This is a genomic window from Serpentinimonas raichei (assembly GCF_000828895.1).
Classification (GTDB): Bacteria; Pseudomonadota; Gammaproteobacteria; order Burkholderiales; family Burkholderiaceae_C; genus Serpentinimonas; species Serpentinimonas raichei.
Genome location: NZ_AP014568.1, coordinates 2,017,214 through 2,073,597 on the forward strand (window position 1 = coordinate 2,017,214; position 56,384 = coordinate 2,073,597).

Annotated in this window: 50 protein-coding genes and 1 tRNA gene (2 of these 51 running past the window's edge); 21 read left to right on the forward strand and 30 right to left on the reverse strand. The window is 67.0% G+C overall.

Annotated elements, in window-relative coordinates:
- The 4 genes from SRAA_RS09415 to SRAA_RS09430 form a co-directional block, all read left to right on the forward strand.
- A protein-coding gene (locus SRAA_RS09415; protein ID WP_045533645.1) for an AMP nucleosidase crosses the window boundary here: on the forward strand, positions 1–96 show its 3' portion. It extends 1,443 nt beyond the left edge of the window; 96 of the gene's 1,539 nt are visible here — the last part of the coding sequence; the start codon falls outside the window, past its left edge; the stop codon is at positions 94–96.
- A gap of 76 nt (positions 97–172) precedes the next feature.
- Positions 173–1,309 carry an FAD-dependent monooxygenase gene (locus SRAA_RS09420; RefSeq protein WP_045532343.1) on the forward strand — a complete coding sequence of 379 codons (1,137 nt, stop codon included), beginning with the start codon at positions 173–175 and terminating at the stop codon, positions 1,307–1,309.
- A 13-nt stretch (positions 1,310–1,322) separates the two neighbouring features.
- Complete coding sequence (locus SRAA_RS09425) at positions 1,323–2,087, forward strand: DsbC family protein (protein WP_082040009.1); 765 nt, start codon at positions 1,323–1,325, stop codon at positions 2,085–2,087.
- A 25-nt stretch (positions 2,088–2,112) separates the two neighbouring features.
- The gene (locus tag SRAA_RS09430) at positions 2,113–3,996 is read left to right on the forward strand and encodes a M61 family metallopeptidase (protein WP_045532344.1); all 1,884 of its coding nucleotides are present in this window, start codon (positions 2,113–2,115) and stop codon (positions 3,994–3,996) included.
- 16 nt (positions 3,997–4,012) lie between these two features.
- Here SRAA_RS09430 and SRAA_RS09435 read toward each other — a convergent pair whose 3' ends face one another.
- A complete protein-coding gene (locus SRAA_RS09435; protein WP_045533649.1) occupies positions 4,013–4,825 on the reverse strand; it encodes an enoyl-CoA hydratase-related protein in 813 nt (270 codons plus the stop codon).
- A gap of 210 nt (positions 4,826–5,035) precedes the next feature.
- Between SRAA_RS09435 and SRAA_RS09440 the strand changes: the two genes are divergently transcribed.
- The 5 genes from SRAA_RS09440 to SRAA_RS09460 all read left to right on the forward strand — a co-directional run bounded on the left by SRAA_RS09440 (position 5,036) and on the right by SRAA_RS09460 (position 9,438).
- Positions 5,036–5,818, forward strand: a complete 783-nt coding sequence (locus SRAA_RS09440; RefSeq protein ID WP_045532345.1) for an enoyl-CoA hydratase — start codon at positions 5,036–5,038, stop codon at positions 5,816–5,818.
- A 27-nt stretch (positions 5,819–5,845) separates the two neighbouring features.
- Positions 5,846–5,922 (forward strand) — tRNA-Met (locus SRAA_RS09445).
- A 207-nt stretch (positions 5,923–6,129) separates the two neighbouring features.
- Positions 6,130–7,920 carry an AMP-binding protein gene (locus SRAA_RS09450; protein WP_045532346.1) on the forward strand — a complete coding sequence of 597 codons (1,791 nt, stop codon included), beginning with the start codon at positions 6,130–6,132 and terminating at the stop codon, positions 7,918–7,920.
- A 38-nt stretch (positions 7,921–7,958) separates the two neighbouring features.
- A complete protein-coding gene (locus tag SRAA_RS09455; RefSeq protein WP_045532347.1) occupies positions 7,959–8,876 on the forward strand; it encodes a bile acid:sodium symporter family protein in 918 nt (305 codons plus the stop codon).
- Between the two features lie 10 nt (positions 8,877–8,886).
- Positions 8,887–9,438: a thermonuclease family protein gene (locus SRAA_RS09460; protein WP_082040010.1), complete on the forward strand. Its 552-nt coding sequence runs from the start codon at positions 8,887–8,889 to the stop codon at positions 9,436–9,438.
- A 17-nt stretch (positions 9,439–9,455) separates the two neighbouring features.
- Here the strand turns inward: SRAA_RS09460 and SRAA_RS09465 are convergent, their stop codons facing one another.
- Entirely contained in the window at positions 9,456–10,664 is a 1,209-nt protein-coding gene (locus SRAA_RS09465; RefSeq protein WP_052467547.1) for an HD-GYP domain-containing protein, read from the reverse strand.
- Positions 10,665–10,795: 131 nt separating this feature from the next.
- Between SRAA_RS09465 and SRAA_RS09470 the strand changes: the two genes are divergently transcribed.
- The 3 genes from SRAA_RS09470 to mpl are packed head-to-tail and all read left to right on the forward strand — an operon-like array spanning position 10,796 to position 16,000.
- On the forward strand, positions 10,796–12,112 hold the full coding sequence (locus tag SRAA_RS09470) for a cyclic di-GMP phosphodiesterase (protein WP_045532348.1): 1,317 nt from the start codon (positions 10,796–10,798) through the stop codon (positions 12,110–12,112).
- Positions 12,109–14,511 carry a sensor domain-containing protein gene (locus SRAA_RS09475; RefSeq protein ID WP_045532349.1) on the forward strand — a complete coding sequence of 801 codons (2,403 nt, stop codon included), beginning with the start codon at positions 12,109–12,111 and terminating at the stop codon, positions 14,509–14,511. Before SRAA_RS09470 ends, SRAA_RS09475 begins: the two co-directional genes overlap by 4 nt.
- A gap of 22 nt (positions 14,512–14,533) precedes the next feature.
- Positions 14,534–16,000 carry a UDP-N-acetylmuramate:L-alanyl-gamma-D-glutamyl-meso-diaminopimelate ligase gene (gene mpl, locus SRAA_RS09480; RefSeq protein WP_045532350.1) on the forward strand — a complete coding sequence of 489 codons (1,467 nt, stop codon included), beginning with the start codon at positions 14,534–14,536 and terminating at the stop codon, positions 15,998–16,000.
- Between the two features lie 53 nt (positions 16,001–16,053).
- Here mpl and SRAA_RS09485 read toward each other — a convergent pair whose 3' ends face one another.
- The 12 genes from SRAA_RS09485 to argB form a co-directional block, all read right to left on the reverse strand.
- A complete protein-coding gene (locus tag SRAA_RS09485; protein WP_045533655.1) occupies positions 16,054–16,374 on the reverse strand; it encodes a hypothetical protein in 321 nt (106 codons plus the stop codon).
- Between the two features lie 70 nt (positions 16,375–16,444).
- Positions 16,445–17,128 carry a TorF family putative porin gene (locus SRAA_RS12075; RefSeq protein ID WP_052467549.1) on the reverse strand — a complete coding sequence of 228 codons (684 nt, stop codon included), beginning with the start codon at positions 17,126–17,128 and terminating at the stop codon, positions 16,445–16,447.
- A 113-nt stretch (positions 17,129–17,241) separates the two neighbouring features.
- Positions 17,242–18,780, reverse strand: a complete 1,539-nt coding sequence (locus tag SRAA_RS09495) for a hypothetical protein (RefSeq protein ID WP_045532351.1) — start codon at positions 18,778–18,780, stop codon at positions 17,242–17,244.
- Positions 18,781–18,843: 63 nt separating this feature from the next.
- Entirely contained in the window at positions 18,844–19,338 is a 495-nt protein-coding gene (locus SRAA_RS09500; protein ID WP_045532352.1) for a thioesterase family protein, read from the reverse strand.
- Positions 19,339–19,352: 14 nt separating this feature from the next.
- Positions 19,353–20,117: an enoyl-CoA hydratase gene (locus tag SRAA_RS09505; protein WP_045532353.1), complete on the reverse strand. Its 765-nt coding sequence runs from the start codon at positions 20,115–20,117 to the stop codon at positions 19,353–19,355.
- Between the two features lie 24 nt (positions 20,118–20,141).
- The gene (locus tag SRAA_RS09510) at positions 20,142–21,023 is read right to left on the reverse strand and encodes an alpha/beta hydrolase family protein (protein WP_045532354.1); all 882 of its coding nucleotides are present in this window, start codon (positions 21,021–21,023) and stop codon (positions 20,142–20,144) included.
- Between the two features lie 70 nt (positions 21,024–21,093).
- Positions 21,094–22,329: an acetyl-CoA C-acyltransferase gene (locus SRAA_RS09515; RefSeq protein WP_045532355.1), complete on the reverse strand. Its 1,236-nt coding sequence runs from the start codon at positions 22,327–22,329 to the stop codon at positions 21,094–21,096.
- Between the two features lie 20 nt (positions 22,330–22,349).
- Entirely contained in the window at positions 22,350–24,782 is a 2,433-nt protein-coding gene (locus SRAA_RS09520; RefSeq protein ID WP_045532356.1) for a 3-hydroxyacyl-CoA dehydrogenase/enoyl-CoA hydratase family protein, read from the reverse strand.
- A gap of 30 nt (positions 24,783–24,812) precedes the next feature.
- Positions 24,813–25,256, reverse strand: coding sequence for a DUF2147 domain-containing protein (locus SRAA_RS09525; protein ID WP_045532357.1), 444 nt, complete (start codon positions 25,254–25,256; stop codon positions 24,813–24,815).
- Between the two features lie 32 nt (positions 25,257–25,288).
- Complete coding sequence (locus SRAA_RS09530; protein WP_045532358.1) at positions 25,289–27,085, reverse strand: acyl-CoA dehydrogenase C-terminal domain-containing protein; 1,797 nt, start codon at positions 27,083–27,085, stop codon at positions 25,289–25,291.
- A 42-nt stretch (positions 27,086–27,127) separates the two neighbouring features.
- Positions 27,128–27,808 carry a TetR/AcrR family transcriptional regulator gene (locus SRAA_RS09535; protein ID WP_052467550.1) on the reverse strand — a complete coding sequence of 227 codons (681 nt, stop codon included), beginning with the start codon at positions 27,806–27,808 and terminating at the stop codon, positions 27,128–27,130.
- 129 nt (positions 27,809–27,937) lie between these two features.
- Positions 27,938–28,840, reverse strand: a complete 903-nt coding sequence (argB, locus tag SRAA_RS09540) for an acetylglutamate kinase (protein WP_045533660.1) — start codon at positions 28,838–28,840, stop codon at positions 27,938–27,940.
- A 162-nt stretch (positions 28,841–29,002) separates the two neighbouring features.
- On the opposite strand from argB, the gene SRAA_RS09545 reads away from it, so the two are divergent.
- Positions 29,003–30,550: a CYTH and CHAD domain-containing protein gene (locus SRAA_RS09545; protein ID WP_045532359.1), complete on the forward strand. Its 1,548-nt coding sequence runs from the start codon at positions 29,003–29,005 to the stop codon at positions 30,548–30,550.
- Positions 30,551–30,611: 61 nt separating this feature from the next.
- Entirely contained in the window at positions 30,612–31,964 is a 1,353-nt protein-coding gene (miaB, locus tag SRAA_RS09550) for a tRNA (N6-isopentenyl adenosine(37)-C2)-methylthiotransferase MiaB (protein ID WP_045532360.1), read from the forward strand.
- A gap of 33 nt (positions 31,965–31,997) precedes the next feature.
- On the opposite strand, the gene SRAA_RS09555 is transcribed toward miaB, so the two are convergent.
- Complete coding sequence (locus tag SRAA_RS09555) at positions 31,998–33,005, reverse strand: sensor histidine kinase (RefSeq protein ID WP_045532361.1); 1,008 nt, start codon at positions 33,003–33,005, stop codon at positions 31,998–32,000.
- Positions 33,006–33,098: 93 nt separating this feature from the next.
- On the opposite strand from SRAA_RS09555, the gene xth reads away from it, so the two are divergent.
- The 5 genes from xth (at position 33,099) to SRAA_RS12875 (ending at position 36,664) form a co-directional block, all read left to right on the forward strand.
- Positions 33,099–33,899 (forward strand): exodeoxyribonuclease III, encoded by an 801-nt coding sequence (gene xth, locus SRAA_RS09560; RefSeq protein WP_045532362.1) that lies wholly within the window; start codon positions 33,099–33,101, stop codon positions 33,897–33,899.
- Between the two features lie 299 nt (positions 33,900–34,198).
- Positions 34,199–34,636, forward strand: coding sequence for a nucleotidyltransferase substrate binding protein (locus SRAA_RS09565; protein WP_045532363.1), 438 nt, complete (start codon positions 34,199–34,201; stop codon positions 34,634–34,636).
- Positions 34,629–34,997: a nucleotidyltransferase family protein gene (locus SRAA_RS09570; protein ID WP_045532364.1), complete on the forward strand. Its 369-nt coding sequence runs from the start codon at positions 34,629–34,631 to the stop codon at positions 34,995–34,997. Before SRAA_RS09565 ends, SRAA_RS09570 begins: the two co-directional genes overlap by 8 nt.
- Complete coding sequence (locus SRAA_RS09575) at positions 34,981–35,946, forward strand: virulence RhuM family protein/type II toxin-antitoxin system death-on-curing family toxin (RefSeq protein WP_045532365.1); 966 nt, start codon at positions 34,981–34,983, stop codon at positions 35,944–35,946. The genes SRAA_RS09570 and SRAA_RS09575 overlap by 17 nt, the downstream gene beginning before the upstream one ends.
- 358 nt (positions 35,947–36,304) lie before the next feature.
- Entirely contained in the window at positions 36,305–36,664 is a 360-nt protein-coding gene (locus tag SRAA_RS12875; protein WP_420834929.1) for a nucleotidyltransferase domain-containing protein, read from the forward strand.
- Positions 36,665–36,774: 110 nt separating this feature from the next.
- Here the strand turns inward: SRAA_RS12875 and ntrC are convergent, their stop codons facing one another.
- The 7 genes from ntrC to SRAA_RS09610 form a co-directional block, all read right to left on the reverse strand.
- A complete protein-coding gene (gene ntrC, locus SRAA_RS09580; protein ID WP_045532366.1) occupies positions 36,775–38,259 on the reverse strand; it encodes a nitrogen regulation protein NR(I) in 1,485 nt (494 codons plus the stop codon).
- Between the two features lie 58 nt (positions 38,260–38,317).
- Positions 38,318–39,409, reverse strand: a complete 1,092-nt coding sequence (gene glnL / locus SRAA_RS09585; protein ID WP_045532367.1) for a nitrogen regulation protein NR(II) — start codon at positions 39,407–39,409, stop codon at positions 38,318–38,320.
- Between the two features lie 9 nt (positions 39,410–39,418).
- Positions 39,419–40,045 (reverse strand): hypothetical protein, encoded by a 627-nt coding sequence (locus SRAA_RS09590; protein WP_052467551.1) that lies wholly within the window; start codon positions 40,043–40,045, stop codon positions 39,419–39,421.
- A 127-nt stretch (positions 40,046–40,172) separates the two neighbouring features.
- On the reverse strand, positions 40,173–41,588 hold the full coding sequence (gene glnA, locus SRAA_RS09595; RefSeq protein WP_045532368.1) for a type I glutamate--ammonia ligase: 1,416 nt from the start codon (positions 41,586–41,588) through the stop codon (positions 40,173–40,175).
- 199 nt (positions 41,589–41,787) lie between these two features.
- On the reverse strand, positions 41,788–42,609 hold the full coding sequence (locus SRAA_RS09600; RefSeq protein WP_045532369.1) for a competence/damage-inducible protein A: 822 nt from the start codon (positions 42,607–42,609) through the stop codon (positions 41,788–41,790).
- A complete protein-coding gene (locus SRAA_RS09605) occupies positions 42,606–43,532 on the reverse strand; it encodes an EI24 domain-containing protein (protein ID WP_045532370.1) in 927 nt (308 codons plus the stop codon). Before SRAA_RS09605 ends, SRAA_RS09600 begins: the two co-directional genes overlap by 4 nt.
- Positions 43,533–43,548: 16 nt before the next feature.
- Positions 43,549–44,334, reverse strand: coding sequence for a pseudouridine synthase (locus SRAA_RS09610; RefSeq protein WP_045532371.1), 786 nt, complete (start codon positions 44,332–44,334; stop codon positions 43,549–43,551).
- A gap of 116 nt (positions 44,335–44,450) precedes the next feature.
- On the opposite strand from SRAA_RS09610, the gene SRAA_RS09615 reads away from it, so the two are divergent.
- On the forward strand, positions 44,451–45,032 hold the full coding sequence (locus tag SRAA_RS09615) for a DUF2062 domain-containing protein (protein ID WP_045533664.1): 582 nt from the start codon (positions 44,451–44,453) through the stop codon (positions 45,030–45,032).
- A gap of 19 nt (positions 45,033–45,051) precedes the next feature.
- Here SRAA_RS09615 and SRAA_RS09620 read toward each other — a convergent pair whose 3' ends face one another.
- The 5 genes from SRAA_RS09620 to SRAA_RS09640 form a co-directional block, all read right to left on the reverse strand.
- The gene (locus tag SRAA_RS09620) at positions 45,052–46,377 is read right to left on the reverse strand and encodes a heme biosynthesis HemY N-terminal domain-containing protein (protein ID WP_045532372.1); all 1,326 of its coding nucleotides are present in this window, start codon (positions 46,375–46,377) and stop codon (positions 45,052–45,054) included.
- 16 nt (positions 46,378–46,393) lie between these two features.
- Complete coding sequence (locus SRAA_RS09625; protein WP_171820237.1) at positions 46,394–47,590, reverse strand: uroporphyrinogen-III C-methyltransferase; 1,197 nt, start codon at positions 47,588–47,590, stop codon at positions 46,394–46,396.
- A 215-nt stretch (positions 47,591–47,805) separates the two neighbouring features.
- Positions 47,806–48,618 (reverse strand): uroporphyrinogen-III synthase, encoded by an 813-nt coding sequence (locus tag SRAA_RS09630; protein WP_045532373.1) that lies wholly within the window; start codon positions 48,616–48,618, stop codon positions 47,806–47,808.
- 1 nt (position 48,619) lies between these two features.
- Complete coding sequence (gene hemC / locus SRAA_RS09635) at positions 48,620–49,621, reverse strand: hydroxymethylbilane synthase (protein ID WP_045532374.1); 1,002 nt, start codon at positions 49,619–49,621, stop codon at positions 48,620–48,622.
- Positions 49,622–49,726: 105 nt separating this feature from the next.
- Positions 49,727–50,518, reverse strand: coding sequence for a LytR/AlgR family response regulator transcription factor (locus tag SRAA_RS09640; protein ID WP_045532375.1), 792 nt, complete (start codon positions 50,516–50,518; stop codon positions 49,727–49,729).
- A gap of 206 nt (positions 50,519–50,724) precedes the next feature.
- Between SRAA_RS09640 and argH the strand changes: the two genes are divergently transcribed.
- Positions 50,725–52,209 (forward strand): argininosuccinate lyase, encoded by a 1,485-nt coding sequence (argH, locus tag SRAA_RS09645; RefSeq protein WP_045532376.1) that lies wholly within the window; start codon positions 50,725–50,727, stop codon positions 52,207–52,209.
- Between the two features lie 11 nt (positions 52,210–52,220).
- Here the strand turns inward: argH and SRAA_RS12080 are convergent, their stop codons facing one another.
- The 3 genes in view from SRAA_RS12080 to SRAA_RS09660 are tightly spaced (at most 46 nt apart) and all read right to left on the reverse strand, a layout consistent with a single transcriptional unit that may run on beyond the window.
- Positions 52,221–53,576: a diguanylate cyclase gene (locus SRAA_RS12080; RefSeq protein ID WP_052467553.1), complete on the reverse strand. Its 1,356-nt coding sequence runs from the start codon at positions 53,574–53,576 to the stop codon at positions 52,221–52,223.
- Complete coding sequence (locus SRAA_RS12525) at positions 53,573–54,523, reverse strand: type 1 periplasmic-binding domain-containing protein (RefSeq protein WP_171820238.1); 951 nt, start codon at positions 54,521–54,523, stop codon at positions 53,573–53,575. The genes SRAA_RS12080 and SRAA_RS12525 overlap by 4 nt, the downstream gene beginning before the upstream one ends.
- A 46-nt stretch (positions 54,524–54,569) precedes the next feature.
- On the reverse strand, positions 54,570–56,384 hold the 3' portion of the coding sequence (locus SRAA_RS09660; RefSeq protein WP_144318747.1) for a TonB-dependent receptor plug domain-containing protein. The gene runs 276 nt beyond the window's last position; the window shows 1,815 of its 2,091 coding nt (coding positions 277–2,091); the start codon falls outside the window, past its right edge — the gene reads right to left on this strand; it ends in the stop codon at positions 54,570–54,572.

The window sequence follows — 56,384 nt, forward strand, 5'->3', positions numbered from 1 at the left end:
ATCGGCCTGCGCGCCATCGAACGCCTGCGCGTCGGTGGCGTCGATCAGCTGCACAGCCGCAAGCTGCGCAGCTTTGCCGAGGTGGCGTTTCAATGATGCCTACACCTTGAGGCCCAAACCTTGATGCCCACAGCGTGATGCCCCAGCCGCCGCCCCGGCCTACAATGCGCGCATGAACCCACGGTACGACGTCGCCATTTTGGGCAGCGGTGTGGTGGCGCACACGCTGGCGCTGCTGCTGGCGCGCGAGCGCTTGCGGGTGGCGCTGCTGCGCCAGCCAGCGCCCCCGGCGGCTGGCCCCGACATCCGCGCCTATGCCCTCAACCAGGCTTCGCACGCTTTGCTGAGCGATTTGCGCGTCTGGCCCGAGGCGCCGGCCGCGACGCCGGTGCGCCAGATGTGGGTCTGCGAGCCCGGCGATGGACACCCGGCCACTCTGAGCCTGACCCTGCCCGATCCGTCGCAGCCGCTGGCGTGGATCGTCGATGTGCCCACGCTGGAGCAGCGGCTGCTGCAGGCCTTGGCGTATCAGGGCACGATCGAACCCGTCGATCACCCCGTCCAAGCCGCCCTGACCGTGGTTTGCGAAGGCAAGCACAGCAGCACCCGGGCCCAATACGGCATCGAGTACGAGGTGCAAGCCTACGCGCACACGGCCGTTGCAGCGCGGCTGCGCTGTGCGCGCCCCCATGAGGGGGTGGCGCGTCAATGGTTCCAAAACGGCGACGTGTTGGCGCTGCTGCCCATGGATGGCCCAGGGGGCGACTTGGTGGCCTTGGTCTGGTCGGTGCAGCACGCACGTGCCGCCGAGTTGCTGGCCCTGTCGGCGCCAGCCTTCGCCGACGCCGTGGGCCAAGCTTGCGGCCACGCGCTGGGGGCCATGAGCACCGAAGGCCAGCCCGCGGGCTGGCCCCTGCAACTGTCGCGCGCGCGCCACTGGGTGCGGCCCGGCGTGGCACTGGCCGGCGACGCCGCCCACGCCATGCACCCCTTGGCCGGCCAAGGCCTGAACATGGGCTTGGGCGATGTGGCCGAACTCGGCCGGGTGCTGCGCGAGCGCGAGTACTGGCGCAGCCCCGGCGACTGGCGCCTGCTGCGCCGCTACGAGCGCGCCCGGCGCGCCGATTTCGACCGCATGGCCGCCCTCACCGACGGCCTCTACGGCCTGTTTGGCCACGGCGACACGCGCATCCAGGCGCTGCGGCGCTGGGGTCTGCGTGCGTTTGACCAACTCAACCCGCTCAAGCTCTGCGCCATCCGCCAGGCCCAAGGCAGCGGCCCCGTCCGCCCCGCGCCAGGCTCCCTCTAAACCACCAAGCACCATGCACACCTACACCGGGCCAGCCACGGGTCTTTTGCTGCGTCACCTCTCTTGGCTCGCCTGCGTGCTGTGCCTGCTGCTGGGGGCCAGCGCCGCCGCCAGCGCCAACGAAGCCACCATCCGCGCCAACCTGGCCGAGCGCCTGCCCAACCTGCCGCGCATCGACGAGGTGCGCCCGACCCCGATGCGCGGTCTGTTCGAGGTGCGTGTCAATCAAAACCAGATTTTCTACACCGACGCCGAGGGCAGCTTCATCCTCCAAGGCCAACTGATCGACACCCGCAGCCGCAACAACCTGACCGAGCAGCGCGTCGAGCAGCTCAACGCCATTGCCTTCGATCAGTTGCCGCTGCGCGATTCGTTCACTATCGTGCGCGGCAACGGGCAGCGCCGGCTGGCCGTGTTCCAAGACCCCAACTGCGGCTTTTGCAAACGGCTGGAGCGCGACCTGAGCCGCCTCAACCACGTCACCATCCACATCTTTTTGTACCCCATACTGGGGCGCGATTCGCTCGACAAATCGGAGCGCATCTGGTGCGCGCGCAACCGCGCCCAGGTGTGGGAAAACTGGATGCTGCGCAACGTCGAGCCCGCCGCAGCCAACTGCGACACCGCCGCCTTGCAACGCAACCTCACCTTTGGCCAGCGGCATCAGATCACTGGCACCCCCACCACCTTTTTTGCCGACGGCACGCGCCTATCGGGCGCGGCCGGGTTCGAGCTGCTCGAGCAGCGCCTGGTTGCGGCAGCGGCGGCCGCGCGTTGAGCGGACTTGGCCCCCCATCCTGACCATGCCCACCCCCGGCCCGCACTACCGCGTCGATCTCGTCGAGCTGCACGCCCACCTCTACCAGCTCACCTTGTGCGTGGCGCAGCCGGCGCGGCAGCAGCGCCTGAGCCTGCCGGTATGGATTCCGGGCAGCTATCTGGTGCGCGAATTTTCTCAGCACCTGCAGGGCTTGAGCGCCGATTGCGACGGCCACGCCGTGCCGCTGCGCCAGCTCAACAAAAACACGTGGGAAGCCGCCACCCCGGCTGGAGCCCAAGTGCTGCGGCTGCGCTACCAAGTCTATGCCTTTGATGCCTCGGTGCGCAGCGCCTGGCTGGACGCCGAGCGCGCCTTCTTCAACCCCACCAGCCTGTGCCTGCGCGTGCACGGCCAAGAAGCGCTGGCGCACCGCATCGAGGTCCATGGCGGCGCGGCCACCCTGGGCTGGCAAGCGGCCACCACCTTGCCCGAAGCCGATGCTGCCAGCCCTGCGGCCGCCCCGGTGGAAACCCCCGCTACCCCTGCCTTCCACTGCCTAGGCCGCTGGCAGGCCGCAGACTACGACGAACTGGCCGACAGCCCCTTTGAGCTGGGCCAGTTTTGGAGCGCGGCCTTCAGCGTGCGCGGCGTGCCGCACCGGCTGGTGGTCAGCGGCGCCGGGCCGGGCTTTGACGGCGCGCGCCTGCAGCGCGACACCGAGGCCATCTGTGAGGCCGCCATCGCGTTCTGGCACGGCGCACAGGAAGCGCCGCCTTTCGGGCACTACCTGTTCTTGCTCAACGCCCGCTTTGATGGCTACGGCGGGCTGGAACACCGCCACAGCACCGCCCTGATCTGCCGCCGCAGCGACCTGCCGCAGCGCAGCGCCCCAACCACCCAAGCCAGCGAGGGCTACACCGCCCTGCTCGGCCTGATCAGCCACGAGTACTTCCACACCTGGCACGTCAAGCGCCTGCGCCCGCAAGAATTCACCCGCTACGACTACGACGGCGAAAACCACACCGAGCTGCTGTGGCTGTTCGAAGGCTTCACCAGCTACTACGACGACCTGCTGCTGCGCCGCGCCGGCCTGATCGACGAGGCCTGCCACCTGCAACTGCTGAGCAAGACCCTCAACCAGGTGCTGCAAAGCCCAGGCCGCTTGGTGCACAGCCTGGCCCAAGCCAGCTTCGAGGCCTGGACCAAGTACTACCGCGTCACCGAAAACAGCCCCAACGCCACCGTGAGCTACTACGCCAAAGGCGCGCTGGTCGCGCTGGCGCTCGATTTGCAGTTGCGCGCCGAAGGCCGCGCCACGCTCGACGAGGTGCTGCGCGCTCTCTACCAGCGCTGCCAAGGCGGCCCCATGCAAGAGGCCGACCTGCTGGCGGTGCTGGAGCAATGCGCCGGGCGCAGCTACGCCGCCGAAATTCAAGCCTGGGTGCATGGCTGCGCCGATCTGCTCACCGCCTCCGGCCCCGTGCCCGGCTTGCCCGAGCTGCTGCGCGCCCAAGGCATAGATTGGCTCACCGAGCCCGTGCCGCTGGCCCAGCGCCTGGGGCTGCGCGTGAGCGAAGCCGAGGGCTTGCAGATCAAAAACGTGCTGCGCGGCTCGCTGGCCGAGCAAGCTGGGCTGGCCGCTGGCGACGAATGGCTGGGCGCAGAGATCGAGGCCCCAAGCAGCGCTTGGCGCGTGCGCAAGCTCGACGATGTGGCCCAGCTTGCCCACGGGCAAAGCCAGATCGTGGCCCTAGTGGCGCGCGACGGCCGGCTGCTGCGCCTGCCGCTGCGCTGGCCCGACCCGGCCCACCCCGGCGCGCAAACCGTGCGCTTGCAGCGGATGGCCGCGCCCAAACCGGCCGCCCCCACCACCCCAGCCGAAGCCCAGCCAGACAACGCTCAGCCCCGCCCCTGGTGGCCTGAATGAGCGCCGACCGGCCGCCTCAGCGCCCTTGAAAGCGCGGCGCGCGTTTCTCCAAAAAGGCGTTCACGCCCTCGCAATAGTCCTCGCTGCGGCCCAGCGCGGCTTGCAAATCGCGCTCCACCTCCAAGTGTGCATCGAAGCTGCGCGTGCCCGCCTCCCGCAGCAGCTGCCGTGTGGCCACCAGCGCCTGCGTCGGCAGCGCAGCCAAGCGTTCGCCCAAGGCCAAGGCGGCTGCTACGGGCTCATCGGCCACGTCCCAGATCAGGCCCCATTCCAGCGCCCGCGCCGCCGTCAGCTTGTCACCCGTGAGCGCCAGCCCCATGGCGCGTGCCAGCCCCAGCCGCTGCACCAGCAGCCAACTGCCGCCAGCGTCCGGTATCAGCCCGATTTTGCTGAACGCCTGCACGAAACTGGCCCCTGGGGCGGCGATCGCCACATCGCAGGCCATGGCCAGCGACGCACCGGCACCCGCAGCCACCCCGTTCACCGCCGCGATCGTGGGCATGCGCAAACCCATCAGCGCGCGCGCAGTCGGGTTGAAGCACTCATCGATGAGTGGCCCCGGATTGGCGCGCTCTTGCAAGCCCGGGCCGGGCGTGAAATCGAGTTCCGACAAATCCAGCCCAGCACAAAAACCGCGTCCGGCACCGGTGAGCACCAAGGTGCGCAAGGCCGGATTGGCCGCCGCGTGCTGCAAAGCCTGCTGCAAGGCGCGGTGCATGGGGCGGGTGAAGCTGTTGAGGGCCTGCGGGCGGTTCAGCGTCAACAGCGCCACGGCGGCGCGCTCTTCGTACAACACGCCGTCTGCGGCCCACTGCGCGATCGGGTTCATGCGGTCTCCTGCGGTTTTGTTGAAAAACGCCATTTTGCACCCAAGAAGGCCCGCCCGAACAGCCTGCCCCAACAGTCTGCACCGGCTGCTGCGCACCCCGCACCAACCCTTCGTCTGCGGCTCAAAGTCAGCCTAGCCAAGCCCCCAGCCGAGCCCGACATGCAGCCGCGTTATAGTGGCGCTTTGCCCCTTACCCTAGCGAGACACCCCATGAGCCAACCCTACGAATTGATCCTGGTGCGCAGCGAAGGCCGCGTCGGCCTCATCACCCTGAACCGCCCCAAACAGCTCAACGCCCTCAACGACGCGCTGATGGACGAGCTCGGCGCCGCCCTCAAAGCCTTCGATGCCGACGCGGGCATCGGCTGCATCGTCCTGACCGGAAGCGAAAAAGCCTTTGCCGCCGGGGCCGACATCGGGGCCATGGCCAGCTACAGCTTTGCCGATGTGTACAAGGGCGACTACATCACGCGCAACTGGGAGACCATGCGCAGCATCCGCAAACCCATCATCGCCGCGGTGAGCGGCTTTGCCCTGGGCGGCGGCTGCGAGCTGGCCATGATGTGCGACTTCATCATCGCCGCCGACAACGCCAAATTCGGCCAGCCCGAAATCAAGCTCGGCATCATCCCCGGCGCGGGCGGCACCCAGCGCCTGCCGCGCGCCGTGGGCAAGTCCAAAGCCATGGACCTGGTGCTCACCGGCCGCATGATGGACGCCAGCGAGGCCGAACGGGCCGGTCTGGTGAGCCGCGTGGTGCCGCTGGACAAGCTGCAAGACGAAGCGCTGGCCGCCGCCCTGACCATTGCCGGTTACTCGCAGATCGCCGTCATGGCCGCCAAAGAGGCCGTCAACAAGGCTTTCGAGGGCAGCTTGGCTGATGGCATGGCCTTCGAGCGCCGCCTGTTTCACGCCCTGTTTGCCACCGCCGATCAAAAAGAGGGCATGGCCGCCTTCGTCGAAAAGCGCCCGGCGCAGTTTCGGCACCAGTGAAGCCTGCTATACTTGTGGGCTTCACGCGGCGCTTTAGCTCAGCCGGTTAGAGCGACGGAATCATAATCCGCAGGTCCGGGGTTCGAATCCCTGAAGCGCCACCAAACAACTCAAAAAATCAAGCCAGCTTACGAGCTGGCTTTTTTATTGACTGGGCCGAAGGTGGGGCAAAAGCCGGTCAAACGAGCCAAACAAGGGTTTACACCTACTCCAAAACCCCTTCGCATTGATACAAATGCTGCATTGCCCTGCGCCACACCGCTGCGCTTAAGGCAAAATAGCACGATCGTTCGTTTCATTCCTCACCGATCATGCAACACCCGTTCGCCAACACGCCCCGCCCGTGGGTCGCTGTGTATCGAGCAGTCGGTATCACGCCCGAGCTGCCGCCGCTGAGCCACCCCAACCTAGGGGCTTTCGTGCACGAAGCCTGCACGCGCTGGGCGCGTGAGAGCAAAGTCAAGGCAGCCTTTACTTGCGTGGTGCCCAACGGCATGAACGGCAGCCTGAGTTTTGCCAAGGTCGACGAGCTGTCGGACTACTTCGCCGCCTATCTGCGCGAGGTGCTGGGCTTGCATGCGGGCGACCGGGTGGCGGTGCAGATGCCCAACGGGCTGGCCTATCCGGTGGTGGCATTTGGCATTTTGAAAGCCGGTTGCGTGCTGGTCAACACCAACCCGCTCTACACCCCGGCCGAAATGGTGCATCAGTACAAAGACGCCGGCGTCAAGGCCTTGGTGCTGATCGACATGTTTGCCGACAAGCTGCCCTCGGTGCTGTCCATGACCACCATCAAGCACGTGGTGCTGGCCGGGGTGTCGGAGTTTTTCCCGATCATCCCCAAGACCATCATTCGCGGCGTGCAAAAGGTCTGGGCGCAGGTGCTGCCCCCGGTCACGGTGCCGCACACGCGCATTGCCGCCGCGCTGGCGCAGGGCCGCGCCGCACTGCAAAAGGCCGGTGGCCGCCTGCACGCGCAGAACTACTGGAAAGCCATACAGCCGCACGAACTGGCGCTGCTGCAATACACCGGCGGCACCACCGGCGTGAGCAAGGGTGCCATGATCAGCCACGGCAACCTGCTCAACAACGTGCAGCAAATGCTGGCCATGGGCGGCACCCACATGGAGCCGGGCAAGGAATGCGTGCTGACTGCGCTGCCGATTTATCACATCTTCGCATTCACAGCCAACTTGCTGGGTTTTCTCGCCATTGGGGGGCAAAACATCCTCATCCCCAGCCCGCGCCCGGTGCAAAACCTGCAGCGTGCGGTCGAAAACTACCCCATCACCTGGATAACGGGCGTCAACACGCTCTACAACGGCTTGCTCAACGAGGAGTGGTTCGTTGCCTACCCGCCGCGCAAGCTCAAAGCCTCTATTGCTGGCGGCACCTCGCTGCACAATGCGGTGGCCAAGCGCTGGCGCGAAGTGACCAAAACCCCGATCGCTGAAGGCTACGGCCTGACCGAGACCTCGCCCGTGGTGAGCTTCAACCCCCTGCACGGCGAGCCGCGCCTGGGCAGCATCGGCATCCCGGCACCGGGCACCGACATTCGCTTGGTGGATGAGAATGGCGTTGACGTGAGCTTTGGTCAAGGGGGTGAGATTTACGTCAAAGGCCCGCAAGTCATGCAAGGCTACTGGCACCAGCCGGCCGAAACCGCTGCGGTGCTGCGCGACGGCTGGCTCGCCACCGGCGATGTGGCCGAGATGGACGACCAAGGCTTCATGCATATCGTCGATCGCAAAAAGGACATGATCCTGGTCTCGGGCTTCAATGTGTACCCGAATGAGATCGAAGAGGTGATCGCCGAGATGGATGCGGTGCTCGAAGTGGCCGTAGTCGGCACTCCGGATGAAAAAACCGGCGAAGCGGTGCGCGCCTACGTGGTGCACAACCCCGAGCACGACGGGGAGTTGCAGCCCGAGGCCGTGATCGCCCACTGCCGCAAGTTCCTGGCCGCCTACAAGGTGCCCAAGTCCATCGTGATCCGCGAAGAGCTGCCCAAAACGGTGGTTGGCAAGGTGCTGCGCAAAAACCTCAAGGCCGAAGTCAAGGCCGAATGGCAAGAGCAGCTCCGGGCCAACCTGCACCCCTGAGCCCTGCCATCCATAGCATGACACCGGAGACCTAAAAAATGCTCACCGAATTTGAAACCCAACTGCTCGGCTTGATGATGATGGTCATCATGCTCGGCATGGGCGCCTCGCTCACCCACCGCGACTTCCTGATCGCCTTTCGCCGCCCCAAGGGGGTGCTGGTCGGCCTCGTGTGCCAGTACGGCATCATGCCTTTTCTGGGTTTTGCGCTGGCCATCGTGCTCAATTTTCCGCCCGCGCTCGCCGTCGGCCTGATCCTGATGGGCTGCATGCCGGGTGGCACCACCTCCAATATTTTTGCTTACTTCAGCAAGGGCGTGCTGGCGCTGTCGATCATGATGACCAGCGTCTCGACGCTGGTGGCGCTGGTGGCGGTACCGGCGCTGCTGGCCTTCTACACCGGCGTGGCCGGCATCGGCAGCGAGTTTGCGGTGCCCGCCAGCAACGTGGCTCAGGTGCTGGTGGTGTTGCTGGTACCCACCCTGATCGGCATGGTCACGCGCAAGCTCAACCCCAATATTGGGGCCACGATGGAACTCATCGGCAGCTTCATGGGCATTTTTGTGATTCTGTTCCTGATCGTCACTTGGGTGCCGCGCAACCACATGCTGCTGGAAGCCACCCCGGTGTCGGTCTACTTTGCGGTCATCGGTCTGGGGCTGATCGGCATGGCGCTGGGCTTCTTGCTGGCGCGCCTGCTGCGCCAGGACCGCAACCGCAGCCGCACCATCGCGCTCGAAACCGGCATTCAAAACGGGCCGCTGGCGGTGCTGATCGTGACCCTGACCTTTACCGGTGCCATGCAGCAAGATGTGTTGCTGATCCCGGTGCTGTATTCGCTCTTCATCGTGATCTCCAGCACCTTCGTCACGCTGTACTTCCGCCGTCTGGCCGACCGCGAGGCGCTGGCGCGCGACCAAGCCAAAACCGGCAGCGTGCTGCAAGCCTCGCGCTAAACTGTGGCGGATGAACGCCGCCCGCGCCGCCGCCCCAACCCGATCGCCGTGGCACTTGCACTGGCTGTTGCTGGCGCTCGCCGTGGCGCTGGCCACTGCAACGCTGCCCGCCCACGCCCTGTCCAGCCCGCTGCAGGGCCGCGTGGTTGCGGTGGCCGACGGCGACTCCGTGACCGTGCTCGACGCGCAGCAAGGGCGGCACCGGGTGCGGCTGCTGGGCATCGACGCGCCCGAGCAAGCGCAACCCTGGGGCGCAGAATCGGGCATCTACCTCCGAGCCAAAGTCTTGCAACAAGAGGTGCAGGTCGTCTTTGCCAAAACCGATCGACACGGACGCCTAATCGGCACCTTGCTTTTGCAGGGGCAAGATGTGAACCTGCAAATGCTGCGTGCTGGGTTGGCCTGGCATTACAAAGCGTATGCCATTGAGCAAGGATGGCTGGAGCGATGGCGCTATGCCCGTGCCGAACGCCAGGCACAGCGCACCCAGCGCGGGCTGTGGGCCGACCCCGCCCCGACACCTCCATGGGAGTTTCGCCCACAGCAACGCGTCAAGCGCTAAGCCTTTGCACCACGCCCCTACAGCCGCGCCAGCAGCTTGGATGGGTTGACACGCACCCGCACCTCGTCGGCAGCCACGCCGGCCTTGATCTGAAACGCAGGCTCCGAGGTGTCGCGCAAGGCCGGCTCTCCCATAGGCAGGCCTTGGCGCCCCACCAAGGCAAAGGCCAGCGGCGCGTTGGCGCGGCGACCGCGGCGCACCACCACCGCCAACTCCCCATTCTCCAACTGCACGTAGCTACCCGGTATATGCACTCCCACCGTTTTGATGAAAGCCGCCCCCAGCGGCGCCGCCTGCCCGTCTTGGGTCAGGTAAGCGTCGCGAGCGGCCACGTGCGCCGGCTGGCTGCGGCGACTGGCGCGCGGGCTGATGCGCGCCACAAACACGTCCGCCAAGGCCAACAAATGCGCCGCCAGATCAGTGGGGGCGCAACCAGTCAGGTCGGGCAAGGGGGTCCGGGGCTGTTGGTGGTGGTGGCGCACCAAGTCCAACCACACTCCGTCTCCCACACCCAGCGCCTGCAAAATGCGCACCCCGTCGAGCGGATGGCGGTTGACACGCGCGCGCAGGGCTTCATCCAAAGGCTCCAGACGCAGCGCGAGCTCGTCTTGCAGCTTGCTCATGCCTATGTTCATGGTCAGCGCAGCGTGCATCAGGCTGCGCTGCAGCGGCTCATGGCCTGCCAGCAAGGGGGTGCCGACCAGCCGGCACAACACGGCGCTCAACAGGGCATGGCTGGCGCTGTAGCCCTGCGCACGGTCGAGCAACAACTGCACCAGAACGAACAGGCTGTCATCGACGCGGGCGCGCAAAACCTCGTCGATGCGGCTCTCAAGCTGCTGCAAGCGGCGTTCAAAATCCTGCGCCTGTTCGCCTTGGACGAGCAACAGCGACAAACGGGTGTGCAGATCGGTCCAACGCTCCAGCGCCGACAGCTCTTGCTCGTTGCGCGTGGGCTGCACGCCCATGGGCCGCGCCACCCCGGCAATCGCCTCCAGCCGCTCGTTGCCGCGCAGCTTTTTATCGATGGCCGCGGTGTAGCGAAAAGTCCACTGCCGATACTCCTCCTCGTCTACCATCGGCCCATGGGTCTTGAGCAAATCGCGGTGCGCTTCGTTGCGTATGATTTCGCCTCGGCGCAACAGAAGCACACCGTGCGGGTCCACCACGTTGACGGGCAACGGGGCATTGAGCTCGACTTGTTCGATCGGGAACGGGACCTTCATTTCGCTATGCTACCAGTCAGGCGGGCGCACCAGAGTCAGCGGCCCAGCCAACACCCCAAAATGCAGGCTGTGCTAGCTTTGGTGATAATCACCAAACAACCCTCCAATTTTCAGGCTGAGGGACTTCATCTATGACCGACACCAGCCATCCTACTATCCCAGCGTCTGAACTGCGGGTGGGGCTTTATGTGCATTTGGACTTGGCTTGGATAGATCACCCGTTTGCCAGCAGCAGCTTCAAAATCGGCACGCAGCAGCAGATCGACACCATCCACTCCCTAGGCTTGCAGCGCCTGCGCTACAGCCCCGAGCGCAGCGACCCCCCTGCAAGCGCCGCAACCGCAGTCCACGAAGCCGTATCGCGTGCTGCGCCTTCGCAAGCAGATGCCGCTGCCGCACCAACCCCAGTCCCTGAAGCGCTCCCCGCATCTGCAGCCACACCATCTGCCACCCAATGGGCGCAAACGCAGCGCCTCGCCCAACTCCAGTGCGAGCGCCAGTATGCCGAGAGCAGCCGTGCGGTCAAAGCCCTGTTCGAGCAAGTGCAAGCAGCCCCGCAACAAGCCGGGCAGGCCAGTGCCGCGCTCGTGCAAAGCATGGTGTCGCAACTGACCCAGAACGCCGAATCGGCGCTGCGCCTGCTGGCCGATGGCGCGTGCGACCGCTCGTCTCAGCACGCCATCAACGTGGCCGTGCTGAGCGTGCTGCTGGGCCAAGCCATGGGACATGGTGCCGAGGACCTGCAAGCGCTGGCCTTGGCCGCCCTGTGGCACGACGTGGGCAAGCTCGAGTTGCCGCAGCGGGTGCGGCTGCGCGACGACACCTTCGGCCCCAGTCACCTCAAGCTCTACCAAGAGCACGTGATGCACAGTGTGGTCTGGGGCAAGCGCCTCGGGCTGCCCGCGCCCGCCTTGCTGGGCATCGCGCAACATCACGAACTGGCCGACGGGAGCGGCTTTCCGCGCGGTCTGGCGGCCGACAAAATCGCCCCGATTTCGCACATCTTGGCGCTGGTCAACCGCTACGACGGCTTGTGCAACCCAGCCAACCCGATCAAGGCCCTGACGCCGCACGAAGCGCTGGCCCAGATTTTCGCCAGTCTGAAAGCGCGCTTCGAAGCCCGCACCCTGAGCGCCTTCATCCGCATGATGGGCATCTACCCGCCCGGCTCGGTGGTGCAACTCAGCGACGGGCGCTACGCGCTGGTGATGTCGGTCAACGCGGCGCGGCCGCTCAAGCCCCGGCTTCGGGTTTACGATGCGCAGCCCGGCGCCGACGAACCGGCATGGCTCGACTTGCAACAAGAACCCCATTTGAATATCCAACGCAGCCTGCGCCCCGACCAACTGCCGCGCCCGGCGCTGAACCAACTCTCGCCCCGCCCTCGGGTTTGCTACTACTTTGAGCGCGCGGTCGATCTGCATCCGCCAGACGGAGCGGGCGCATGAACCACATCCAATGGGAGCCCCTGCTCGAACGCCTGCTGGAAGCGGTCTGGCTGGTCGATCCGAACACGCTGCGCATCGTGGCGGCCAACCCGTGCGCCGCCGACTTGCTGCAACTCCCGCTGCACCGCTTGCGCGGCAGCCTGGCCAGCGACCATTCGGCCAGCCCGCAAGATCTCCATTTCTGGTCCACCTTGGCGCAGGACGGGCTGGGCAGCCTGCAGTCCGAGGCCCTGTTGCGCCGCGCCGACGGCCAGACGGTGCGGGTGTTGCGGCGCATCTCGGTTTTGCCCAACGCCGAGGGGCCGCCGCTGCACCTGGTGGCCATGCAAGACCAAACGCAGCAGCACCAAACCGAGCAGCAACTCGAGCACCTGCTGGCCGAGCTGCGCGCCACGCTGGAGTCGACCGCCGACGGCATTTTGGTGTGCGACCTCGACGGCCGCATCCGCGCCTTCAACCGGCTCTTTGCCCAACTCTGGGATCTGCCCGCCACCTTGCTCAGCCAGCAAGACGACGAGGCCATTCACACCTGGATGGTCGGCCGCGTGACCGATGCCGACAGCTACGGCCTGCGACTAGGCCAGATTCAGCGTCTGCCGCTGCTCGAATGCACCGACGTGCTGGTGCTGCAGAGTGGGCGCGTGCTGGAACGCATTGCCCGACCCCAGTACGCGCGCGGACGCCCGATCGGGCGCGTCTTCGCCTATCGCGACGTCACCGAGCGCACCGCCATCGAAGCCAAACTTCGGCTGGCCTCCAAGGTGTTCGAGTCCAGCCTGGATGCGATCTTCATCACCGACCCGCAACACTGGGTGCTGGTCTGCAATCCGGCGGCTGAGCGGCTCACTGGCCACACGCACGCTGCGCTGGCCCAATGCGATGCCACCGGGCTGTTTTTTTCCCCCACCCGCCCCGATTGGTCTAAGGATCTGTTGCACCAATTGCAGCAACAGGGCTACTGGGAGGGCGAGCTCTGGTACCGGCGCCCCGACCAGTCGGCACTGGCGCTGCTGGTGTCGTGGGTGGTGCTGCGCGACGGGGCCGGGCAGCCGCTCAATACGGTGTTGTTTGCCAAAGATTTGTCGGAAAAACTGGCGGCGCAGCAACGCATCGAGCAGCTCGCCTACACCGACCCCCTGACCGGCCTGCCCAACCGCCTGACCCTAACCGAACGCGTCGGACACGCGATACGGGTGGCACAGCGCAGCGGCACCGGCTTTGCCGTGATGTTCCTCGATCTGGACCGCTTCAAGCACATCAACGATTCGCTCGGACACCTGTTTGGCGACAAGGTGCTGATCGAGATCGCCTCCCGACTCCAGACCTGCCTGCGCCAGACCGACACCTTGTGTCGCTTGGGCGGCGACGAGTTTGTCATTCACCTGCACGAAGCCGACGCGGCCGGGGCCGAAATCACCGCCCGGCGCCTGATCGAGGCCGTGGTGCAGCCGGTGGAAATTGAGGGCCTGTACTTCAACCTCTCGTGCAGCCTCGGCATTGCGCTGTACCCAGACGACGGCGCATCGCTGGACGAACTGATCCGCCTGTCTGACACCGCGATGTACGAAGTGAAGGAGCGCGGCAAGGGCCACTACCGCTTCTACCGGCCCGAAATGAACGCCAACTTGCTGGCGCGCATCCAACTCGACCACGCCCTGCGCGAGGGCCTGCGCGCCCAGCAATTCGTGCTGCACTACCAGCCGCGCATCGATCTGCGCAGCGGCCAGTTGCGCTCCTGCGAGGCGCTGCTGCGCTGGCAACACCCCGAACGGGGCTTGGTGCTGCCAAGCGAGTTCATCGGTGTGGCCGAAGAAACCGGCTTCATCGTCACGCTGGGCGACTGGGTGCTCGATAGCGCGGTGCAGCAGGCCGCGGCTTGGCTGCATGCGGGCACACCCTGCCCGGTGGCGGTCAATGTGTCGGCGCTGCAGTTTCACCAAACCGACTGGGTGGCGCGCGTGGCGCGGGCCTTGAACGCGCACGCGCTGCCAGCCGAGCTGCTGGAGCTTGAGTTGACCGAATCGATCCTGATTCGGGACGCCGACGAAGCGCTGGAGCGCCTGCTGGCCTTGCGCGACTTGGGCGTGCGGCTGTCGCTGGACGACTTTGGCACCGGCTACTCCAGCCTCACCTATCTGAAACGCTTTCCGCTGCAGCAACTCAAGATCGACCGCTGCTTCATCGCCACCATGCACACCGACCCCGTCGATGCCGCGATCGTGGCGGCCATCATCCAGATGGGCCAGGCGCTGCAAATGGAGGTGGTGGCCGAAGGGGTAGAGCTGGCCGAGCAACACGCCCGTCTGCTGGCCTTGGGTTGCGACCAGTTCCAAGGGTTCTTATGCTCGCCGGCTGTGCCGCCCGAACCATTCGGCCAGTTCTTGCGGCAAGCCCGATAAGCAAGCCCGATAATTGCGCCCCATGCACATTCACATCTTAGGCATTTGCGGCACTTTCATGGGCGGCTTGGCCGCCTTGGCGCGCGCGGCCGGGCACCGCGTCACCGGCTGCGACGCCGGCGTCTATCCACCCATGAGCGAGCAGTTGCAGGCGCTGGGCATCGAGCTGATCGAGGGCTTTGGGGCCGAGCAGATGGCGCTCAAGCCCGATTGCTACGTGGTCGGCAACGTGGTGTCGCGCGCCTTGGGGCCCGACGGCACGCCCAAATTCCCGCTCATGGAAGCGGTGCTCGACGCGGGCGCACGCTACAGCAGCGGCCCGCAGTGGCTGAGCGAGCACATTTTGCACGGCCGCCACGTGCTGGCGGTGGCGGGCACGCACGGCAAAACCAGCACCAGCGCCATGCTGGCCTGGATTTTGGAGCAGGCCGGGCAGCAGCCGGGCTTTTTGATCGGCGGCGTGCCGCAAAACTTTGGCGTCTCGGCGCGCCTGGGCGCTGCGGCGGCCCCATTTGTGATCGAGGCCGACGAATACGACACCGCCTTTTTTGACAAACGCAGCAAGTTCGTGCACTACCGGCCGCGCACCGCCGTGCTCAACAACCTCGAGTTCGACCACGCCGACATCTTCGACGACCTGGCCGCCATCGAGCGCCAGTTCCACCACCTGCTGCGCACCGTGCCCGCCAGCGGCCGCGTGATTTTTAACGGCCTCGAAGAAAGCCTGGCGCGCGTGCTCAACCTGGGCTGCTGGAGCGAGCAGCGCAGCTTTGGCAGCGCCGTGAGCGACTTTTGCGCCGAAGGCGAGGCCGACGATTTTGTGCTGTGCCAGCGCGGTCAAGCTGCCGGGCGGGTGCGCTGGGGCTTGAGTGGGTTGCACAACCAGCTCAACGCCTTGGCCGCTGCTGCTGCCGCCGAGCACGTGGGGGTGTCGGTGGCGCGGTCAGCCTCGGCGCTGGGCCGCTTTGAGGGCGTGAAACGCCGGCTCGAGGTGCGTGGGCAGGTGCGCGTGCCTGTAGGCGGGCCGGCTTCTGGCGCGGGAGCGCCTGCCGACGAGGCGGCCACCACCATCACGGTCTATGACGACTTTGCGCACCACCCCAGCGCCATGCGCACCACGATCGACGGGTTGCGGCGCCAGCTCGACCGCCACGGTAGCAGTGGGCAGCGCATCTTGGCGCTGTTTGAGCCGCGTTCCAACACCATGAAGCTGGGCACCATGAAGGCGCAACTGCCTTGGAGCTTGGAGCAGGCCGACCTGGCTTTTTGCCACAGCGGTGGCTTGGGCTGGGACGCCGCCGCCGCCTTGGCCCCCATGGGCGCACGGGCGCAGGTGGCAGCCGATATCGACACCCTGGTGCAGCAGGCCGTGGCCGCCGCAGAACCGGGCGACCACCTCTTGTGCATGAGCAACGGCGGCTTCGGTGGCGTGCACCCCAAGCTGCTGGCGGCGTTGCAGCAGCGCTTCGGCGCGCCGCCCGACGCTTAAGCCCTAAGGGCGCGGCCCCCCCGGTGATCGCACCAAACGCGGCCAAGGCGCTTTTAGTAGCTCACCGTCATCGAGGGCACGTCGATGTGCAGCACCGGCTTGGCTAGGCTGGCGCTGGCGGCTTGGGCAAAAGCCAGCGCCCAAGGGCGGTGTGCGGGTTCGGCAAAATGCGGCTCGCCGGCGGTGCGCGCAATCACCGCCACCTTGTCGGCCGTCAGCACCTTGCCGCTCAGGCGCAGCGGCTCGCAATCGAGCTCGATGAACTGCTGATCCAGCCAACTGCGCGCCACATCGCTCGGCATGGGTTGCATTTCTTCTAGGTCGAAGGCGTACTCTCGGGCTTCGCCCCAGCTGACGATGACTTGGCTGCGCATGAAATCGGCTCCTGCAAAAAAAGGGGTGGAGGTGGCCGCACCCAGCGCACGGCCACCTGCCCCCATTGTGTCAGAACGACTGCGTCAAACCCAGCACCAAACGGCCTGTGCCAGCCGGTCCGGCGCGGTTGGTGTCGGCACCGGACCAGATCGCCGAGGTGCTCAAGCCTTCGGTGAGGGCGTAGGTGAGGCCGAGCCGATAGTCGGTGGCACCGCTGTTGAAGTTGGAGGTGTTGCGAAAGCCGACCCCGGCTTCGAGTGTGAGGCGCTCGGTCAGGGGCTGCTCGATCAAAAAACTCAGGCGCGCGTGCTCGTCGATCGCGCCGCTGGTGCCCCAGCTCAGCTTGGTCGTCAGAACGCCATAGCTCAGGCTGCCATAGACCTCGCTGCCGTTCCAACTGCCTTGGCTGGGATAGAGGTACTTGATGTAGCCCACGTCGAAGCCCAAGCCATTGGCAAACTCGCCGCTGTAGCCACCGTAGAGGTTGATTTCTAGGTTGGCCTCGCCAAAACGGCCAGTGGAGTTCCAGTTGCCAATGTAAAAACCGTTGCCAAAGTCGTAATCGACCCCGCCTTGCAGCGCCGGCCGTAAGTCGCGCTCGCGCTCGAGCTGGCGCGAGTCTTGGTCGATGCCGTTGTATTTGTAGAGCGAGACCACGCCGAGGTTGAAGGAGAGCTGGGCCTGCGCCACAACGGGCAACGCCAAGGCTGCTGCGGCAGCCAAGCAAGACAGGGCAAAGGGGAAAGTGCGCATGGAAGGCTCCTTGTGAAAATGCGGGGAAACGCCATCCAATTAAAGCAAAAACAATGCCAAGCTCCCATAGCCCTTCGCATACCGTGCAGCGGCTGTGGTGTGCTTGCCAGCGCTCAAAAACTTGCCAACGCCAGCAACACCCCGATCAACCCAGTGCCCGCCAGCGCGTACACCGGCCAGCGCGGCATGGCCCCGCCGTTGGCCATGGCACGGCCAAACATGAAGAAAACGAAGGGATGCACCAAAAAGGGCATGGAGAAGATGAGCGCGATCAGCCCAGCCGCCTCGGCGCCAAACATGCCGTCTTGGGTGGCGGCAAAGAGACCAAAATGCGACAGCGAGGCCGCCTTGGCCAGCGCCGCATGCTCCAGCGGCAGGGCAAAGAGCGCCAGCAGCAGCAGGCCGCCGAACATGGCGGTGAGCTGCCAGCCGAGCGAGAACTGCATCAGGCCCTTGACCTCTTGCGCTTCGGCCCCAGCGGCGCGGCCCAGGGTGCGCAGCGCCAGCACCGTGAGCAACACCCCGCCCAGCAGCACCGCCAGCGCCGCCCCCCACAGCAACTGCCCCTGCTCCATGCTGATGGCCAGAATGGAGAAAACGAAGATATGGCCGATGAAGGGCACGTTGATCATGATCGGGGCGCGCTGCGCTGCCATGGGCCCGAGGTCGCCCGCGGTGCAGGCCCCGGTGAGGCCAGCGTGCGAGAGCGCACCCGCCATACCCGGTGCCAGGTTGCGCACCTGATTGGTGCGCCCAAACCACATCAAGAGCGCGATGCCGCCAAACATCCACAGCATCTGGCCAAAGAAGCCGTAAGCCAGCACGGCGTCCATGCCCTCGATGGCAAAGGCGTCGGCAATGCGCGAGCCGCCGATCACAAAGTTGGCCGCCAGCACCACCGGAATGCCGGCAAACAGCAGCGCGCGCAGCGTGGGGCCAAACTGCCAGCGCCAAGCCAGCGCACCCAGCCCGCAAGCCAGCAGCATGGCAAAAAAGATGGTGGGCAGCGCAATCAGCGGCCGCAGCGTTTGCGCCAGCAGCCCCGCCAGCAGCAGCAGCAGCGCCAGCACCCCGATCTCGGCCAAGCCCCGGCCCAGGTACTCGCGCTTGTTGCGCAGCGTGGCTTTGTGGTCGATCAGGATGAAAGCCAGCAGCACGCCGATGTAGGCGATCAGCGGGTAATAAGCCACCAGCGGGCCGCTGTCGGCCCCCATGAACACGCGCCGTGCGGCCTCGATGCCCAGCAACAAAAACACCGCGCGCAGCACGAACATGAGCTGGGTGCGGTTGGTGCCCAGCAGCGTTTCCTCGGTGCAGGGCTGCATGGAATCGTCGGGTGGCACCTGCAGCGCACCAAAGAGGCGCCGCAACTGCTGCCCACCGGCAAAAAAGGCTGCCGCGAGCACCACCACCGTGGTGCCGCTGAGCAGCGAGAGCAGCGTAAAGCCGGGCAGCCCCGGCTGCGCGGCCCCGGTGGCCACCAGCACATGGCCCAGCGCCAGCCCAAAAATGACAATGATCAGAATCGGCGAATAGCAACTGCCCGCCACCACGGTGCGCGCGATTAGCACCATGGGGATGACCAGAAACAGCGTCAGCCAAAGCTGGTTGAAAAGGTCGAAATGCGGGGCGGCGTGCAGAAGCGGTTCCATGCGGGCATGGTAGCAGGCCGGCGCAACATCCAGATGTCGCCGCCGCTCTAGGCGCTGCCCAGATCAGGACACGATATAGGCCGCCGCCCCGGTGGCCAGCAGCTTGCCGTCGGCGGCGTGAAAGCCCATGCGGGTGGAGGCCACGCGCGAGCCCAGCCGCAGCACCTCGGCGCGCAGCTCGAAGCGCTCGCCGACGCCGGGGCGCAGGTAGTCGATGCGCAAATCGATGGTGCCCAGCTTGCCAAAGCGGTGCAGGCGCGCCAGCGGCGGCTCGTCGAGGTGGCGCGCGCCGATGGCGGCCATCACCGCCAGCCCGCCCATGGCGTCCAGACCGGCGCTGATGACGCCGCCGTGGATGCGGTTGTGGGCATAGTGCCCGATCAGGTCTGGGCGCATGGTGATCTGCGCCGTCACCTGGTCGGGCGTTATGCTGGTGATCTGCAAACCCAACAAGGCATTGAACAGGATGCGGCGCTCGAAAATCTCGCGCACGCCCTCAATGAATTCGGGCTCGAAGGCGTGCGGTGGCGGCGCTGCGCTGGCTGGGCTTTTGCTCATGGTTTGGGGCCGGCTCAGATGCGCGAAAAATCGGGCTGGCGCTTTTGCAAAAAGGCGCTGAAGGCCTCTTTGGCGGCCGGCTCGCGCAGCATGCGGCCAAACACCGCCGCCTCTTGCATGATGGTCTGCTGCACCAGCGCCTGCTGGCCCTGCTTCATCAGGCGCTTGGTTTCGAGCAGCGAGGTTTGCGGCTTGGCGGCGAGCTTGCGCGCCACGCTCTGGGCGTAGCCGTTGACCTCGGTCGGGGGCAGCACCTTGTTGAGCAGCCCGGCTTCGAGCGCGGCTTCGGCGTAGAAGGGCTCGCCGAGCAGCAGCGCTTCGGCGGCGCGCTGGTGCCCCATGAGCTGCGCCAGCAGCAGGCTGGAAGCCCCTTCGGCGCACAGCCCGAGGTTGACGAAGGGCATCGAGAAGGCCGCGTTGTCGCCCGCATAGACCAGATCGCAGTGCAGCAGCATCGTGGTGCCTATGCCCACCGCCGGGCCGCAGACGGCCGCCAGCAAGGGCTTGGGAAAGGTGGCCAAGGCGCTGAGGAAGCGCAGCACCGGCGAATCGGCGCCCATGGGGGGCGATTGCAGGAAGTCGTTGAGGTCGTTGCCGGCGCAAAACACCGCCACGTCGCCTTGCAGCAGCAGCACGCGCACGCTGGCATCTTTTGCCGCCTGCTCCAGCCCTTCGGCCAGGCTGGTGTACATGGCGCCGGTGAGCGCGTTTTTGCGCGCCACGCGGTTGATGGTCAGGGTTTGCACCCCGGCTTCGAGGTGGCTCAGAATGTCGGACATGGAACGGTCTCCTTAGAATGAAAATTAATCTTGGCCCAGCGTCACAGGCCGCTGCAACAGCTCGGCCAGGCTTTGCTGCAGCAGCGGCCACAGCCCGACTTCGTGCTCGGCCTTGAAGGGCCCAAAATGCCCGATGCGCCGCGCATCCACGTCGGCCGGAACGATGCGGCGCACCTCACGCGGGGCGTTTTCGTACCAGCCGAGCAGGCTGCGCGTGCCTTGTAGGGTCATCATCTCGTCGTCGCTGATGGAGAGCGCCAGCACCGGAAAACGCACACCGGCGTAGCGCTGGCGCGCCGCCTCGCCCTCGACCCCGACGCCGTAGCGCGGGTGCAGGCACCAGCGCCGCCACTGCAGCATGGCCGCGGCGGGGATGTTGCCGACCATGCGCAGGCTGCGCCCGGGGAAGTATCCGCACAGGCGCGTGGCCAGCGGCACCACGAAAAACCAGAAGTAGGGCACCACGAAGCGCAGCCGTGGCGTGTTTTCGCGCCAGTAGCCGCTGCCCGCGGCCACACAGAGCAGGCCACTGACCTTGTCGGCGTTGGCCAGCAGCCCCGGCAGTTGCGCGCCCAGGCTGTGGCCGAGCAGCAGCAGCGGCAGCTTGGGGCGCTCGGCGTGGGCCAAGTCGATCACGGCTTCGTAGTCGCGCACCCAGTCGTGCAGGTCGGCCTGGAAGCCGCGCAAGCGCGCCCCGGCGGGCAGAGAGTCGCCCATGCCCCGGTAGTCGAAGGTGAACACGCGCCAGCCCTGCGCCGCCAGCCATTGGGCAAAGGGGGCGTAGAAATCTTGGCGCACGCCCATGGCTGCGGCGATGACGACGCTGGCTCGGGCCTGTCCCTTGGATTCGAACACCCGAACCCCGAGCTTGTGGCCGTCGTCGGCCTTGATTTGCTGCGTTCTCACCTGGCTGGCACCTCGCGGGAATAAAAAACAGGCCGCCTGCTACAAAGGCGAGGCGGCCCGGTGCCCTATCTTAAACTCGCTCAAAAATGCCGGCGGCGCCTTGCCCCATGCCCACGCACATGGTCACCATGCCGTAGCGCAACTGGTGCCGCTGCAAGGCGTGCACCACGGTGGCGGCGCGGATGGCGCCGGTGGCGCCCAGCGGGTGCCCGAGCGCAATCGCCCCGCCATTGGGGTTGACGCGCGCCGGGTCCAGCCCGAGCGTGTTGAGCACCGCCAGCGCCTGCGCGGCAAAGGCTTCGTTGAGCTCGATCCAGCCCAGGTCGTGCTGGCCGATGCCGGCGGCCTTGAGCGCGGCCGGAATGGCCTCGATTGGGCCGATGCCCATCAGGTGCGGCGGCACGCCACGCGAGGCGTAGCCGACGAAGCGCGCCAGCGGCTTGAGGCCAAAGCGCTGCACCGCGGCACCACTGGCCAGCACCAGGGCACCGGCGCCGTCGGAGGTCTGCGAGCTGTTGCCCGCCGTGACCGAACCGAGCCCGGTCGGGGTGCCGTCGGCACGGCGCGGCACCGCAAACGGCGGCTTGAGCTTGGCCAGCCCTTCGAGCGAGGTGTCGGGGCGGGCGCCTTCGTCCAGGCTCACCACGCGCTGCTTTTGCCGCACCTGGCCGCTGGCGAGGTCGAGCGTGCGCTCGGTCACCGTAACCGGGGTGATTTCGGCGCTGAACTCACCCGCCGCCTGCGCCGCCAGCGCGCGCTGGTGCGATTGCAGGGCAAAAGCGTCTTGGGCGGCGCGGCTCACCTTCCACTGCTGCGCCACTTTCTCGGCCGTCAGGCCCATGCCGTAGGCGATGCCGTAGTCTTCGACGCGCTCGGTGTTGTGAAAGGCGGCGGGCGAGAGGCTGGGCGCATTGCCCATCATGGGCACCATGCTCATGCTCTCGACCCCGGCGGCGATCATGACTTCGGACTCGCCCACGCGGATGCGGTCGGCCGCCATTTGCACCGCGCTCAAGCCCGAGGCGCAAAAGCGGTTCACGGTGATGCCGCCCACGCTGTTGGGCAGGCCGGCCAGCACGGCGCCGATGCGCGCCACGTTCAGGCCCTGCTGCGCTTCGGGGATGGCGCAACCGCAGATCACGTCTTCGATGGCGGCCGGGTCCAAGTTGGGCAGCTCGGCCAGCACGGCGCGCAGCACGTGCGCCAGCAGGTCGTCGGGGCGGGTGTGCTTGAAAAAGCCACGGTGCGATTTGCCAATCGGCGTGCGCTTGGCGGCGACGATGTAGGCGTCTTGTAGGGGTTTCATCGGGGAGGGCTCCGGGTTTTTTAGTTACGCAGCGGTTTGCCGGTTTGCAGCATGCCCATGATGCGCGCCTGCGTTTTGGGGTGTTCGATCAGGCTGCAAAATGCCTGGCGCTCCAGTTGCATCAGGTATTCTTCGTTGACCAGCGTACCGGCCTCGACCTCGCCGCCGCACAGCACGTTGGCGATCAGGCTGGCGATGTGGAAATCGTGCTGGCTGATGAAGCCGCCGTCGCGCATATTGATGAGCGAGCCCAGAATGGTCGCCTTGGCCGAGCGCCCCGCCACCGGGAACAGGCTCTTGTGCGGCGGCCGGTAGCCGGCGCGTTGCAGCGCCTGCGCCTGGACTATGGCCACGTAGAGCAGCTCGTCTTTGTGTGCCACGATGGTGTCGCTGGGCAGCAGGTAGCCGAGCTTGCGGCTTTCCAGCGCACTGGTGCCCACGCTGGCCATGGCCGCGGCCTTGAAGCCTTCGCCTAGGAAGGGCAGCAGATCGGTGCCGGTGCTGGCGCGCGCGTTTTCGGCGGCGCGCCGGGCAATGTAGGTCAGGCCACCGGCGCCGGGGATCAGGCCCACGCCCACTTCCACCAGCCCGATGTAGCTCTCCAGGTGCACCACCCGGTGCGCGCAGTGAACCAGCAGCTCGCAGCCGCCGCCCAGCGCCATGCCGCGCACGGCGGCCACCACCGGCACCTGGGCGTAGCGCAGCTTGAGCATGACGCGCTGCAGCTCGGCTTCCACGTCGTCGATCGCCGACACGCCTGCGGCCAAGAAGGCCGGCATCACGGCTTGCAGGTCGGCCCCGACGCTGAACGGCTCGTCGCCCGACCACAGCACCAGACCCTGGTACTCGCTCTCGGCCAGATCGACGGCGCGGCTCAAGCCCTCGGTGACACCGGGGCCGATGGCGTGCATCTTGCTCTTGATGCTGGCGATCAGCACCCCGGCCTGCTCGGGCTGCTCCAGCGTCCAGAGCCGGATGTCGGCGTCTTCAAACACGGTGCAGCCGGCGCTCTCGAAGCGCGTGGCGCCTTCGCCGAGCAGGGTTTCGCGGAAAATCTGGCGCTCGTACACCGGCAATTCGCGCCGGGGCTGGAAGCGGCCCTCGGCCGGGTTCCACGAGCCCTCGGGCTGGTGCACCCCGCCGCGCTCGGCCACCGGGCCGTGAAACACCCAGTCGGGCAGCGGCGTGCGGCACAGGGCGTGGCCGGCGTCGATGTCGGCTTGCACCATCTGCGCCACTTCGAGCCAGCCGGCCTCTTGCCAGAGCTCGAACGGGCCTTGCTGCATGCCAAAGCCCCAGCGCATGGCTTGGTCCACGTCGCGGGCGCAGTCGGCAATCGTGGCCAGGTGCAGCGCGGCGTAGTGAAAGGCGTTGCGCAAAATGGCCCACAAAAAGCGCCCTTGCGGCCCTTCGGCGTTGCGCAGCAGCTTGAGGCGCTCGGGCGCGGGCTTTTTCAGCATCCGGCCATAGACTTCGTCGGCCTTCTGGCCCTTGCCGTCGGCGCAGGGCACGTAGTCGCGGCTGGCGAGCTCGAAGCGGTGAATATCGCGTCCGACCTTTTTGAAGAACCCGGCCTTGCTCTTTTGCCCCAGGTGCCCCAGCTCCAGCAGCGCCTTGAGCACCTCGGGCGTCTGGAAGCTGGCGTAGAAGGGGTCGGTCGCGGGGCTGAGCGTGTCTTGCAGCGTCTTGATGACGTGCGCCATGGTGTCCAGCCCCACCACGTCGGCGGTGCGGAAGGTGCCGCTGCTGGCGCGCCCCAGGCGCTTGCCGGTCAGGTCATCGACCACATCAAAGCTCAGGCCATAGCGCTCGGCCTCTTGCATGGTCGAGAGCATGCCCGCGATGCCGATGCGGTTGGCAATGAAGTTGGGCGTGTCTTTGGCGCGCACCACGCTCTTGCCCAGCACGCGGGTGACGAAGGTTTCGAGCTGGTCCAGCACCTGCGGGCCAGTGGCCGGGGTGGCGATCAGCTCGACCAGCGGCATGTAGCGCGGCGGGTTGAAGAAGTGGATGCCGCAAAAGCGCGCCCGCAACTGCGCCGGCAGCGCATCCGAGAGCGCGACTATCGACAGGCCCGAGGTGTTGGAGGCCAGCAGCGCGCCTTCGGCCACAAAGGGCGCGATCTTGGCGTAGAGCTCGCGCTTCCAGTCCATGCGCTCGGCAATGGCCTCGATGATCAGGTCGCAGCCGCGCAGGCGCTCGAGGTGCTGGGCGTAGTTGGCGGGCTCGATCAAATCGGCCTCGTCGGTCAGGCCCAGCGGGGCCGGCTTGAGCTTTTTGAGGTTGGCGATGGCGCGCTGGGCGATGCCGCTTTGGTCGGGTGCGCCGGGTTTGTCTTCCGGCAGATCGAACAAAATAACGGGCACTTTGCAGTTGACTAGGTGCGCCGCGATCTGCGCCCCCATCACCCCGGCGCCGAGCACGGCGACTTGTTTGACTTGAAATCGGCTCACGGATGTTCCTTGCTTGAATGCGGGGCGGCGTTACTGCACGCGAACCCAGGTCTGGGTGCGGCCAAAGGGCCCGATGGAGCCACGCACCTGCAGCTTGCGCCCTGCTTCGATTGGCGTCATGCGCAGGGTGTAAGTGCGGCCGTCTTCGGGGTCGAGGATGCGGCCACTCTCCCACACGGTGCGCCCTTCGGCTTGGCGCGCACCGCGGATGATCTCCAGCCCGATCAGGGGTTGGTCTTTGCGGTCGTCGGTGCAGGCGGTGCAGCGCGCGGCCTGATCGGCCCCGGGGCGCAGCAGGCGCGTGATGCGGCCCGTGAGCACGCCACCGTTGTCGCTGATCACCACCTCGGTGCGCGGCTGGTTGGTCTGTTCATCGATGGTGTGCCAGGTGCCGGCCGGGCTCATCTGGGCCCAGGCCGAGCCGGCCAGCAGCAGGCCAACGGCCAGCAGGGTGTGACGCAGTGCGTTTTTCATATGAAAAGCTCCGGAAGGGTTTCGAATGAAGATCAGGCCAGCGCGGCCTCGGTGTCCATCAGGCTGGCGCTGCCGGCGCGCGCGGTGCGCATCAGCATGGCAGTTTCGGGCAGCAGCTTGGCAAAGTAAAAACGCGCCGTTTGCAGCTTGGCAGTGTAGAACGGGTCTTGGCTGCCGGTTGCGATCTGCTTGAGCGCCACCGAGGCCATGCGGGCAAAGAAGTAGGCGTACACGAGGTGCCCGGCCACGCGCAGGTAGTCCACAGCGGCTGCGCCCACTTCGTCGGGGTTTTGCATGCCCTTGAAGCCGATTTCGGTGGTGAACTTGTTCATCTGCTCGCCCAAGTAGGCAAGCGGGTTGATGAACTCGGCCATTTTCTCGTTCACGCCCTCTTGCTCCACCAGCGCCGCCACCAGCTTGCCGAATTTTTTCAGCGAAGCGCCGTTGTTGCCCAGCACTTTGCGGCCCAGCAAATCCAGGCTCTGCACCGTGTTGGTGCCTTCGTAGATCATGTTGATGCGGGCATCGCGCACGTACTGCTCCATGCCCCACTCTTTGATGTAGCCGTGGCCGCCGAAAACCTGCTGGCACATCGTGGTGGCGGTCCAGGCGTTGTCGGAGACGAAGGCTTTGGCGATTGGTGTCAGCAGCGCCAACAGCTCGGCGCTGTCCTTGCGCACTTTTTCGTCCGGGTGGTTGATTTCTTGGTCGAGCAACAGGGCGCTGTAGGTCATCAGCGCACGCCCACCTTCGGCATAGGCCTTGGCGGTGAGCAGCATTTTGCGCACGTCCGGGTGCACGATGATCGGGTCGGCCGGCTTGTCTTTGGCCTTCACGCCCGAGAGGCTGCGCATCTGGATGCGGTCTTTGGCGTAGGCGAGCGCGTTCTGGTAGGCCACTTCGGTCAGGCCCAGCGACTGGTTGCCCACCCCCAAACGGGCCGCGTTCATCATCACAAACATGGCTTGCAAGCCCTTGTTGGGCTGACCCACCAGCGTGCCGATGGCGCCATCGAGCATCAGCTGGGCGGTGGCATTGCCGTGGATGCCCATCTTGTGCTCGAGGCCGGAGCAGAAAATGGGGTTGCGCGCACCCAGCGAGCCATCGGCTTGCACGTGGTACTTGGGCACCAAAAACAGGCTAATGCCTTTGCTGCCGGCTGGGGCGTCGGGCAGGCGCGCCAGCACCAGGTGCAGGATGTTTTCGGTCAGGTCGTGTTCACCGGCGCTGATGAAAATCTTTTGCCCGGTGATCTTGTAGCTGCCGTCGGCTTGCGGCTCGGCCTTGCTGCGCAGCATGCCGAGGTCGGTGCCGCAATGCGGTTCGGTCAGGCACATGGTGCCGGTCCACTCGCCGCTCACCAGCTTGGCCAAGTAGGTTTTTTTCTGCTCCGGCGTGCCGTGGGCGTGCAGGCACTCGTAAGCGCCGTGGCTCAGACCGGGGTACATGGTCCAGGCTTGGTTGGCGCTGTTGAGCATTTCGTAGAAGCACTGGTTGACCACGAAGGGCAGGCCTTGGCCGCCGTATTCGGGGTCGCAGCTCAGGGCCGGCCAACCGCCGGCGACGTACTGCTGGTAGGCCGCCTTGAAGCCGCTCGGCGCTTGCACCTCGTGGGTGGCTTTGTCGAGCGTGCAACCCTCGTGGTCACCGCTGATATTGAGCGGGAACGCCACTTCGGCGGCAAACTTGCCCCCTTCTTCGAGCACCGCGTTGAGGGTCTCGATATCGGCATCGGCGTGTGCCGGGCAGGCCTTGAGCGCATCGACGGCGTGCAACACTTCGTGCAACACAAATTGCATGTCGCGCAGCGGCGGGGTGTAAGCGGGCATGGGACAGGTCTCCAGTTGAAAAGGACGGTGAAACGAAACGGGTTAGCAATGGTGGCGCGCCAGCAGATTCTCAAAACCTTGGCGGGCGTGCTGCAACCCCTGCGGGTTGCGCAAAAAACGGGCGTCGTAGTGCAGGGCCAAAATCAGGCCGTGGATTTCAAAGGCGATCTGGTGCGGGTCGGCCTCGGGCCGCAGATGGCCTTGCGCGATCGCGGTCTGGACCGCGCGCCGCATGGCGGCCTGCCAGGTGTTGACGGTCTGCACCAGCTCGTCGCGCACCGGGCCGGGGCGGTCGTCGAACTCGACCGCGCCGCTGATGTAGACGCAACCCGAATCGATCTCGAGCGCGGTCTGGCGCACCCACAAATCGAACAAGGCGCGCAGCCGCGGCAGTCCGCGCGGCTGTTTGAGCGCTGGGTAGAACACGTCGCGTTCGAAGCGCTGGTGGTATTCGCGCACCACCGCTATCTGCAAGTCTTCGCGCGAGCCAAAATGGGCGAACACGCCCGACTTGCTCATGCCCAAGACCTCGGCAATGGCCCCGATGCTCAGGCCCTCGAGCCCGACCGGCGCCGCCAGCGCGAGCGCCGCATCCAAAATGGCGGCGCGCGTTTGCTGGCCTTTGTGCAAGGCCCGCACGGCGCGCACGCCGGCACTGGACGCGACACGGGTACGGCGCCCTTCCTCGGGTTTGGCAGACTGGCTGGGTGCGGCAAGTGTCATGGCAAAAAATACGAACGATCGTGCTATTTTATGCCCATGCGGCAACCTGTCAAGCCGCTGAGTGCACCCCACGCCATCGGGGTTTACCCTGGTTTGAGCCGCCATGCCAGCCCCTTGCGGGACCAAGGTTCAATCGACGCAGATCGTGGTGCCGCAGGCGTGCTGGCCCAAGGCTTCGAGCAGCATCGCGTGCGGCACCCGGCCATCGATGATGTGCACCGCCTTGACGCCGCTTTTGGCGGCTTCCAGCGCCCCCGCAATTTTGGGGATCATGCCGCCGCTGATGGTGCCGTCGGCCACCAAGGCCTCGATTTCCGCCATGCTCAGGCGCGCCAGCAACTGGCCTTGGCGGTCGAGCACGCCGGGGATGTTGGTGAGCATGAGCAGCTTGTCGGCTTGCAAACTGGTGGCCAGCCGGGCCGCCACCACGTCGGCGTTGATGTTGAAGCTCTGATTGCCATCGCCACAACCGATCGGGCTCACCACCGGGATGTAACCTTGCGCCTGCACGGTGTGCAGCAAGGCCGGGTCGATGGCCACGATGTCGCCCACCTGGCCGATGTCGTGCCACAGGCTTGGATCGGTGGCGTCGGGCAGACGCAGGGCACGGGCACGGATCAGGCCGCCATCGCGCCCGGTCAGCCCCAGTGCACGGCCCCCGGCCTGGTTGATCAGACCCACGATTTCTTGCTGCACCTGACCGGCCAGCACCCATTCCACCACCTGCATGGTTTCGGCGTCGGTGACGCGCATGCCCTGCACGAAGCGGCCCTGTTTGCCTAGGCGCTGCAGCAGGTGCTCGATCTGCGGGCCGCCCCCGTGCACCACCACCGGGCGCAGGCCCAGCAATTGCAGCAGCACCACGTCTTGGGCAAAGGCTTGCTGCAACGCCGGCTCGGTCATGGCGTTGCCACCGTACTTGATGACCAGCGTTTGGCCTTGCTGCTGGCGCAGACTGGGCAACAAGCTGGCCAGCACGGCGGCGCGCTCGGCGCTGGTGATCGGATGGGGTGAGGGTGCGCTAGGGTTCATGGTGGATTGGACGGCGGCTACACACGGCTGCGGTGCGCTGCCATTGTGCCGCAATTGCCCTTGCACCCCGGGGGGTTGTGATCTCATAATGGGTGAGCAAAATCGGGGCGGCATTTTTTGGTCCCGATCCAAACCCCGAACCCCCTTCGCACTCACATCGCCATGAGCACCCCACAGGAAATCGAACTCAAGCTGCTGGTGCCGGGTCTGACGGCCGATGCCGCCCTGCAGATCATGCGCCGCTCGCCCAGCTTGGCGCGCCGCAAGCTGCGCCAGCAGCAACTGGTGAGCCGCTACTTCGACACCCCCGATGGCTTGCTGCAGCGGCAGCGCTGTGCCTTGCGCGTGCGCCACTGCAGCGATGCGCTGGCGCCTGCCGGCACGGGGCCCCAAGCGTGGATTCAAACCCTCAAAACCGCTGGCCAGTCACGCGGCGGCTTGAGCCAGCGCGGCGAGTGGGAGTGCACCGTGGCCGGTGACTGGCCCGAACGCGAAGGGCTGCGCGGCACCGCCTGGGATGCACTCGACCCGGTGGACGCGCTGTTCGAGCGCTTGCAGCCCTGCCATGAGACGCGCTGCCTGCGCAGCAGTTGGCTCATCACGCGCCGCGACGGCACGCTGCTCGAGGTCACGCTCGATGCCGGCCACGTGCTCGCCAACGGTCAGTCGCAGGCGCTGTTGGAAATCGAGCTCGAGCTGTTGGCCGGCTCACCGCAGGCCCTGTTCGATTTGGCTGACGAACTGGCCCGGCGCCTGCCCTGCCTGCCCTCCAACGTAAGCAAAGCCGAGCGCGCCGCCTTGCTGGCGGCGCAGCGGCTGCACCTGCCCGTGCGGGCACGCCCTATCGAACGCCAGCCCGGCGAAGCCTTGCATGCCCTGGCGCTGCGTGCGCTGGGCGAGATGCTCGACCAATTCATGCGCAACCTCGAGGGCATGCTGCACAACGACGCCCCCGAATGGGTGCATCAGGCGCGGGTGGGTTGGCGCCGTTGGCGCAGCTTGCAGCGCCTGTTGCGCCCCTTGATAGGCCCAGCCCCCGATTTTGCAGCCCTGCGCCCCTTGCTCGATGCGCTGGGGCAGCAGCGCAACCTCGACGTGGCCTGCACCGAAACCCTGCCCGCTTGGGCCGGCGCCTGGGCTTGTGCACAGGCTGGTGCGGCGGCGCAGCCAGCCCAACCGGATGCCCCACCGAACGCCTGGGAACAGGCCGAACAGCGGCTGCAAGCGGCGCGCACGGCGCAGCGCGAGCAGTTGCGTCAAACCTTGCTCGACCCAGCCACAGGGCAAGCCCTGCTGGTCTTGGCGCGCCATCTGTGGCAACTGGGCCAACAGCCCGTGGCCATCAAAAAAAGCTGGGCCGGCGGGCGGCTGGCACGCTGGCACCGCCGCCTGCACACCCTGCTGCAGGGCGAACAGGCGGCGTTGCTCGATGTGGCCACGCTGCACGAAGCGCGCCTGCTGGCCAAGCGCTTGCGCTACGGCAGCGAGGCCTTGGCCAGCGCCCTGCCCGCCAAACGGCTGCGCCAGAGCCAGCAATGGGTCAAGGACGCCACCCTGTGGCAAACCCGCATCGGCCAGGCGCGCGACGCTTGGCAACTGGCCGCGTTGCTGCAAGAACACACCGACGCAGCGGCCGCCCTGGTTGCTTTCATGCAGGGCGTGGCAGCGGCCATGGAGCGCGCCGCCCAAGAGGCGGCCAGCCCGGGCTAAAATCCGCAACCCTGTTTCCCCCAGCCAGCCTCTGGATCTACACCACGAACCGCTGCCCGCCATGAGCAAAAAAGTCTACATCAAAACCTTCGGCTGCCAGATGAACGAGTACGACTCGGACAAAATGGCCGACGTGCTGGCCGCCGCCCAAGGCTACGAGCCGACCACCGACGTGGAGCAGGCCGACCTGATTTTGTTCAACACCTGCTCGGTGCGCGAAAAGGCGCAAGAAAAGGTGTTCTCCGACCTCGGGCGCGTGCGGCACCTGAAAAAAAAGGGCGTGCTGATCGGCGTCGGCGGCTGTGTCGCCAGCCAGGAGGGCGAGGAAATCATCCGCCGCGCGCCCTACGTCGATCTGGTGTTCGGCCCGCAGACCCTGCACCGCCTGCCCGAGTTGCTGAACGCGCGTGCGGCGCAGCAGCGGCCGCAAGTGGACATCAGCTTTCCCGAAATCGAAAAATTCGACCACCTGCCACCGGCGAAGGTCGAAGGGGTGAGCGCCTTCGTGAGCATCATGGAAGGCTGCAGCAAATACTGCAGCTACTGCGTGGTGCCCTACACCCGCGGTGAGGAGTTCAGCCGCCCGCTCGACGAGGTGCTGCTCGAAGTCGCCACACTGGCCGAGCAGGGCGTGAAAGAAGTCACGCTGCTGGGCCAAAACGTCAACGCCTACCAAGGCCGCATGGGGCAAAGCAGCGAACTGGCCGACTTTGCCCTGCTGCTCGAATGCGTGCACGAAATCCCCGGCATCGAGCGCATCCGCTACACCACCAGCCACCCCAAAGAGTTCACGCCACGCCTGATCGAGGCCTACGCGCGCCTGCCCAAACTCGTCAACCACTTGCACCTGCCGGTGCAGCACGGCAGCGACCGCATCTTGGCGGCCATGAAACGCGGCTACACCGCGCTCGAATACAAAAGCACGGTGCGCAAGCTGCGCGCGGTGCGGCCCGGGCTGTCGCTGTCGAGCGACTTCATCGTTGGCTTCCCCGGCGAGACCGAGGCCGACTTCGCCCAGCTCATGAAGCTGGTGCAAGAGCTGAGCTTTGACAGCAGCTTCAGCTTCGTCTTCAGCCCGCGCCCCGGCACCCCGGCCGCCAACCTGCCCGACGACACCCCGCCGCCGCTCAAACTGCAACGGCTGCACGCGCTGCAAGCGCTGCTCGACCAGCAGGTGCAGGCCATCGCCGAGCGCCTGGTGGGCAGCGTGCAACGCATTCTGGTCGAAGGCCCGTCGCGCAAGCACGCGCACGAACTCACCGGCCGCACCGAGTGCAACCGCAGCGTGAACTTCGAGGCCGGTGTGCAAGGCGCGCGCCTGATCGGTCAGATGCTGGATGTGCGCATCACCGAAGCGCGCTCGCATTCGCTGCGTGGCGAGCTGTGCCTGAGTGAGGCGGTGCTGGCGGCCTGATCCGCGATCCGCAGCGGGTGCAGCGACCCGTCGTCAGGCCCGGCGCAGCGGCAGCCGCACCAGCACCACGTGCTCGCGGTCGGTGTGGTAACGCTTGATTTGCGCGTCGGCATCGAAATGCAATTGCAAGCGCTCGCGGATATTGCCCAGCGCCATGTGGTTGCCCCCTGACGGTGCCGTGGCCGGCTCGCTTGCCGGGGCCAAGGAGTTGCGCACAAAAAGGCGCAGCTCGGAGCCCTCCAGATAGGCCTCCAGCGACACCTCTGCCCCCTCGGGCGCGGGTTCGACGCCGTAGCGCACCGCGTTTTCCAGCAGCGGCTGCAGCAGCAGCGGTGGCACCAGCGCCTGCAGCGGCGCGTGCTCGGTGCGCCACTGCATGCGCAAGCGCTGCGGCCCCAGGCGCACGGTTTCGATCTCGATGTAGGCGCGCGCCAGCGCCAGCTCCTGCGCCAGCGGCACCAGGGTGCGCGCATCGCTGAGCAGCGCCCGGTACAAATCGGCCAGATCGTGCAACACCGCCTCGGCCTGCTGCGGCTGGCTGCGCAGCAAGGCCAGCACGCTGTTGAGGCTGTTGAACAAAAAATGCGGCCGTATGCGCGCCTGCAAGGCCGCCAAGCGCGCCTCGGCCAGCGCGGGTGAAAGGCGCTGCTGGCGCCAGTCGAAATAAAACAGCAGCGCCGCCGCCAGCAGCGCCGCCACGCTGGCACTGTGTGCCACCGAACCCGCCAGCGCCAGCCCCAAGCCCTGCTCCACCGCCACGTGCCAGAGCGCCGCCACCAGCGCTGCCAGACACAGCACCAGCACCAGCCCGCGCCGGTAGCGGGTGCGCGCCAGCACGGGTTGCAGCAGGTACAGCAACAACACCGTGGCCAGCAAGGGCGGATCAAAACGCACCGACTGCTGCACCAGTGGCTCCCACCACGGCTGGGCGCTGGGCCAATCGAGCACGGCATCCACCAGCCGCAGCGCCTGCGCCAGCAGCAACACCCGCAACCACACCCCCAGGTTGCGAAAGTCGGGCAAGGTGGCGGCGGTCGTCATGCGGGTCAAAGGGTGGATCGGGCTCCATTGTGGCGGATGGCACGCATGGCTGCTGTGCGTTGCGCCAGGCCCGCTGCCCTACACTTGGCATCCATGAAAATCGCCACTTGGAATGTGAACTCGCTCACCGTGCGGCTGCCGCAGGTGCTGGACTGGCTGGCGGCGCAGGCTGCAGCAGGGGCACCGGTGGATGTGCTGGCGCTGCAAGAGCTCAAGCTCAGCGACGACAAATTCCCCGCCGCCGCGCTGGAGCAGGCCGGTTACAGCGCGGTCTGGCTGGGCCAAAAAACCTACAACGGCGTGGCGCTGCTGGCACGCCAGCCGGCGGCCGAGGTGCAGCGCAACCTGCCCGGCTTCGCCGACGAGCAAGCGCGCCTGATTGCCGCCACCTACCACACCGGCGGCACCGATGCACAACCGCTGCGCGTGGTGGGCGCCTACTTCCCCAATGGGCAGGCGCTGGGCAGCGACAAATTTGCCTACAAGCTGCGCTGGCTGGAGGCGCTGCGTACTTGGCTGGAGGCCGAGCTGGCGCGCCACCCACGGCTGCTGCTGCTGGGCGACTTCAACATCACCTTCGACGACGCCGACGTCTGGGACCCGGTGGGCCTGCACGAATCCATCCACTGCAGCAGCGTGGAGCGCGCGCACCTGCAAGCGCTGTTGGCGCTGGGCCTGCACGACGCGCACCGGCTGTTTGAGCAGCCGCCCAAGAGCTACACGTGGTGGGACTATCGTCAGTTGGGGTTTCAAAAAAACCGCGGCCTGCGCATCGACCACATCCTGCTTAGCAGCGCACTCAAAGCCAGCGCCCGCGCCTGCCAGATCGACCGCGCCCCGCGCAAAAACCCCCAGCCCAGCGATCATGCGCCACTGTGGGTGCAGTTGGGCTGAGCGCGGCGATTATGCAAACCTTCATTTGGGGAGTTGAGGCTTGCACCAACGGCGCGCATACACGATACTGGCGGCAAGGGCTGGCGGCAAAATCTCCTAGCAGATGCTGAAGGTGCGCCGGACACCGAAGGTTGGTGGGGACATTTACCCACCGGGGCCGCAAGGCTCTAGCAGCGGGACATGGAGTCCGCTGCGCCAGCCCCACGAGGCCGATCCGGCGCGGCCTCACCCCCTAGGAATGAATAAACCTTGTCCCATGCTTGTGGCCCGTTCCTCCACGCCAATGGCCTGATCGCATCATGCTCTACCTCAACAGCGACCATCTCGTGCGCTGCCTCCAAACCTTGGCGTCTTCACTGGCCATGTATCAACGTGCTGAACCGGGCAGCATCGACCAGGAAGTGTTTCGCAACGCCATCGTCAAAGGCTATGAACTGACTCAAGAAACCGCCTTCAAGCTGCTTAAAAAAGCGCTCAAGGTTTACGGTCACGGCGGGCAAAAGCTGGAGGCCACTCCGGTCAAGGAGATCCTAAGGCTGGCCGCCGTGCATGGGTTGATGACGCTGCCCGAGGTAGAACGCTGGTTTGCTTACCGAGACAACCGCAACAACACAGCACACGACTACGGCCAGGCCTTTGCCGAGCAAACGCTCACACTGCTGCCTGGCTTTTTGGCCGATGTGCAAACGCTGGCCGACACCTTGGTGCAAAAGTTCGGAAAACAAATCGATGCCTGAACAGCGCACCCTGCACCTGCCAGAGCGCTACGCCGCCCAAGTGCGCGCGCTGTTGCAGCAGCACATCCCCGAGGCTGAAGTCTGGGCCTATGGCTCGCGCGTGCGCGGCGATCATTACGCAGCCAGTGACCTCGACTTGGTCGTCCGCTTCCCCAGCGACAGCAAACCCACACCCTTGCGCCTGAGCGATGTGAAAGAGGCCTTCGTGGAAAGCAATCTGCCCCTCATCGTGCAACTGGTCGCTTGGAGCGCCATCCCCGAATCGTTCCGTGAGGAAATTCTGGCGGGGTATGTCGTGCTGCAGCGGGGTCAGGCCCAACTGAAGGAAATTGGGCATGGCGTCTATGAACACCACGGCTGAAATCATCATCTACGAAGGCGACCACGCCCGCGTCGAGGTGCGGCTGGAGCGCGACTCGGTCTGGCTCACGCAGGAGCAGATGGGCCTGCTGTTTGGCCGCGAGCGCTCGGTGATCACCAAACACATCCGCAATGTGTTTGTCGAGGGCGAGCTGGACGAGAAAAGCAATGTGCAAAATTTGCACATTGCTGGCTCGGACAAACCGGTGAAGTTCTACAACCTCGACGTGATCATCTCCGTCGGCTACCGGGTCAAGTCCCTGCCCGGTACGCGCTTTCGCCAGTGGGCCAACCGGGTGCTGCGCGAGCACCTGACGCAGGGCTACAGCCTGGACCGCGAGCGCTTTGAGCGCAACGCCGCCGAACTGGAGGCGGCGCTGCAACTGGTGCGCAAGGCCGCTGCAGGCCAGGCGCTGAGCGCCGAGCAGGGCCGTGGGCTGGTGGATGTGATCGCCCGTTACACCCAGACTTTCCTGTGGCTGCAGCGCTACGACGAAGGGCTGCTGACCGTCCCGGCGGGCAGCCCGGGTGGGGTGCTGCCGACGCTGCCAGAAGCGCACGCCGCCATCGCACGGCTGAAGGCCGACCTGATGGCGCGGGGCGAGGCGTCTGAGCTCTTCGGGCGTGAGCGCGGCGATGCCTTTGCTGCCCTGCTGGGCAATCTGGAGCAATCGGTGTTTGGCGAGCCGGCCTATCCGACCATCGAGACCAAGGCCGCGCATCTGCTGTATTTTGTCATCAAGAACCATCCGTTCTCGGACGGCAACAAGCGCAGCGGGGCCTACCTGTTCGTCGATTTTTTGGCGCGCAACCAGCGGCTGCTGCGCAACGGCGAGCCGGTGATCAACGACGTGGGCCTGGCGGCGCTGGCGCTGCTGGTGGCCGAGTCAGACGCCCAGAACAAGGACGTGATGATCCGCCTGATCGAAAACATGCTCGCCCGGCCATAGTCGCTCCGGCCTTGGAAAACGGTGGCAAACGCCACAGTGGGTATATGATGATCTACCCGCGAGCAACACCCTACCCGCCGCTGAGCGGGCTTTTTACGTAGGCGCAAGCCGCCGCGAGCAACTGGCCACAGCGCTTGGCCGGCCGGCAGGGCGGGAGGCGCTGGCGGACACCGAAGGTTGGTAGGGACATTTACCCACCGGGGTCGCAAGGCTCTAGCAGCGGGACATGGAGTCCGCTGCGCCAGCCCCACGAGGATGATCCGGCGCGCCCTCACCTTTGGTCAACCCCCGCTCACGGCGGGGGATACGTGTCATCCAACTGCGCACCCTGCACCTGCCAGAGCCCTATGCCGCCCAAGTGCGCGCGCTCTTGCAGCAGCACATCCCCGAGGCTGGAGTTTGGGCCTATGGCTCACGCGTGCGCGGCGATCACTACCCAGCCAGCGACCTCGACTTGGTTGTCTGCTTCCCCAGCGATAGCCCCCGGCGGCCACCCAAAGTGCTCCACTTATGGCCACCCAAACTGCTCCACCCGGCACCAGCCGACCCCACATGGTCAATCCCCGCTCACGCGGGGGAGGCCCCCGCAGGGGCTGGGTCGCTACGGGCTACGCCCTGCGCAACCCAGCCCCTGCGCATCATCCAGCTTTGCACACGCTACCGCACAAAGCGGACATCTGTACTTGGCTCAAAAGAGGAGATTTCTATTTTGGGTTGACATTGAGGGTAGGCGGCTGTGAGGGTAGGTGGCCAAATGCCGGGCAAGCCCAACGCCCCGCATCACCCCGCAACGCCGCCGACGTGCGCGCCCCTAATGGAGCTGGCGCCCTACCCCAAGCCCAGCTCCTGCAGTTTGCGCGTCAGGGTGTTGCGCCCGATGCCGAGTTGTTGCGCCGCTTCGATGCGCCGGCCGTGGGTATGCGCCAGTGCTGCTCCTAGCAACTGCGCCTCGAAGCGGCGCAGCAGGGCGTCCCAGACCTCGTTGCGTCCGGCCTGCAACAGCGCGTGGGCTTCGGCATACAGGTCGGCTTCCCAGGCGGGCGGGCCCGCGTTGGCCACCTGGGCTGAGGCAGTGGCGTCGCCCGGGGCTGCATCGAGCACAGCCGCCACTGGTGCCTGCGCAATGGCCCCCCCCACGGCTACCGGGCCCACGGCTTGCAGCACCTCGGGCGGCAAGTCTTTGCGCTCCACCACCTGGGCCGGCGCCATGACGGTGAGCCAGTGGCAGATGTTCTCCAACTGGCGCACGTTGCCCGGAAACGGAAACTCGGCCAGCGCTTGCAGGGCTGGGGTGCTGATGCGTTTGGCTTCGACCCCGAGCTGCTTGGCGCTTTGCTGCAGGAAAAAACGCGTCAGCAGCGGCACGTCTTCGCGCCGTTCGCGCAACGGCGGCAGGCGCAGGCGGATGACGTTGAGGCGGTGCAGCAAGTCTTCGCGGAAGGCGCCCTCGCGCACCCGCTGCTCCAAGTTTTGGTGCGTGGCGGCGATCACCCGCACCTGCGACTTGACGGCGCTGTGGCCGCCGACGCGGTAGAACTGCCCGTCCGAGAGCACGCGCAGCAGCCGCGTTTGCAGATCAAAAGGCATGTCGCCGATTTCGTCGAGGAACAGGGTGCCGCCCTCGGCCTGCTCAAAGCGCCCGCGGCGCATGGTCTGGGCGCCGGTGAAGGCGCCGCGTTCGTGGCCGAACAGCTCGCTTTCGAGCAGGTCTTTGGGGATGGCGGCGGTGTTGATGGCCACGAAGGGCCCGCGCGCGCGCGCCGAATGCTTGTGCAGCGCCCGCGCCACCAGTTCTTTGCCGGTTCCCGATTCGCCAGTGATCATCACCGTGACCAGGCTTTGGCTCAGGCGCCCGATGGCGCGAAACACGTCTTGCATCGCGCTGGCCTGGCCCAGCATCTCGGGCGCGCTGGCTGCGCCCTCCTCGGCCACCTGCTCGCGCTGGCTCTCTTGCATGGCACGCCGGATCAGATCGACCGCAGCCGACAGGTCAAAGGGCTTGGGCAGGTACTCGAAGGCCCCGCCCTGGAACGAGGCCACGGCGCTGTCGAGGTCGGAATAGGCAGTCATGATGATCACCGGCAGGCCCGGCAGGTGCTGCTTGACCTGATGCAACAAATCCAGCCCGCAGCCGCCCGGCATGCGAATGTCGCTCACCAGTACCTGCGGGCCGGCGTCGTCGCCCGCCACCAGCGCCTCCATCACCTCGCGCGGCTGGCTGAAGCTGCGCGTGGGCAGGCCCTCGCGCTGCAGCGCTTTTTCGAGCACGAAGCGGATCGATTGATCGTCGTCTACTATCCAAATCGGTTTCATGCCTGCGTTCCTTTGCGGGTGTCTGCGCTATCCGGTTGCCCTGTGGCCCCGCTGGCGCTCAAGGCAGCGGAATGAGCAGTTTGAAATCGGTCCGGCCCGGCACGCTGTCGCATTCAATCAGGCCATGGTGCTGCTGCACAAAGGTTTGCGCCAAGCTCAGCCCCAAGCCAGAACCCCCTTCGCGGCCTGTGACCAGCGGGTAGAAGATTCGGTCTTTTATCGCCTCGGGCACGCCGGGCCCGTTGTCGATCACATGCAATTCCAATGCCAGCCGGTGGCGCTGGCCGCCGAAAGTGAGCTGGCGCTGCACCCGGGTGCGCAAAATGATTTCGGCCGTTCCGGTTTCGATGCGCGGCTGCAGCGCTTGGGCGGCGTTTTGCACCACGTTGAGCAGGGCCTGGATGAGCTGTTCGCGGTCGCCGCGAAACTCGGGCAGCGAGGTGTCGTAGTCGCGCCGCAGCGCCAGCCCGCGCGGGTATTCGGCCAGCACCAGGGCGCGCACGCGCTCGCATACTTCGTGGATGTTGATCTCGGCTATCACCTGGGCGCGCCGGTGCGGCGCCAGCAGCCGGTCCACCAAGGCTTGCAAGCGGTCGGCTTCGTGGATGATGACTTGGGCGTATTGGGCCAATTCGCGCGCATCGGGCTCGAGTTGCAGCAACTGCGCCGCGCCCCGAATGCCGCCGAGCGGGTTTTTGATTTCGTGCGCCAAGTTGCGGATCAGCTCTTTGTTGGCCTGCGCTTGTTCGTGCAGACGCAGTTCGCGCTCTTGGCGCGTTTGCTGCTCCAGCGGCAGCAGCTCCACCACCAGCTCGCCCCCGTGCTCGGATTTGGCCAGCACCACGTGCACCGGCAGCGCCTCGTTGTTGAGGCGCTGCAACTTGGCGTCGTAGCGGATAACGGCGTATTCGTGGCTGTTGGCGCCTTGGATGGCGTTTTGCAGCAGGTTGGGTTCGCTGAACCAGTCGGCCAGCGCCAGCCCGGCCAGACTGCGCCTAGACAGGCCGATGGCGTCTTCGAGCGCATTGTTGGCAAAGCGGATGGCGCCTGCCGAATCGATCACCGCCACCAAGGTGGCGAGCCGGTCGAACGCCTGATATTGCGGCCCTTGGCACACGGCGGGTGTTGGGTGCTGCCGTGGGGCCTTCATGGGTGGGGCTTAGCGCACCGGCGCCGGGGGCAGCGAGATGAACTGCCCGGACGTGGCTCGGGCCGTCGCTCCCGCAGCGGCGGGCAGCGCAGCCGCGGGTGCGGCGGGCAAACGGCCCAGCTCGCGCTCGATCGCCGTCACATCGCCTTGGGCGCGCTCGAGCCGGCGGCGCAGCTCCTCGGTGCGCTCTTGCAAGCGCGCCGCGTCGCCGCGCTCGCTTGGCAGCGGCTGCGGTCGGCCTTGGTTGAATTCGGTTTGCAACTCGCGCACCCGCTCTTGGGCGCGGCGCAGCTCGGTTTCTAGAATGAGGCGCGCATCGCGGTCGCGCGCCTGCTGCTCGGCCCGATCGACGCGCTGGCTGGGGGGGCGCTCGGCGCTGGTGGCTGGCGGACGCGGAGCGGCGCTGGTGGCGGCGGCACCCGGCGCCAAGCTGGCCGCGGGGGTGGCCGTGGCCGATGCAGGGCGGCGCCCCTCGACGATGCTCAGGTTGCCGCCTTGCAGCAGGCGGCAGCCGCGCGCCTCGGGGCGCTCGCCGGGCTGGTTGGTGTACTCGTTGCCGCAGCGCCAGATTTGACCCTGTGCCAGCGCCGGAGCTGCGGGCAGCAAGGCTCCGGCCGCCCCGGCCAGCAGCCACACCCCACACGCACCAAAAATTGACCTAGCCTTGTGCATCATCGGGCCATGATAGCAGCAGCGCCCCAAAATGGCACCCACAATGGGCACCAAAGGGGCACTGCAAGGGCGCTGTGGCAGCGGCAGCGCTTTAGTTGCTGAAGTAGAGGTCGAACTCGGTCGGCGTGACCTCGACCCGGGCGCGCGTGACTTCGCCCATTTTCAGCTCGATGTAGGCATCGAGCATGGAGTCGGTGAAGACGCCGCCCTTGGTCAGGAAGGCGCGGTCTTGGTCCAGGTAGCCCAGCGCCTGGTCGAGGCTGTGACAGACCGTGGGCACCAGCTTGTCCTCTTCGGGCGGCAGGTGATAGAGGTCTTTGGTGGCGGCTTCGCCGGGGTGGATTTTGTTTTCCACGCCGTCCAGGCCGGCCATCAGCAGCGCCGCAAAGCACAGGTAGGGGTTGGCCAGTGGATCGGGGAAGCGCGCTTCCACGCGCCGCCCTTTGGGGTTGGCCACGTAGGGGATGCGGATCGAGGCCGAGCGGTTTTTGGCCGAATACGCCAGCTTGACCGGGGCTTCAAAGTGCGGCACTAGGCGCTTGTAGCTGTTGGTGCCGGGGTTGGTGATGGCGTTGAGCGCGCGCGCGTGCTTGATGATGCCGCCGATGTAGTAGAGCGCGAAATCGCTCAAGCCCGCGTAGCCGTCGCCGGCGAACAGGTTTTTGCCGCCTTTCCAGACCGACTGGTGCACGTGCATGCCGCTGCCGTTGTCGCCGTGGTAGGGCTTGGGCATGAAGGTGGCGGTTTTGCCGTAGCTGTTGGCCACGTTCCAGACCACGTACTTGAGGTTTTGCGTCCAGTCGGCGCGCTCGACCAGGGTGGAGAAGCGGGTGCCGATCTCGCACTGGCCGGCCCCGGCCACTTCGTGGTGAAAGACCTCGACCGGGATGCCCAGCGATTCGAGGATGAGCGACATTTCGGCGCGCATGTCGTGCGTGCTGTCCACTGGAGGCACCGGGAAGTAGCCGCCTTTGGTGCGCGGGCGGTGGCCGCGGTTGCCGCCTTCGAGCTTGCTGCCGGTGTTCCAGGGGGCCTCGTACTCTTCGATTTCGTAGAAGCTGCGGCCCGGCTCGGTGCTCCAGCGCACGTTGTCGAACAAGAAGAACTCGGGCTCGGGGCCGAAGTAGGCGGTGTCGCCCAAGCCAGAGGCTTTAAGGTAGGCTTCGGCGCGGCGGGCGATCGAGCGCGGGTCGCGGTCGTAGGCTTTGCCGTCGCTGGGCTCGACCACGTCGCACTGCAAAAAGAGCGTGGTTTCTTCAAAGAACGGGTCGATCTGGGCCGTGTTTGGGTCCGGCATGAGCAGCATGTCGGAGGCTTCGATGCCCTTCCAGCCAGCGATGGAGGAGCCGTCGAAGGCGTGGCCGGCGCTGAACTTGTCTTCGTCGAAATGCGAGACTGGCACCGTTACGTGCTGCTCTTTGCCACGGGTGTCGGTGAAGCGGAAATCAACGAACTTGACTTCGTTGTCTTGCACCATGCTCATCACGTCGGCGACGCTTTTGCCCATCTTGAATTCTCCGGTTGCGTTGAAAGGGGTTGGAAATTGCTGCACAGTTTATAGCAGCAAGCGTGCCAGCTTGGTGACAAACCCGCGCGCTGTGCGGCACCCGGTGCCAAAAAAAGGGGGCTGCGCGAGACCTCGCCACAAACGCACTTTTTTGGGGCATTTTTTGCATCAAAATGGTGCGCACGCACTCTGCATCGGCTCAGCGCACCAACTCGGGGCCCAAGCGGGCGGCTGCGGCGCGCAAGCCGTCGAGCAGATCGGCGTAGGCCGCCTGCACGGGTTCTATCGGCCCCTTGACCCCGAGTTCGAGGTGGCGCCCGTAGGTGGGATGGTCCACGCTGGGCAGGCTAAACACCTTGCACTGCGGGTGCGTGGCCTCGATGTGCTGCATCAGCGGCGTGAGCTGGCCCTCGATGCCCTCGAACACGATCACCGAGCGCTCGCCCCACGCCCCGCGCCGAAAATACGCGGCGTAATGCTGCTCCAGCAGCCACTCGATCATGGGCCAGGCCATGACCGGAAAACCGGGCATGGCGTGCAGCACGGCACCGCTGGGGCTGGTGCAGCTAAAGCCCGGAATCTGGTTGTAGGGGTTGGGGATGATGCGCGCGCCCAGCGGAAACTCGCCCATTTGCAGGCGCTGCAGGTGGTCGGGCCGGTCGGGCTCATAGACCTGGCCCTGCTGGGCCGCCAGGCGTTGCAAGCGCGCCACGATCAGCGCGCGCGCCTGCGGGTGCAACTGCAGCCCCACCCCCAGTGCGCTGGCCGCCGCCTGGCGGGTGTGGTCGTCGGGCGTGGCGCCGATGCCGCCGCAACCAAACACCACGTCGCGGCCCGCCAGCGCCTCGCGCAAGGTGCCGGCCAGCGCGTCCCGGTCGTCGGGCGCAAAACGCGCCCAGGCCAGGCTCAGGCCGCGTGCGGCCAGCAGCTCGATCACGCGCGGCAGGTGCTTGTCGGCGCGCTTGCCCGACAAAATTTCATCGCCTACGACGAGCAAGCCAAAGCGCGGGGCGGGGTTCATGGTTGGTTTTGGACCGAAGCTGGAGCCGGCGTGGTGGATGGGCTGAAGGGGAGCGCGGCCGGCTCGGGGCTGCGCAGCGGCTCAGCGGTGGCCGCGTCCAGGTGCGGCGGCGTCGGCATGGCCGGCTGCGCCTCTGCGCGCAGCGCCTGCAGCGCCGCCAGCAGGTAGTGCACGAACCACAGCGAGGCCAGCGCAAACACCCACGTGTACACCCACACCGCCAGCGGCACCAGCAGCGGCGCCATGGCAATGAACATGGCGCCCGAGGCCCACAACAAACTGGGCGCCGCGCCCAGAAAACCGCTGAACATCCCCATCAGCAGCAGCGCCGTGCGGTGGCGGCGCAACAACTCGTGCCGCTCGGCGCGGCTGGCGTGCTCGGCCAAGGCGTCGAAGGCCAGCACGCGGTAGGTCAGCCAGCCCAAGATCAGCGGCGGCAGGATCAGCACCAGCGGCGGAATCAGCCACAGCGGCAAGGAAATCAGCAAGGCCAGCAAGGCCAGCGCGCTGTGCCCGAGCGACCAGCCCAGGCTGCCCAGCCACGAGCCGCCACGGCGCCGCTCGAGGCCTGCAAAGCGGCGCCGCGCCACCAGCTCCACCGCCACCGGCGTCAACACCAAGGCCACCAGCAGCAGGGTCGCGAGCACGATCAGCGGCGTGGCCAGCAGCAGCACGATCAGCGGCGCCAGCACCGCCTGCAGGAAACCCAGTCCGACCGACTCCAGCCACTGCAGGGCAAACACCACCAGCGCCCACTGTTCGAGCCAGAGCTGCACCGCGGCGATGGCCGCGTCCCAATAAAAATAGCCCAGCGCAAAGGCCGCCAGCACCATCAGCAGCAGCGGAATGAAAGACCAGGCGATGACACGCGGATGCAGGCTATACGCCAGCGCGCGCCAGAAGGAGTCGAGGGCCAAGCGCATAAGGACCGATTGTGTATCAGGCGGCGCCATCCTGCATCGCAGGCGCGGCAACTGGCAGGGGACCGGGGGCTGGGCTTTTGGCCTGCAGGGCCTGCACCTGCTGCGGCGTCAACCAACGCCACGTGCCGGGCGCCAGGTCGGCGGGCAACTCCAGCGCCCCGATGCGGCTGCGGTGCAGGCCGCAGACCCGGTTGCCCACCGCCGCCAGCATGCGCTTGACCTGGTGGTACTTGCCCTCGGTCAGGGTCAAGTCGAGGCGGTGCGATCCGGTGGCCGCGCAGGCAGCGGCGCGCACGGGTTGTTGCTCGCCTTCGAGCATGACCCCTTGCAGCAGGCGGCGCACCATCTCGGGCTCGACGGGCTGCTCGCAAACCACCTGGTAGAGCTTGGGCACGTGGTGGCGCGGCGACGAGAGGCGGTGAATGAAGGCACCGTCGTCGCTGAGCAGCAGCAGGCCGGTGGTGTCTTGATCGAGCCGCCCCACCGCCTGCACCCCGCAGGCGGCACCGCCCGGGCGCTGGCGCAGCGCGCTCGGCAACAAGGTGTACACGCTGGGCCACGCCCCCGGTTTTTGCGAGCATTCGTAGCCGGCCGGTTTGTGCAGCATCAGGTAGGCCAGGCGCTGATATTCCCAGCGCTGGCCTTGCACCCAAAAAACCAGCCCCTCGGGTTCACACTGCAAGCCGGGGTCGTGGCAGCTTTGGCTGGGCTCGCCCAGCGCCACCCAGCCTTGTTCGATCAGGCCGCTGCAAACGCGCCGCGTACCAAAGCCTTGGCTAAATAAAATTGCATCCAATCGCATGGGGCCTGAGCATAGCGCGGTTGCTTGCGGCTTGCCTCAGACCGGGTGCGCCCGCTTGAGCGAAAATGGGGCAAACCCTGCGCCGTCCTTGCCGCCACCGCCACCGCCCCCACCTCATGCTCGAGCGCCTCAAAAAACTCATGCCGGCCAAGGACAGCCTGCTGCAGAACCGCTGGCTGCGCTGGCTGCGGCCGTGGCTGGGGCATCCACGGCTGTGGCACCTGAGCCGCAAGGGCGTGGCGCTGGGGATGGCGATCGGGGTTTTTTTTGGGCTTTTGATCCCGGTGGCGCAAATTCCTGCCTCGGCCATCGCCTCGGTGCTGCTGCGCGCCCACCTGCCCGCAGCGGCGGCCAGCACGCTGGTGACCAACCCCATCACCTTCGCCCCGGTTTACTACGCGGCCTACGAATTGGGCCGCGTCATTTTGCGAGAAGACGCCGCCACCGAGGAAGAATTGGCGCGCATCGTCGAGCGCAAGGCCCAAGACCACGCGCAATCTCGCGACCTGACCCTGACGCAACAAATCGAGCGCGGCTGGCGCAGGCTGGGTGAAATCGGCAAGCCCTTGATCGTGGGCTTGTCGATTCTGGCCGTCACGCTCGGTTTGACGGTGTATTTTGGGGTCAGCGCGATCTGGGCACTGCGGGTACGGCTGGCGCGGCGGCAGCGCTTGCGCAAAATGCGCAACCCCGATTGATGTCGGTCTGCGGGCGCCTTCAAAGCCCCGCTTCTTCGCATAGCGCGGCCTGCTTCCAGGCCTGTTGCGCCACCGCCTCATCGCCGCGCTGCTCGGCCAATTGCGCCAAGGCGCGCCAAGCGCGGCGGCGCAGCCCGGCATCTTGCAGGCTGCGGCTGGCCTGCTGCAGCATCTGGTTCGCTTTGCCCCAGAGCTGGCGCTGCATCAGCGCCTGTCCGGCAAGGTATTGCAGCCCCGCATCGGCCGGGCGGGCCGCCTGCGCTGCGTCCAATTGCGCCAGCCAGCCCGCATCGAGTTCGGGCAGCAAATCTTGCAGCACCCGGATGCTTCGGTGCTGTGCGGCGCCCTCCAGTTGCGTGTAGGCGCCCATGAGGGTTTGCAGGGCCTCGTCGCGCCAGCGGCTGCCTTCTGGCAAGTGCCCGGCCGCGGCCTGCGCTGCGCCGGCAACGCCATCGGCAGCCCCCACCCCCCTTGGCCGCAGCCGCACCCATTGCCGCAGAAACTGCAGCGCCAGCCCGGCGTCGGCGCGCTCCCGGGCATCGAGCCCCTTCCAGACGCGCAGCAACTGCTCGGCGTCGTGGGTTTGCTGCAGCGCCTCGCTCACCAGCGTCTGCAGCAAGCTGGCGGCGGCCGCAGTCGAAAAGGCTTTGTGCTTGCGCAGTTGGCGCACCGTGTCGATGGCCACCGGGCTGTCCCGCTCCAGTTGCGCCAGCTTCAGGCGCAGCCGCAGCGCCTGGATGCGCCGCGCCGCGCCTTGCGGCAACTGCTGCCACCAGGTGCGCGCCTGCACCGGGTCGCGTGCCTCGATGGCCCAGGCGCTGGCACGCAACAGGGCCGCCTCGCGCACCGCCGCCGCATCGGAGGAGGGCTCGGCCAGCGCCGCCTCGATGACGGCATCGCGCCGCCCGGTATTGCCCAAGCTGTGCGCACTCTCGGCCAGCAGCAGGCGCGCCAGCAACAACCAGCGGCTTTGGTGCGCGAGCGTGGCCGCTGGCAGGCGCTCGAGCGCCTGCAGCGCCTGCTCGGCACTGGTTTGCGCGCGCACGAAACGACCCGCCAGCTGCTGGATCAGGGCCTCGAGCAAGCCGACGTAGACCGCCTTTTCTTGCTGCCGCAGGCGCCAGCGCTGGGCCCGCTGCGGCAGCCCCCGCAGCAGGGCAATGCCGCGCAGCGCCAGATGCAGCAGCACGAAGCCCAACAGCAAACCGATCAGCACCAGATTGAGCGACATGTCGATGCGCCAAGGCGCCCAAAACACGCTCACGACGGCCTGGTTGTCACCCACCAGCAAAGCCGCCACCACCGCGACAGCGGCCAGCAGCAAGAACCAGATCACGTTTTTCATGGTGGCGTGGCCCCTTTCAGCGGCCGCCAGCGGCGGTTTGCAGTGCCGCCAGCGTGGCGTCGGGGCGGGGCAGTTCGGGCTGCTGCATATCGATTTGCAACTGCGCCAAGGTGTCGAGCACGCGCTGGGTTTCGGTGGCGGCGGGGTCGAAGTAGCGCTGCACCAGCGTCTGCACCGTTTGCACATCGGCGCGGGCGGCATCGAATTGGCGCGCCATCAGCCCCAAGCGGGCGCTGAGCAGCTTGAGGCGAATGTTTTCGCGCAAAAAATAGGCCTGCTCGGGCGCCAGCAGGGCGGCCTCGGGCTGGTCGATGCGGCTGATGCGAACCAGGTCGGCGCCGCTTTGGCGCACCTGTTGCCACAGCCATGAAACCGCCCCGCTGCCCGTCTGCCCGACCCAGCCCCAGGCACGCTCCCAAATCGGCGTTTCGGCAACCACTGGAGCGGCTTCGTTGGCTGCCGGGATGGCTTCGGATGGCGCTGCCGCAGCGGTTTCGGCGGGGACGACAGCAGGGGCGGTTGTTGAGCCAAGAACTGGCGGCGCCGCTGCAGGCAAGGCTTCTGGCGCCGCCACAACGGCTTGTGCAGCGGCCGTGGCCAGCGGCGCTTGCCCCGCTTGCGCCGACTCAAGGCCCCGGCCTGCTGGGGCCATCCGCTGCGCGGTCGGCTCGCCAACGGATGGATAGGCCATGGATGACGGCAAGGGCTGATTGAGCAGCGGCCATTGGTCCACCCGCTGCGCCAAGCCATCGAGCCGCTGAGCCAGCGCGGGCACATCGACCCATTGGGCGGCCTGCAGGCGCTCGATGTCGGCTGCGATGGCGCGCTGCACCGGGTTCAGGCGCGGTTGGGCCGCGCGGGCAATGCGCTGCTCGGCCCCGCGCAGCGCTGAAATCAGCGGCAGCACGCTGCCCGACAGCTGGCTTTGCTGCTGGGCAAAGCGCACGCTGGCCTCGAGGTCGTGCACCAGGCTGTCGTCGCGCGTGCGCGCCACGGCGAGCATCAGTTCTTCGAGCTGGCTGCGCTGCAGCGCCACTTCCGACAAACGCAACTCGGCCAAGCCCAAGCGCGCCGCCAAGTCTTTGGACTGGGCCTCGGCCGCCGCAGCCAGCTCGCGCGCGGCCACCGCCTCGGCCAGGCTGTCAGCGGCGCGGCGGGCCATCTCCTGCTCGCTGCGCTCCATGCGCTGCACCACGGAAAAGGTCCACGCCATACCCGCCAGCACCAACACCAAGGTCAGCCAAAGCAGCCAATGCGGCGGCGCCGGCCAGCCCGGGCGAGCAAGCCGCTGCAATTGCGCGCCCTGCGCAGCCGGTGTCACGCCTGCGCTGGCGCTGCCCGAGCCTCCCGAAACAGGGGGCGGGGGTGGGGGCTCAGAAGCCACGGAGCTCCCAGGGGAGCCGGGCGTGGCGGGGGAAGACGGGTCGGTCATGGATTGGGCAGTTTAGACAGGGCGCGCAACAAATCGTCGAGCGCGGGCCGATGGGTGATTATTTCGCCAAAACCCCTTTGCCGTGCTGACACGGCGATGCGCGGATGCGACACCAGCGCACGCGACTGCGCCCACGACTGGCTTGGCAGCAACCGGGACAGATGCTGCAAGCCCTCAGAGCTGCTGAACAACCACACGGCCCCGTTGCGCACCCACTCGCGCACCCGTTGCGCGGTGGCCGCATCCCACTGCGGCGCGCTGCGCCGGTAGGCCACGCAAGCGTGCACGCGCCCACCCTGTGCCAGGCACTGCCGCTCCAGCCAATCGCGGCCGCTGCGGCCGTCGGCCGACTGGCCGCGCACCACCAGCAGCCGGTGCCCGGGGTGCAGTTGCGGCTGCACCACGGCCCACAGGGCTTCGGAATCAAACTGCGCCGCGTGGGACGGCGGCTGGTCGATCTGCCCCAACGGCACCCCAGCCGCTTGCAGCGCGGCCGCCGTGCCGGGGCCGGGGGCCCAGCAGCGCGCCGCAAGTGCGGCCAGTGGCGCCTCGGAGCCGAAAAACCCGCGCACCGCCTGGGCGCTGACGAACATCAGGGCGTCGCAGCCCGCTGCCTGCAAACGCGCCTGCTGCAGCGCCGCCTGGTCGGTGGCCGCGGCGATGTCGATCAGGGGCAGTGCCTGCGCCGCCGTCCAGCCCGCCGCGTGCAGGGCTTGCAACCACACGCCGGCCTCGTGCGCCGGCCGGGTCACGAGCAACACCGGGCGGCTGTCAGCGCGTGCGTCGGGGGGCGTGGGCAGGGCTGGCATATCAAGCCGCCGGGGCGCTGGCGTGGCCGGCAGGGCCCGAACCCCGGGCCCCGGCGCGTTGCAACTGCTGCGCCACTTGCACCCCGAGCGCATCGGCCGCCGCCAGGCTGTCGACCCTAGCGCTGGCGCTGGCGCGCAGCAGCAGCGGCTCGCCTTCCGGCTCGCCCCAGGCGGCCTGCAACTGCAGCGTGCCCCCGGCTTCTAGGCGCTCCTGCGCGGGCGCTTGCACCCAAGTGGCATAGGCCGCCAGCGGCATCGAGCAACTGCCGCCCAAGGTGCGCGACACGGCGCGCTCGGCCGCCGCCGCCGCCCAGCTCGGGCCGTGCGCCAGCGGCTGCAGGGCTTGCGCCAGCTCGGGGCGGCTGGCCAGCACTTCGATGCCCAGCGCGCCCTGCCCGGCAGCGGGCAGCATCTGCTCGGGCTCGAACCGGTGCCGGATGCGCGCCTCCAGCCCCAGCCGCATCAGGCCCGCCGCCGCCAGCACGATGGCGTGGTACTGTCCCGCATCGAGCTTGCGCAGCCGCGTGTCGAGGTTGCCGCGCAAGGGCTCGATGCGCACGTCGCTGCGGCCCAGTTCCTGCAACAGGGCGCGCAGCAGCACCACCCGGCGCAGGCTGGAGGTGCCCACCACGGCGGCGTGCGGCAGCTCGGCCAGCCCGGCGCAGTGCGGCGAGACCCAGGCGTCGCGCGCGTCCTCGCGCTGCAACACCGCCGCCAGCTCGAAACCAGTCGGCAGCTCCATCGGCACGTCTTTGAGCGAATGCACCGCCAAGTCGGCGCGGCCCTGCTCCAGCGCCAGCTCGAGCTCTTTCACGAACAAGCCTTTGCCGCCCACCTTGCTCAGGGAGCGGTCCAGAATCTGGTCGCCCAGCGTGGTCATGCCCAGCAGCTCGACCGCATGGCCGTGCTGCTGCAGCAAGGCGCGCACGTGTTCGGCCTGCCACAGCGCCAAGCGGCTTTCGCGGGTGGCGATGGTGAGGGTGCGGGGGGCGGCAAGGGTCATGGGGGGCACGCTGCAAGAAAGGGGTCGGGGTACGAATCGAGGGGGCGGCGCACGCTAGGTGTTCGCTGACCCGCGATTATCCGCCGCGCCTGGTGCAACCAACCACTAGGCGCCCAGCAGTTCGCGCACCAGCGGCAACTGGCGCCGCGAGACCGCCAGCGCCTCCGGCACGCCGTCGAGGCGCAGCAGCCAGCCCTCGGGCTCGTCGTGGCCGCAGTGCGCGCCGGCTTTTTCAAGCGCGCGCACGCGGTGCCGCGCCACCAGCGCGTTGCGGTGGATGCGCAGCCAGCGCCCGGGGTGCGCCTGCTCGAGCTCGTTCAGCGAGCCCTCGTAGAGGTAGGCTTGGGCTTTGGTGCGCACCGTGAGGTACTTGGACTCGGCCTTGAGGTAGAGGATGTCGGCCAGCGGCACGCGCACCAAGCCACCGCGCTCGTGGATCGTGAGCGCCTCGGGGGGGTGGGCCGGTGCAGCCCCGTTCGCTGTGGCGCTGGCCGTGTCCGCCACCAGCCGCCAGCGCGCCACTTTGTCCAGCGCCTGCTGGAGCCGCTCACGCCGCACCGGTTTGGTGAGGTAGTCGATGGCTTGCAGCTCGAAGGCCGCCAGCGCGTGCTCGGTGTGCGCGGTCACGAACACCAGCGCGGGCGACGCGGGCCAGTCGCCGGGCCAGTGGCGCAAGCGCTCGGCCAGTTGCAACCCATCGAGGCCGGGCATTTGAATGTCGAGCAGCAGCACATCCCAGGCGGCGTGCTGCAGCTGCTGCATGGCCTGCACCGCGTTGCTCGCTTCGCCTATCTCGGCCACAACACACGCACCCGCCTGGCACAACTCATCGAGCAGCGCCCGCAGCCGCGCCCGCGCCAGCGCTTCGTCATCGACCAGCAACACCCGCCAAACCATTACAGCCCTCCTGCATCCAAGCAGCCATCGGCCAAGCAGCCTGTGGCAGCCCACCGCACAAGCCCTGCTGGGCCACGTAAAATCGCCCAGCCCAGCACCCAGAAAACCGACCGGGCCGCCACCCGCAGGCCCCTCACCCTGCGCGCCCCGTGCGTCCAAACCCGGACCGGCCCATTTTCACCAATTTTGCCTCCCTTGCGCCGCCCATGACTGCCAACCCACTCGACAACAAAACCCAAGCCTGGTCGGCCCTGTTCAGCGAGCCCATGAGCGCGCTGGTGCAGCGCTACACCGCCAGCGTGGGCTTTGACCAGCGCCTCTGGCGCGCCGACATCCGCGCCAGCCTGGCGCACGCCGAGATGCTGGGGGCGCAAGGCATCATCAGCGCCGCCGACCAAGCCGCCATCGAGCGCGGCATGGCCGCCATCGCGGCCGAAATCGAAGCCGGCCACTTCGATTGGAAGCTGGAGCTCGAAGACGTGCACCTCAACATCGAGGCGCGCCTGACGCAGCTCGTGGGCGACGCCGGCAAGCGCTTGCACACCGGCCGCAGCCGCAACGACCAGGTCGCCACCGACGTGCGGCTGTGGCTGCGCGACGAGATCGACGCCCTGCAGGCGCTGCTGTTGGAGCTGCAAGGCGCGCTGCTGGAGGTGGCCGAGCGCCACGTCGAGGTCATCATGCCCGGCTTTACGCACCTGCAAGTGGCGCAGCCGGTGAGCTTTGCGCACCACCTGCTGGCTTATGTGGAGATGTTTGCGCGCGACGCCGAGCGCCTGTCCGAGGTGCGCCGGCGCACCAACCGGCTGCCCTTGGGCAGCGCCGCGCTGGCCGGCACCAGCTACCCGCTGGACCGCGAGCGCGTGGCGCGCAGCCTGGGCATGGTCGATCAACACGGCCAGCCGCAGGTGTGCCAAAACAGCCTCGATGCGGTAAGCGACCGCGACTTTGCGATCGAGTTCTGCGCCGCCGCCAGCCTGTGCATGGTGCACATCAGCCGCCTGAGCGAGGAGCTGATCATCTGGATGAGCCAGAACTTTGGCTTCGTGCGCATCGCCGACCGCTTCACCACCGGCAGTTCGATCATGCCGCAGAAAAAAAACCCCGACGTGCCCGAACTGGCGCGCGGCAAGACCGGGCGCGTGGTCGGGCACCTGATGGGCCTGCTCACCCTGATGAAAGCGCAGCCGCTGGCCTACAACAAAGACAACCAGGAAGACAAAGAGCCGCTGTTCGACACCGTGGACACGCTGCGCGACACGCTGCGCATCTTTGCCGAGATGATCGGCGGCCAGCCCGACCCGGCCACCGGCCTCAAGCAAGGGGGCTTGAGCGTCAACGCCGCCGCCATGGAGCAGGCGGCGCAAAAGGGCTACGCCACTGCCACCGACCTGGCCGACTACTTGGTGAAAAAAGGGCTGCCCTTTCGCGACGCGCACGAGTGCGTGGCGCACGCCGTCAAGGCCGCCAGCAGCCACGCCTGCGATTTGGCCGAGCTGCCGCTGGCGGTGCTGCAGGGTTTTCACCCGCTGATCGGGCCAGACGTGTACGAAGCGCTGAGCCTGCGCGGCTCGCTGGAGGCACGCCAGACCGTGGGCGGCACCGCACCGGCCCAGGTGCGGCTGCAGCTGGCGCGCCAGCGCGTCCGGCTGGGGCTGGGGTCCACGGGGCCACAAAACCAGCCAAGCTAAGGCCAGCCCGTCTAAGCCGCTGGCTGCTCGAAGCCCCCCGCCGCCCAGCCTTCGTATTCCGCCACCTCGACCCGGTTGCGGCCGCTGCGTTTGGCGCGGTACAGCGCGGCGTCGGCGCGCGCCACCATGCTCGAGAGGCTGAGGTCGCGCGCATCAAAGGCGGCCACGCCAAAGCTGGCCGTTACGCGCAGGCTGCGCGCTTCCCAGCGCACCGGGTTGGCCTCGAAGTGGCTGCGGATGCGCTCGGCTGCGTGGCGCGCCACGTCGGCGCTGGTGCGCGGCAGCAACACCACAAATTCTTCACCACCCCAGCGGCACGGCAGGTCGGAGTCGCGCATCTGCTGGCGCAGCAAATCAGCCAGGTGCACCAAGGCCGCATCGCCACAGGCGTGGCCGTGGGTGTCGTTGATGGACTTGAAATGGTCCACGTCGAACATGATGAACGAGAGCGGGTCTTGGTAGCGCAGGCTGCGCTGGATTTCGGCCTCGGCCAGATCGATGAAGGCGCGCCGGCGCAGCAAGCCGGTCAGACCATCGGTGCGCGCGGTGCGCTCGGCCTCCAGTTTTTGCAGGCGCAGCTCGTCGGTGGCTTGCTGCACCTGCAGCTTGAGCTCCTCTTGCGTGACCGCCACCTGGCTGGCCATGCGGTTGATGCCGCGGGCCAACTGGGCCATCGGACCGGCTCGGGTCAGTTCGGCCCGCGCCTGCAGCTCCCCGCTGCCGATGCGGCGCACCACGTCGCTGATGTGCGCCACCGGCCGCGTCACGCTGGAAGCGATCAGGGCCGACAGCAGCGCCGCCAGCATCAAGGCCAAACCGGTGGCGGCCAGCGCCCACAGCAGCAGCTTCTGGCTGCTGCGCTGCAGCGCTATCAAATCGTATTCGAGTGCCACGAAACCGAGCAGCACCGGATCCGCCGCCCCCGACTCCAGCAAGCCAGCCGCCAGCGGGTCATCGACCGCCATCAAGTCGGAGCGCACCTCGAGGATCACCCACAGGCGCTCGCCGTTGAGGTGCACGCGGTTGCCGGTGAAATCGGGCAAGGCGGCACCAAAGCGCCCTGCACCGGCTTGGAACTGCCCGTTGGCTGCGCGCAGCGCCACCGCCACAATCTCATCGTCGCTGTCTTTGGTGGTGGCGGCCAGGCGCTGCAGAGTCTGCACGTCGGCGGCAAACAGAGAAAACTCGGCCTGGCTGGCCAGTTGCTTGGCCACTGCCTGCGCCTGGTGCTGCTTGGCTTGCAGCAGTTCGTGGCCATGGCGCTGCACAAACAAGGCCAACAGCACCAGCACCACCAGCACCGCCGGCAAGGCGGCCGCCAGCCACAGGCGCAGCCGCATCTGACGCAGCATCGGGTCGGGGCTCATCGGCTGCCCTCCTCGTGCGCGCTGCCGCTGCGCTGCATCAGGGCCCCGGCCAGCATGGCCACCGCAGGCAGTTGCAGGTTGAGCGAACGCGCCACCGGTTCGTTGATCGCCAGCTCGAACTGCGCCGCCCATTGCTGGCGCAGCCTTGCCCGGGGTTGTTGCGCATGGCGCAGCAAGTCGAGCATTTGCTGCGCCGCCTGGGCCGGTGTGGTGAACAGGCCCAAGGTGGCCCCGGCGCGCACATGGGCCTGCGAAAACGTCACCACCGGCAGGCGCTGGCGGTAGGCGGCGATGAGCAGATTCTGGAACTGGCTCGGCTGCACCACTTGAGCATCGGGCAACAGCAGCAACGCCTCGCTGCCATCGAGCACGCGGCTCAGCGCCGCAAAGAGCTCGGCCGGCCCGTCGGATTCGTGCAACTGGGCCGCCTGCATCTGCCACTGGCGCTGCTGCAAGGCCTCGCGCAAGGGCTCGCGCCACGCCCGGGTGGCGGGGCCAAACAGCACCCCAACCCGCGAGCGATCGGGCAAGGCCAGCCGCAGCAGCTCGGCCAGGCGCGGCAGCGGCTGATCCAGCCAAGCCGCATGCGCATGGTTGCGCAGCGCAGCCGGCAAGCCCGCCCACGCCGACTGCGACAACAAGCCCGCGACCCAAGGCACGCCGGGCAATAGGGGGGGCTGACGTTGCCCCCAAGCCGCCAGCGCGCGCACACCCAACAGCATCAGGGCCGCACCCGAACCCAACTGCTCCCACTGCGCCCAATCGGACCACAGACCGGCTTGCAAGGGCAGCGCCGTGCCGCCACGCAGGACGCGCAGCGCCTCTTCTTGGGCCGCGTTGCGCTCCGACAACACCACCCACAGCGGGGCCGGGCTTGCAGCGGGCGGCGCCATGGCGCCGGCCACCCCTTGCGCCCACAGGTTGGCACTGGCGAGGTGGCCGAGCAAGCCCGCCCCGGCCAGCATCGCGATGCGTCGGCCGGGTTCTGCGGGATCAGAATTCGAGGCGCAAACTCGCATAGGCACGCCGGTTGCTGGGCCGGTTGGGCACAAACTCGTCGATGTCGCCGGTGAGGGACTGCACCACCAAGGCGGCTTCGGCGCGCGCACCAGCCCAATCGAACTCGCGCGCCAGCCGGGCATCGACACGCGTACTGGAACCCACCGCGCTGGCCGCGCCGCGCCAAGACATGGGCGAGCGCTCGTGCAGCATCAGCGACAGGCCCCAGCCGTGGTCGAGGCGCTGAAACCAGGCCACGGTGCTCATGCGCGACGGCGGCTCGCGCCCGATCGGCCCGGGCTGGTGCCACTGCACTTGGTTGAAAGACTGGTTCAGCCGCCATTCGGTGCGCTCGCTGGGCCGCCAGATGAGCTGGTACTCGAGCCCGCGCAGCGTAAAGCCAGGCGCGTTCTCGTACTTTCTCTGATCAGGAAAGGGGGCGGGCTGGGGGATGGCGAGAAACTGGATGAAATTGTGCAGGCGCTCCTCGTACAGCCGCACGTCGAGGTTGACGCGACCGTTGGCCAAGCTGGCGTGGTAGCCCAATTCCCTAGTATGCAGCACCTCGTTGCGCAAGGCCGGGTTGGGAATGTAGGTGTTAACGAAACTGCCAGCGGGAAAGAAGCCATCGGGCAAAAAATAGCGCGCATCGGCGCTGCGCTCAAATATTAGCGGCGGCCGCTCGGCGCGCGTCAGACCGGCGCGCAGCGTGTGGCCGGGCGCGATTTCGTGGTTGACCATCAGGCGCGGGGCCAGGTAGCTGCCGGTGTCGCTGCGATAGCCCGCAAACAGACCCGCATTGACCAGCCAGCCCGGGGCGGGCGCCCATTCGGCATGCCCAAACACGCGCCAATCGCGCACCGCTACGCGCTCGGTGGTGGCAAACTGCGCCGACGAAAAGCTGCTGTCGTCGCGCAAACCACCCCCCAGCACCCAGCGCCAGCTCGGCGACAGCACCCGCGTATGCTCCAACTCCAGCGCCAGCCGCCGCTCCTGGTAGCCCAGATTGACGTCGATTGGGACGTAAGGAACCGGGAAACCCAACCCATTAACCGGGACACGGTACACAAACCGGTCGGCAAAGCGCTCTTCGTCCCACGACAGGGTGGCTTTCCAAGTGGCCTCGGCTTGTGGGGCGTGATTCCATTGCAGCAGCGCGTGGGATTTGCGCAGGGCAATGTCGCGCGGCGGATCGGCTGCATTGGCCGGGAAGCCGTCGCCGGCATCCCATTCGCTCAAGCCGGCTTGCAGCATCCATTCGGTCGCGGGGCTGGGCTTGAGGTCGGCGCGCCAGAGCACCTGCACCCGCTGCTGGCTGTCGTGCAGGTCGCGCAGGCCGTGGTCGGCGCTGCGGCTCACGCTCAGGCGCTGCGACAGCCCCGGTGCGCCCCAGCCAAAGCGGGCGTAGGCATCGGCCACGCCGGCGTTGCCGGCGTTGAAAACCAGCGCCTGCCCGAGGGTGTCGAGCGTGTGGCGCGTCACCACGTTGATGACGCCAAACAGCGCGTGCGCCCCAAAGGCGGCCGAGTTGGTGCCGCGCAGCACCTCGATGCGCTCGACCTCCTCGATCGGCAGCGCATTCAGGGCTCGAAACCCCCCACCCACAAAACTGGGGCTATAGAGCGAGCGCCCATCGACCAGAATCAGGCTGCGCACCCCGTATTCATCGATCGGGGCGTGGTAGGCCGCCATCAGGTTGGCCCCGTTGTAGCCCGCCACCATATAGCCCGGCACCAGGCGCAGCGCCTCGGTGACGGTGCGCGCGCCGGAGCGGCGCAGGGTCTGGCGGTCCAGCACCGTCACGGCACC

Coding starts and splice junctions, on each gene's coding strand:
- SRAA_RS09420 (WP_045532343.1), top strand. CDS start 173: ATGAACCCACGGTACGACGTCGCCATTTTGGGCAGCGGTGTGGTGGCG.
- SRAA_RS09425 (WP_082040009.1), top strand. CDS start 1,323: ATGCACACCTACACCGGGCCAGCCACGGGTCTTTTGCTGCGTCACCTC.
- SRAA_RS09430 (WP_045532344.1), top strand. CDS start 2,113: ATGCCCACCCCCGGCCCGCACTACCGCGTCGATCTCGTCGAGCTGCAC.
- SRAA_RS09435 (WP_045533649.1), bottom strand. CDS start 4,825: ATGAACCCGATCGCGCAGTGGGCCGCAGACGGCGTGTTGTACGAAGAG.
- SRAA_RS09440 (WP_045532345.1), top strand. CDS start 5,036: ATGAGCCAACCCTACGAATTGATCCTGGTGCGCAGCGAAGGCCGCGTC.
- SRAA_RS09450 (WP_045532346.1), top strand. CDS start 6,130: ATGCAACACCCGTTCGCCAACACGCCCCGCCCGTGGGTCGCTGTGTAT.
- SRAA_RS09455 (WP_045532347.1), top strand. CDS start 7,959: ATGCTCACCGAATTTGAAACCCAACTGCTCGGCTTGATGATGATGGTC.
- SRAA_RS09460 (WP_082040010.1), top strand. CDS start 8,887: ATGAACGCCGCCCGCGCCGCCGCCCCAACCCGATCGCCGTGGCACTTG.
- SRAA_RS09465 (WP_052467547.1), bottom strand. CDS start 10,664: ATGAAGGTCCCGTTCCCGATCGAACAAGTCGAGCTCAATGCCCCGTTG.
- SRAA_RS09470 (WP_045532348.1), top strand. CDS start 10,796: ATGACCGACACCAGCCATCCTACTATCCCAGCGTCTGAACTGCGGGTG.
- SRAA_RS09475 (WP_045532349.1), top strand. CDS start 12,109: ATGAACCACATCCAATGGGAGCCCCTGCTCGAACGCCTGCTGGAAGCG.
- mpl (WP_045532350.1), top strand. CDS start 14,534: ATGCACATTCACATCTTAGGCATTTGCGGCACTTTCATGGGCGGCTTG.
- SRAA_RS09485 (WP_045533655.1), bottom strand. CDS start 16,374: ATGCGCAGCCAAGTCATCGTCAGCTGGGGCGAAGCCCGAGAGTACGCC.
- SRAA_RS12075 (WP_052467549.1), bottom strand. CDS start 17,128: ATGCGCACTTTCCCCTTTGCCCTGTCTTGCTTGGCTGCCGCAGCAGCC.
- SRAA_RS09495 (WP_045532351.1), bottom strand. CDS start 18,780: ATGGAACCGCTTCTGCACGCCGCCCCGCATTTCGACCTTTTCAACCAG.
- SRAA_RS09500 (WP_045532352.1), bottom strand. CDS start 19,338: ATGAGCAAAAGCCCAGCCAGCGCAGCGCCGCCACCGCACGCCTTCGAG.
- SRAA_RS09505 (WP_045532353.1), bottom strand. CDS start 20,117: ATGTCCGACATTCTGAGCCACCTCGAAGCCGGGGTGCAAACCCTGACC.
- SRAA_RS09515 (WP_045532355.1), bottom strand. CDS start 22,329: ATGAAACCCCTACAAGACGCCTACATCGTCGCCGCCAAGCGCACGCCG.
- SRAA_RS09525 (WP_045532357.1), bottom strand. CDS start 25,256: ATGAAAAACGCACTGCGTCACACCCTGCTGGCCGTTGGCCTGCTGCTG.
- SRAA_RS09530 (WP_045532358.1), bottom strand. CDS start 27,085: ATGCCCGCTTACACCCCGCCGCTGCGCGACATGCAATTTGTGTTGCAC.
- SRAA_RS09535 (WP_052467550.1), bottom strand. CDS start 27,808: ATGACACTTGCCGCACCCAGCCAGTCTGCCAAACCCGAGGAAGGGCGC.
- argB (WP_045533660.1), bottom strand. CDS start 28,840: ATGAACCCTAGCGCACCCTCACCCCATCCGATCACCAGCGCCGAGCGC.
- SRAA_RS09545 (WP_045532359.1), top strand. CDS start 29,003: ATGAGCACCCCACAGGAAATCGAACTCAAGCTGCTGGTGCCGGGTCTG.
- miaB (WP_045532360.1), top strand. CDS start 30,612: ATGAGCAAAAAAGTCTACATCAAAACCTTCGGCTGCCAGATGAACGAG.
- SRAA_RS09555 (WP_045532361.1), bottom strand. CDS start 33,005: ATGACGACCGCCGCCACCTTGCCCGACTTTCGCAACCTGGGGGTGTGG.
- xth (WP_045532362.1), top strand. CDS start 33,099: ATGAAAATCGCCACTTGGAATGTGAACTCGCTCACCGTGCGGCTGCCG.
- SRAA_RS09565 (WP_045532363.1), top strand. CDS start 34,199: ATGCTCTACCTCAACAGCGACCATCTCGTGCGCTGCCTCCAAACCTTG.
- SRAA_RS09570 (WP_045532364.1), top strand. CDS start 34,629: ATGCCTGAACAGCGCACCCTGCACCTGCCAGAGCGCTACGCCGCCCAA.
- SRAA_RS09575 (WP_045532365.1), top strand. CDS start 34,981: ATGAACACCACGGCTGAAATCATCATCTACGAAGGCGACCACGCCCGC.
- ntrC (WP_045532366.1), bottom strand. CDS start 38,259: ATGAAACCGATTTGGATAGTAGACGACGATCAATCGATCCGCTTCGTG.
- glnL (WP_045532367.1), bottom strand. CDS start 39,409: ATGAAGGCCCCACGGCAGCACCCAACACCCGCCGTGTGCCAAGGGCCG.
- glnA (WP_045532368.1), bottom strand. CDS start 41,588: ATGGGCAAAAGCGTCGCCGACGTGATGAGCATGGTGCAAGACAACGAA.
- SRAA_RS09600 (WP_045532369.1), bottom strand. CDS start 42,609: ATGAACCCCGCCCCGCGCTTTGGCTTGCTCGTCGTAGGCGATGAAATT.
- SRAA_RS09605 (WP_045532370.1), bottom strand. CDS start 43,532: ATGCGCTTGGCCCTCGACTCCTTCTGGCGCGCGCTGGCGTATAGCCTG.
- SRAA_RS09610 (WP_045532371.1), bottom strand. CDS start 44,334: ATGCGATTGGATGCAATTTTATTTAGCCAAGGCTTTGGTACGCGGCGC.
- SRAA_RS09615 (WP_045533664.1), top strand. CDS start 44,451: ATGCTCGAGCGCCTCAAAAAACTCATGCCGGCCAAGGACAGCCTGCTG.
- SRAA_RS09620 (WP_045532372.1), bottom strand. CDS start 46,377: ATGAAAAACGTGATCTGGTTCTTGCTGCTGGCCGCTGTCGCGGTGGTG.
- SRAA_RS09625 (WP_171820237.1), bottom strand. CDS start 47,590: ATGGCGTGGACCTTTTCCGTGGTGCAGCGCATGGAGCGCAGCGAGCAG.
- SRAA_RS09630 (WP_045532373.1), bottom strand. CDS start 48,618: ATGCCAGCCCTGCCCACGCCCCCCGACGCACGCGCTGACAGCCGCCCG.
- hemC (WP_045532374.1), bottom strand. CDS start 49,621: ATGACCCTTGCCGCCCCCCGCACCCTCACCATCGCCACCCGCGAAAGC.
- SRAA_RS09640 (WP_045532375.1), bottom strand. CDS start 50,518: ATGGTTTGGCGGGTGTTGCTGGTCGATGACGAAGCGCTGGCGCGGGCG.
- argH (WP_045532376.1), top strand. CDS start 50,725: ATGACTGCCAACCCACTCGACAACAAAACCCAAGCCTGGTCGGCCCTG.
- SRAA_RS12080 (WP_052467553.1), bottom strand. CDS start 53,576: ATGAGCCCCGACCCGATGCTGCGTCAGATGCGGCTGCGCCTGTGGCTG.